Below are 46814 nucleotides of genomic sequence, written 5' to 3'. Positions count from 1 at the left end.
GCTCAGCACCGGGCGCATCGAGCGGGCCGGGTCATGCCGCTGTCACAGGAGTTGAGGTCCAGGTGCCCAGTGCCATCTCGGCGGTGATGCCGGGGCCGAAGCCGGCCAGCAGACCACGATGGCCGTCGAGGGCCGACGCTTCGTCGAACATGCGCCCCAGGGCGTCGAGCACCACGCCGCTGGCGATGTTGCCGTACTCGGTCAGCGTCGCCCGGCTGAAGCGGAACGCCTCGGGGGGCACGTCGAGGAAGCGGCACAGGTCGTCCAGGATGCGCGGACCGCCCGCGTGGACGATGTAGAAGTCCAGTTTGCCCGCGTCCCATTGGTGCTGCTCCGCGACGGCGCGCAGAGCGGGGGCCAGCGGCTCCATGGTGCCGGGTACGCGCTTGTCCAGCTGGAAGTGGAAACCGGTGGACCGTACCGCGTAGGAGATCCAGTCCTCGGTGTTCGGGATCAGGTACGAGCTGTTGCGCTCCAACTGGACGCCGGTGCCACCGTTTCCGCGGACCACGGCGGCGGCGACCGCGTCACCGAAGAGACCGTTCGACAGCAGCGATCCCACCCCCAGGTCCGTGGGCTGGTAGCACAGCGAGCAGAACTCGCACGCGACGATGAGCACGTTGGCGTCGGGGTACGCCCTACAGAAGTCATGTGCCCGGTTGATCGCGGCGCCCCCCGCGGCGCAGCCGAGTTGGGCTATCGGCATCTGCCGTGTCTCCGACCGGAAGCCCAGGGTGTTGATGAGCCAGGCGGTCAGGGCCGGCATCATGAAGCCGGTGCAGGAGACGTAGACGATGAGGTCGATCTGCTGCGGCTCCACCTCGGCCTGGTCGAGAGCCTTGCGGACCACGGCGGGGACGCGGGCCTTGGACTCCTCTTCGTAGACCGCGCTGCGGGCGTCGAGTCCTGGATGCTTGAGCACCTTGTCGATCGGCTGGATCAGATGCCGCTTGAGCACACCGGTGTTCTCTATCAGCCGCAGAATCAGTCTCAGCTGCGAATGATCCTTGTGCAGCCGTTGCGCGAGTTCGAGGGTGTCGTCTTGGGTGATGACGTATTCAGGGACCGCGATTGCTGGTTTGCACAGAACCGCCATGGGATGCACTCCTTGCAGACTGTGGCCCCCCTCAGGAATTCCTTTCACTGAATTCGAGTCGCTTTTCGGCCGGAGGTATCCACCGTGGTAACTCGCCCGTTCGGAGGGGGCAAGGGAACCATGGGCGGACCCGGCGGCCCGAAGTTGACGACCCTGGAAGGGAAATGAGTGGGCCAGCCGTCGAAGAATGAACTCTCCCCGTGCTGGTGGATTGATCTTTCCGAATAGTAACCGTACGCCAGGCGAGTGGGATCTGCATTTCGCTGCCGTGACCCACCATTACCAAGCGACCGGCAACTCCAGCGGATAGCGCCAGATCGAGGTGGTGTTCCAGCGGACCTCCTCGGCCGGCTTTGCCAGCCTCAGCTCCGGGAAGCGGTCCAGGAGGGCTCCGAGGGCGACTTCCAGCTCCGTGGAGGCGAGCGGGGCACCCAGACAGTGGTGTCCGCCCCAGCCGAAGGTCATGTGCGAGGTACGGCCCTCGCGTTCCAGGTCCAGCTCGTCGGCCCGGTCGAACTTCTCGCTGTCCCGGTTGGCCGTCAGATAGGAGACGTGCACGATGTCGCCGGCCCGGATCGTCACCCCGCTCAGCTCCACGTCCTCGGTGGCGACGCGGGGGATACCGACGCCCTTGCGGAACGGGATGAACCGCAGCATTTCCTCGATCGCCTGCGGGAGCATCTCGGGGCGGGAGCGCAGCATCGCGAGCTCCTTGGGCCGAGTGAGCAGCGTGTAGGCGAGGTTGCCGATCTCGTAGGTGGTGGTGTCCTGGCCGGTGATGAGCAGGACCATGGCCATGACGGTGAGTTCCTGGTCGTTGAGGATCTCATCCCCGTCACGAGCGGTGGCCAGGGCGCTGATCAGGTCGTCTCCCGGGTGCTGGCGCCGCTTCGCCGTCAGCGTCGTGAAGTAGGCCCGCATGTCGGCCTTGGCCCGGACGGCGCTCTCCCGGTTTTCGACGGTGACGTTCATCATCGTCCGGGCGTGCGCGCGCAGCTGCGCCTGGTCGCGCTCGGGGATGTCGAGGACCTCGCAGATCGTCGTCAGGGGCAGCGGGGACGCCAGGCTCTCCATCAGGTCGGCGGGAGACCCGTGCTCGGCCATCCGGTCCAGCAGTGCGTCCACGACATGCTGGGTGCGGGCCCGCATGCGTTCCACGTGACGCGGGGCGAACGCCTTGGAGACCAGGCTCCGCAAGCGGCTGCTGGCGGGCGGGTCCATCACGTTGATCGCCTCGTCCTGCACGATCGGCTCGGGCGTCATACGGGGGAAGTCCCGGCCGATGATGGCGCTGCGGCTGAAGCGCCGGTCGGTCGTCACCGTGCGTACGTCGTCGTACCGGGTGACGAGCCATGCCTCGCCTTCTCCGTGGGGCAGCCGGATACGGGCGACCGGTTCTTCATTCAGCAGGCGCTTGAGCGTCGGATCGAATTCCAGCCCCTCCGCATAGTCGAATGGGCAGTTCCAGACGTGAGATCCGGGTTCCATAGTGAGCTCCCGATGTGAGAAGTGACGAGCGTATTCACCGCCTGCGAAGAATGAATGGTGCACGCCTGCGGTCGTACCGGGCCGTCAGCCGGGAAAGGCGCCATGCCATCCCGGTTATCGCCGACGCGGAATTGTGGGGGCCACTTTTACTGCCTGGTCCGGCAGTGGGCCGGCGGAGGTCATTGCCCTGCCGTTCCACAGTGACTGACGGATAGTGGTGGGTGGTCGGTGTGGTGCGCCAATCGGGTGACCTCGCCACCGGTTGCCCGGTGCGGTCCTGCGTGCATCGTCGCGTGGAGCCGGTCGAGGTCAGGGCGAAGCCGGCGGACGCCCGCCCGCGGCCGGGTTGACAAAAGTTGTTGCCGGGACGGCAAATGGAGCCATGGCGGACAACGACATTCCCGGCGTGCTGAATGCGGTCGGCCCACGGCTGCGGGCGCTGCGGCGAGCGCGTGGAGCCACCCTGGCGCAGCTGAGCGAGGTCACCGGCATCTCGCTCAGCACCCTCTCGCGTCTGGAGTCCGGCCGGCGCAAACCGACCCTCGAACTTCTGCTTCCGCTGGCCAAGGCCCACGGAGTGCAGCTGGACGAGCTGGTCGGGGCACCGGCCACCGGCGACCCCCGTATCCATCCGCGCCCCTTCACCCGCGACGGGCAGACTTTTGTGCCGCTGACCCGCCATCTCGGCGGTCTGCACGCCTACAAGCAGATCCTCCCCGCCAAGAAGGTGACTGGTACACGGCCTGAGCAGCGCACACACGAGGGCTATGAGTGGCTCTACGTCCTATCCGGCCGGCTGTGGCTCGCCCTCGGTGAGCACGACCTCGTCCTCACCTCCGGGGAGGCCGCCGAATTCGACACCCACATCCCGCACGGCTTCGCCAACGCCGGGCCGCACCCCGTCGAGTTCCTCAGCCTCTTCGGTGCGCAGGGCGAGCGGATGCACGTCCGCGCCGCCCCACCGGCACCGGTCCCTGGCCATGTCTGAGGCTCCGCAGCTCTCCGTTGCCCGGCAAGGGTGTCGGCCAGGCGTACGCCCGGGTACCGGCCGGCGCGATACGGAAGTGCTCCCGGCCGGTCCGGGTGACTATCTGCGGCTGCTCCCGCTCGGGGCGTCCCCTCCCCGAGCGGGGGTGATCTGCCGCCCGGTGGCGCTGAGCGTGCCGAGCAGGGAGAGCGCCTCGGCGCTGGGGCTGCCCGGTTCCGCCTGGTAGATCACCAGTTGCAGGCCGGGGGCGCCGCGTACGTCGAAGGCCTGGTAGGTGAGGGAGAGACCGCCGACCTCCGGGTGGATGAACTCCTTGGCGTCATGGGTCTTTCCGCGCACGGTGTGGGAGTGCCAGAGCTCGGTGAAAGCCGCGCTCGCCGCGGACAGGGTCCGTATCAGCTCGGCCGGCCGCGGAGCGTGTGGGTCGGAGCCGACGGCCTGCCGCAGATTCGCCACCGTGACCTCGGCGGTCCGGTTCCAGCGGGGATAGAACTGCCGGCCCGCCGGGTCGAGGAACACCATGCGGGCCAGGTTGTCCGCGCGCTCGAAGGGCGAGAACAGCGCCTTGGCCAGGGCGTTGGCGGCCAGGATGTCCAGGGCCGGGTCGAGGAGGAACGCCGGAGTGTGCGCGTAAGTGTCGATCAGCTGCCGCAAGGCGGGGTCGACGGCCTCCCGCCCGCGGGCCGCCGGCAGAGGGTCGGGGGCGACCCCGGCCAGCCGGTGCAGATGTGTACGACCGTCGTCGTCCAGTCGCAGGGCACGGCTGAGGGCGTCGAGCACTTGGGGTGACGGATGGCGTTCGCGGCCTTGTTCCAGCCGCGCGTAGTAGTCGGCGTTCATGCCGGCCAGGACGGCGACCTCCTCGCGCCGCAGCCCGGCGACTCTGCGACGCCCGTGGCTGGGCATGCCGACATCCTCGGGAAGGACCTGTGACCGGTGTGCTCGCAGGAAGCCCCCGAGCTCGTTGCTCGTCATCCGCCCAGGGTAGGCCGGGTGCCGTCCGGGGTGCCTGGGTGTGCGACACCCAGGAAGCGCCGCTCCGGTCGTGGCGCGCTCCGCCGTCGCCCGGCCCCCGGAGGCCGATGTGCACGAGATCGCCGTACGCCCCGCCCGCACCGGACAGCCGGAACACGGACCGACGGAGATCCCCGGTGGTCAACTGCCCGGGGAGCGGACCGACCACGGGGCACTCCGAGGAATGGCGACGGCCGGTGAACCACGAGGAAACTCTTGGCATCTCTTCCGGAGAAAGCGTGTTCGGGCGCGCCGCGCTGTCTAGCATGTGCAGCGTTGCCGTCGGCCATGGCGGATGCGCCGGGCCACGTCACCTTTCCTGATCCTGCGCCACGTACCTGGTCGCGTGGTGTGAACGACCCCCGGGAGGCTCGGAGTGCCACGATCCGGCCTCCCGAAGCTGCGGTCCCCTCACGTGCGGGGCGTCGGGAGCGTTCTCCTCGTCGGCGGCCTGCTGGCGACGCTGACACTGACCGGTGGCCCGGAGGACGGTGCGCGGCGGGCGCCGGTCGCGGCGGACGGGCTGCGGCACTCCACCGTCGAGGTGTCGCCGAGCAGCTGCGGCCGGGGATGGGGCCACCCCCGCCCCGGCACCCAGGTCTTCGATCTGCACAACACCTCCGACGCCGCGGCCGAGGTGTATCTCAAGTCCCCGCGGAGCGGCGCGGTTTACGGCGAGGTGGAGGGCATCGGTCCCGGAACCACGCGGCATCTGCGGGTACGGCTGGGCCAGGGCTCGTACGCCTTCATGTGTCTGCCCGACGATGCCGACGCGGTCACGGGGCCCACGGTCCGCATCGGCGGTGGCGGTCACGCCGGCCCGTCGGCGGCCCCGGTCACCGAGCACGACCTGATCCCTCCGGCGCTGGACTACCAGAAGTGGGTCGCGCGCGGCCTGGACGGTCTCGTCGGCCGGACCGGGACCCTGCGGGCCGCCCTTGCGCGCGGGGACCTGGCCGGGGCCCGGGACGCCTGGCTGCCCGCGCACCTGGCCTACGAACGACTGGGTGCGGCCTACGGGGCCTTCGGTGACGCGGACCAGCAGATCAACGGCACGAGCGCCGGCCTGCCGGACGGCGACCGGGATCCGGCGTTCACCGGCTTCCACCGCGTCGAATACGGGCTGTGGCACGGGCAGTCCGCCGACACCCTGCGTGCCCCGGCCGCCGCGCTCGACGGCGCCGTACGCAAGCTGCGGGACGACTGGGCGCAGGCGCGGATGGAACCGGCGGACCTCGGCCTGCGGGCCCACGAGATCCTGGAGAACACGCTGCAGACCGAGCTGACCGGACGGACCGACTACGGCAGCGGCAGCAACCTCGCCACCGCCCGCGCCAACCTCGACGGAACCCGGGCCGTCCTCACCCGGCTGCGCCCCCTGCTGGTCACCCGGTACCCCGGCCTGCCGTACGTGGACAGCGAGTTGAGCCGGGCGCAGCACCTGCTCGACGGCTTCCGGAGGGACGGACGGTGGACGGCGCTGAGCCATCTGGACCGTGGCCGGCGGGAGCGGACCGACGCGCTGCTCGGAGACCTGGTGGAACGGCTGGCGTCGGTGGCGACCTTGTGCGATGCGCGGAGAACGGTATGAACATGAACGGTGTCGGCCGACGGGGATTCCTCCGGGGAGCGGCGCTCGCCGGGGCCGGACTCGCGGCCGGCGGTGCCGCGCCTGCCGACGGCCCGCCCCCGGCCGGCGAACCCGCCCTGATGACCGACCCGGGGCCGTTGGCAGGCGCCGCGCCACGGGTCCCCTTCCACGGCCCGCACCAGGCGTCGGTGCTCGCCCCGCCCCGCCGGGTCACCGCATACACCGCGTTCGACGTGACCGCAGAGAACCGCCGGGAACTGGCCGAGCTGATGCGTACCATCACCGCCCGAGCCCGGTTCCTGACCGGCGGCGGGGTACCGGCGTCGGTCGGTATCACCGGTCCGCCGACCGACTCGGGCCTCCTGGGACCGCAGGTCCCCGCGGGCGGGCTGTCGGTGACGCTCGCCGTGGGAGCGGCGCTGTTCGACGACCGGTTCGGGCTGCACGGCCGCGCGCCGCGCCGGCTGACCACCATGCCTTCGTTCCCCGACGACGATCTGCAGTCCGACTGGTGCCACGGCGATCTGAGCCTCCAACTGTGCGCGGACGACACGGACACCGTGCTGCATGCCCTGCGTGACATCGCGCGGCACACCCGGGGCGGTATGCAGGTGCGCTGGCGGCTGGACGGCTTCACCAGCCCGCCCCGGCCGTCCGGGACGCCGCGCAACCTCATGGGCTTCAAGGACGGTACGGCCAACCCCGACGCCCGGGCCGCCCGTGAGATGGACCGGCTGGTGTGGGTCGGGGCGCGGGCCGGTGAGCCGGACTGGGCGGTCGGCGGCAGCTACCAAGTGGTGCGTCTGATCCGCATGCTGGTGGAGTTCTGGGACCGGGTGTCGCTGACCGAACAGGAGCGCATGTTCGGCCGCGCCCGGGAGACCGGGGCACCCCTGGACGGCGACCACGAGAAGGACACCCCCGACTATCCCGGCGACCCCAAGGGCGAGGTGATCCCCCTGGACAGCCACATCCGGCTGGCCAATCCACGCACCCCGTCCACCACCGGTCAGCGGATCCTGCGCCGGGCCTACAACTACGACAGAGGCGTGGACAGCAACGGCAACCTCGACATGGGCCTGCTGTTCTGCTGCTACCAGCGCGACCTTGCCCGCCAGTTCGAGACCGTGCAACGAAGGCTGGCCGGCGAGCCGTTGACGGACTACATCACGCCCTTCGGGGGCGGCTACTTCTTCGCGTTGCCGGGCGTGCGCGAGGAGACGGACTGGTACGGCCGGGCTCTGCTGGCCTGATCGGCGGACGCGCCGTGGACTCGAAGGGTCAATACCCGGTCAAGCTTTGGCCTGGCATACCTGACTCACTGTTCACTCCCGCGCCATCATGGCTCTGCCGCGCAGCCGTCCGCCCGGCAGAGCATCCCGCCCGTACAGCACGATCGCGTCCCTGCCCGGAGGGTGAACCAGTATGGCCAGTAGGGGAAGACGAGCAGCAGCACGGAGCCTGGGGGCCCTCACGGGTGCCGCGGCCCTCGCGGTCCTGGGAGTGGGCGCGCCCTCCTGGGCCGCCGGGCCACACCACCCCGATTCCTCCCGTACGGCCACCCCCGTCAAGCACGTGGTCGTTCTCTTCGACGAGAACATCTCGTTCGACCACTATTTCGCGACCTACCCGAAGGCCGCCAACACCGACGGCACCAAGTTCACCGCCTCCCCGCGGACGCCCCGGGACATCGACAACCTGCGCACCGCAGGGCTGCTGAAGCACAACCCCAACCAGTACGCGCCCAAGCGGCTCACCTCACAGCAGGCCATGACCTGCGACCAGAACCACGACTACGGGCCCGAGCAGTACGCGTACAACGGCGGCAAGGCGGACCGGTTCGTCCAGAACACCGACTCCGGAAAGTGCTCCGGCGGCCTCTTCGGCGAGCCCGGCCTGGTGATGGACTACTACGACGGCAACACCGTCACCGGCATGTGGAATTACGCCCAGCACTACTCCCTGAACGACCGCTCCTTCAGCTCGACCTACGGCCCCTCCACGCCGGGCGCCCTCAACCTGGTCTCCGGCCAGACCCACGGCGTCGTCTCCATGGACCCCGCCTCCGGCACCGAGAACCCCCGGCAGACCGACACCCCCGACCCGCACGCCGTGCAGTCACCCGACGCACAGGGCGTCGGCACGATCGTCAACGACCCGGACCCGGCGTACGACGACTGCTCCAACAAGGACCACACCAGCAAGAACGCGCTCGCCGTCATGAAGGGGCGCAATATCGGCGACGTCCTCAACTCCGGGCACGTCAGCTGGGGTTGGTTCCAGGGCGGCTTCCGGCCCAGCACCGGGTGGGACGGCCGGCCGGACCACTACGCCAAGTGCAGCGGGACCACGCACACCAACGTCGGGGGAGCGGCGGCCGTCGACTACAGCCCGCACCACTCGCCGTTCCAGTACTACAAGTCGACCTCCAACCCGCACCACCTGCCGCCGAAGAGCGTCAACGAGGTCGGCCACGCCGGACGGGCCAACCACAACTACGACCTGAGCGACTTCGACGCCGTGCTCAAGGCGGGCAAGCTGCCGGCCGTCAGCTTCCTCAAGGCCCCCGAGTACCAGGACGCCCACGCCGGCTACTCCGACCCGATCGACGAACAGCACTTCCTCGTCGACCGGATCAACCGCATCCAGCAGTCGCCGCAGTGGAAGGACACCGCCATCGTCGTCGCCTATGACGACTCCGACGGCTGGTACGACCACACCTTCGTCAAGCCGCGCAACGGCTCCAAGGACACCTCGACCGGCTCCAACGACAAGGCCACCGACAGCCCGGCCTGCCAGGCGGGCCCCGCCGCGGCCGGCGGCTATGCGGACCGCTGTGGTCCCGGCACCCGGCAGCCGCTGCTGGTCATCTCCCCGTACAGCAAGGTCAACAAGATCGACCACACCCGGACCGAGCAGACCTCGGTCATCAAGTTCATCGAGCACAACTGGCACACCGGCCGGATCGGCGATGCGTCCTTCGACACCCGGGCCGGCTCGCTGGACGGGATGTTCGACTTCCGGCACCCCAACAACAAGCAGGTACTGCTCAACGCGGACGGCTCGGTCAAGTCGGTCGGCCCGGTCCGGCATGTCGCACCGGTCGCCACGACCATCGACCCGGGCGCCTCACTGCAGAACCTGGCCTCGGTCGGTGAACCGTCCGGCTTCCCCGTACTCCCGGTGGGTATCGGCGCGGCCGTGGTGGCGGCAGGCGTCACCGGCACCTTCCTGGTGCTGCGCCGCCGCAAGGAGCACCGGACCGTCTGACCCGTAAGGACGAGAACCCTCGGCAACGAGGCCGTCCGCGGCAACGAGGGCCGTCAGCACGAGGGCCCGTCGACACGAGGCACCGACCGGCTGCCCGGCGGATCACCGACAGCGGTGATCCGCCGGGCAGTGCCGTTCCGCGGGCTGCCGGGGCACGTCAGAGACCCTCCTCCGTACGGAGAGAGGCGGCGCAACCGCGTTCCGTGACCGGAGTGAGCGCACCGGCAGAACCGGGCGGTCCCGGCCGGGCCCCTGCCTCGCCCGGGCTGAGATGCGGATGATCCGGTCGGCCCGCAGGCTGGACGTGGGGGGTCTTCGGCACCTGGGCCACAGCGGCATGGGCACGGCACATGAGCCGGAGACCCACAGGACGCGAGGGCTTGCCGCCCACCGCGCAGGCTTGTCACCGCGCAGGGCGCAGGCCGGCGCCGCCCGTCGGTGAGCCAGCACAGGGAGCAGACATGACAAAGCACGGGAAGTCGCACCCGAAGATGGGTGAGGGCCCCAGCACGCACAAGGGAAGCGAGCAACACGGGTGGTCGCCCGATGTCGACCAGACCGAGCAGCAGAAGAACGAGAGCGCACACAAGTCGTTCCACCCCGAGCGCCATGCGCCGGAGAGGGACAGCAGCAAGGAGACGTCGGGGAAGGAGCAGGTGCCGCCGGCGAGCGAAGTGAAGAGCGAGACGCGCAGCGGCGAGAAGATCGCTGCCGATTCCGACGAGAAGGGCATGCGGGACATGGGGTCGAAGGGGCCCTCGCGCCGGCCCAGCGGGGGCCGGGACGCCGAAGCGCATACGGGCGTCGACCCGCAGAACCCTTGAGGGTTAGCGCGCCGGCCTCGACGCGTGTTCCGTGAACCGTCCGTGCCTACCCGCGCGGGCCGGGACCCCGGGCAGGGGCCCGGCCCGCGGCGCGTGGACGGGGCGCTTCAGTTCGCCTGCCCCAGAGCGTGCCCCTCGCTCGCGGCGAGAACGAAGGGGTGGCCCGCGGGGTCCGCATACCGGCGGGCGTCGTACGGCCCGCCGTTCCCCCGGGTCTGCAACGGCCGGGCTCCCAGGCCGATCGCTTCGCGCTCCGCCTCGTCCATGTTGTCCTGCGGGACGAGGAAGTGCAGATGTGCCTGCTGTGAGTCGTCGGGCCGGGGCCAACTGGGCGGCGCCGCACCGCGGTCCCGCCGTATGGCGAGGTGGACGGTGCCGCTCTCGACGACTTCGATGTAGTCCGGGCTGGTCCCGATCCGCGCTTCGCCGCCGAGGAATTGGGCGTAGAAGTCCGCCAGCGCCGCGGGCTCCGCGCAGTCCAGTACCAGGACGCTGGTCTTGGCTATGGCCATCCGCTTCCCTTCCTGTCGACGGGCGCCCGCCCGCCTCTTCGGACCGTTACCCCGTGAGGGCTCCGGCACGCCGCGGAACGCGAATGCCCCCGCGGCCGGAGGCGGCCCCGCTGCCGCAGTCCTATCCGGGGCACGGCACGGGTGGGACAGGAGAGCCGTACGGCAGCCCCACGAGAGCCGTACGAGTGTCAGGAGGGCCTCATGGGGCGACTGACCGCCGCCGGGTGTGCTGCCAACGGCCGGTCGCGGCAGTAAAGTCTGCTCCCATGTCGAAGCCCGACGAGCTGCTTGTCGACATCGCCACCATGGTGGAGTCGGAGCAGAGCAATCAGATGTCTCTCACTGCTGTTGTCCAAGGCGCTGTCATCACAGGACGGTTGGCGCCCGAGGTCGTGTGGCGGCAACGCGTGGCCGAGGTCCTGGAGCAATCGGAACGGCTGGGTCCGTTTTCCGCGCTCTTCTCCTCAGCCGCGATGAACTCCCGCTCGCCCGACCGGAGCGGTCCGCCCACGCATCTGCACTTCCATGTGGCGAGGATCCTGCAGGGAAGCATCGGCCTTCCCGAGACCGGCGGGATGTACCGTGTCGCGATCGAGGATGTGGGCGCCTGGACGGTGGGCGACTTCCGCTACTCCGACCGCTGAGCCCTCCCACGGTGCGGCTCCCGGCTCCCCGCCGTTGTTGCGGGGCATACCGGCGACCCGTCAGATGCCCCGACGGGACCGGCATGACGGCAGAACAGGGATATGGGCTCCGGCCGGCGCGGCCCGATCCCATATCCCTGACGGGTTTCAGCTTTCCGGATCCCATTCAGGGGCTGCCGGCGCCTGGAGCAGGGCCGATGCCTCCTCGAGCGGGGTGCGGGCGACGGGGGGCGCGGAGCGGCAGGTGAAGCCGAGGCGGGTGAGCGCCCGGGACACCTCGCCGGCGGAGAAGTCACGACGGTCCTGCCGGGTGATGACTTCCCCGACCTGCTTGACGGGGTAGTGACGGTTGCCGATGATCACGGACTCACCCGTAATGGGTTCGGGCTTGATGCCCTTCATCGCATCCTGTACCTCGGTCTTGATCAGGTCGAAGGGGAAGCGGGCGATGACGACTCGCATAGTGCCTCTACAGGGTCGAGAGAAGCCGGAAACGGATTGGCGGCGGGGACGGTTCAGCAGGCGAGAGCGATGACTCCCAGGGTGCGCCGGTCCTCGTCGCGGACGAGGAGCTGGTCGGCGCGTGCGTCGTTGAGGGCGGAGAGGGCCAGGTCGGCGCGCATGTCGTCGCCGACCTTTGGTCCCGGCGCGGTCATGACACTGCCTGCCGCCCTGCCGGAGCAGTGCGGATGCCGGGGGTGGGGCTGAAGCAGCGCCAACGGAAGCCTACGTGGTGTGGCGAGCCAGCGAGCCGGGCATGACCGGCCGGACCGGATTATGACGCCTTGCCGGCGGACCGCTGCCGCTGCGACGTCCCCGTCGCCGTACGGGGCGATCCGGTGGACCGACGGGCCTGGGCGGAGCGGCTGCGGCGGCCCCGCGTGGAGGAGCCGCTGCGCTTGGCACGCTCGACGACCGGTGCGGTGATGGTGACGGGAACACCGGACGGCGCCTGGGCGCCGGTGATGCGGCTCAGCTCGGCCTCTCCGGAGCGGACCTGGGTGGACTGCGGGCTGATGCCCGCGTCGGCCATCAGGCGGTCCATCTCGCGGCGCTGGCTGGGCAGGACGAGGGTGACGACGCTGCCGGACTCACCGGCGCGGGCGGTGCGACCGCCGCGGTGCAGGTAGTCCTTGTGGTCCGTGGGCGGGTCGACGTTGACGACCATGTCGAGGTTGTCGACGTGGATGCCGCGGGCCGCGACGTTGGTGGCCACCAGGACGGTGACATCGCCGGTCTTGAACTGGGCCAGGGTGCGGGTGCGCTGGGGCTGGGACTTGCCGCCGTGCAGTGCGGCGGCGCGCACGCCGCTGTTCAGCAGGTGCTTGGTGAGCTTGTCCACGGCGCGCTTGGTGTCCAGGAACATGATCGACCGGCCCTCGCGGGCGGCGATCTCCGTGGTGGTGGCGTGCTTGTCGGTGTCGCGGACGTGCAGCAGGTGGTGCTCCATCGTGGTGACGGCGCCCGCCGAGGGGTCGACGGAGTGGACCACGGGGTCGGTCAGGTAGCGCCGGACCAGAAGGTCGACGTTGCGGTCCAGGGTGGCCGAGAAGAGCATCCGCTGCCCCTCGGGACGGACCTGGTCGAGCAGGGCGGTGACCTGGGGCATGAAGCCCATGTCGGCCATCTGGTCGGCCTCGTCCAGCACGGTGATGGCGACCTGGTTCAGTCGGCAGTCACCACGGCCGATGAGGTCCTTGAGCCGTCCGGGGGTCGCGACGACCACCTCGGCCCCACCGCGCAGCGCGCCGGCCTGGCGGCCGATCGACATACCGCCGACGACGGTGGCCAGCCGCAGCGACAGCGACCGGGCGTAGGGGGTGAGCGCGTCGGTGACCTGCTGGGCCAGCTCGCGTGTGGGGACCAGCACCAGGGCCAGCGGCCGGCCGGGCTCGGCGCGCTGGCCGGCGGTGCGGGCCAGCAGGGCCAGGCCGAAGGCGAGCGTCTTGCCCGAGCCGGTGCGCCCACGGCCCAGCACATCGCGCCCGGCCAGCGAATTCGGCAGCGTGGCGGCCTGGATCGGGAACGGGGCCGTCACCCCTTCCGCGGTCAGCGAGGCCAGCAGCGCGGGCGGCATGTCCAGTGCGGCGAACGTCTCGGCCGCCGGCAGCGCGGGGGTGTGCGTGACGGGCAGCGCGAACTCGGCGGGCCGGGCGGCGGGCCGACGACGCTTGCTTCCGGAGTGGTTCGACGCCTGCGAGCGGTAGCCGCCGCGGCCGGATCCGGCGGCGCCGGCGGAACGGGTGCGGGAGGAGCGGTCGTTCGGGCGAGCGGTGCGGTTCATGGAGAACCTTCCTCGATGCGGTACGTCGAAGAATTCCCGGCAGCTATCAGCCACACACAAAAGAATCGCAGAACGGACCGAAGAAAACAGATGGAACGAGGCGGGGCGGAATCGACCGCCGGCGCGTGAAAAGGTGTCGCCGCAAAGGGAGGCGAGCACGGTGCCGGAGCACAGAGCTGGACGGGCGGCCGTTCTGCCGCAGCAGAGTGCGGTTCGGCGCCGAACAGGCTGCCCCTTGTCGCTCGTACGGCCGTGACGGCACGCTCAGCGCATTCCGCAAAGGGCAACGAGCTGGGGCCCGCACCCAAGGTGCGGGCCCCAGCTGCTGTGATACGCGTCAGGGTCAGGCGGGAACGATGTTCTCGGCCTGGGGGCCCTTCTGGCCCTGCGTGACGTCGAAGGTCACCTTCTGGCCTTCCTGCAGCTCGCGGAAGCCCTGGGTGGCGATGTTCGAGTAGTGGGCGAAGACGTCGGCGCCGCCACCCTCCTGCTCGATGAAGCCGAAGCCCTTTTCCGCGTTGAACCACTTCACGGTGCCAGTAGCCATGTCATATCTCCTTCGGGGCAGTGCCCGGGGCCGCACTGTGCGGACCCCGCGTCGCCGCGATGATTGCCCCTCCGGAAAGTCCGGAAATACAAAAGCACTCCAACCGGCCTGGAAAGCCGACGAGGTAGCGTGAAGTCTTTGGGAACCACAACTGCAACTGAGATCGACAGTAGCACGGCGCCCGGAGCGCTGCGCGGCTGTTGCTCCCGTCATTTCCGGCCCACAAAAACCCCTACCGGCGTGGCAGATATTTCTGTCGTTGCGGCACGAGATATCTGCCATCGGCACACCGGCTGCCCGCCGGGGGAGACGCGGCTCGCCGCCCGCTCCCGCCCAGGCGGGCTCCCGCGCCCACCCGGTCCCTCCGCTGCTCGCCGCACGACCGGCCGCCCGCCGAGCGGGGAGCCGCTTGACTCTCGCGGGGGGGTTGCGCGGGGATGAGCCGGTCCGGGTTCCCTCCTCGTCCCCTCCGACTCGTCGGCCCCACTACCCGGGCAGATCGCCGACACGCAGAAAATCTAGTCTGCCCATGATAGATATTTGCACGCCGCGTGGCTAATATTTCTCTCGTGGTCACCGAAATCGCCCGCCGTCTCGGGATGCCCCGCCGGGGTATCCGAGGCTTGGGTGCCGGAAGTGGGTCCCCGATCGGGCGGTCGGGCCGTGCGCGGTGCCGGTAGTGGGGTGTCGACGACCTCGCCCGCATACGCCACCATGTGCCGCGGAGATGATCGGCACGACTCCCGTCTTCCCACGGGCGGTGGGCGACGCCCGGCCCACCGTTCCGCTCCGCTCCGAAGGCGGTCACCGCCGTTACTCCCGCCGCCGGTTGTGCACCCGCGGCGCGCGCCTGTGAACTCGTGGCCCAGGGCACGGATCCGTGCCGTCGGCCGCATCGGCACCCTCGAAGAGCAACCGTAAGGAGCCCAGCGGCTCAACGCTGAGGTCAGTAAGGAGCGGCCGGCCCGAGCGCGCCCAGTGGCTCCTGACGGCATTCGGCGCCCGCGGCCGGCGGAATGTCGGGAGCGGCAACGAGGGTCGCCGGTGTCACCGGGGCGCAGCTGCCGGACCCGTACGGCATGGCAGGCTCCTGCGATCGGAGCCACGATGGGGACAGTGGAGCGGAGACGTCGTACCCAGTCGGAGGGGCGTCATGAGTGACGCAGCAGGCTTCCCATCACAGCGGCGGGTCCGGGTGTTGCTGCTCGACGCGATCATGGCCGGTGCGGCACTCTCCTGGCTGTCTCCGGGGGAAAGGGGAGTCCTCCTCGCTCGGGTCGGTACGGGAGTGATGATCCGTCAGGTCGGCGGACGGCGTCACCTTTCCGAGAAGACCGTGAGGAACCGCTTCTCCCGCCTGTCGGCCGCGCTCGGGGTCCAGCGGCGTATCCAGGCGGCTGCCCTTGCCACGCAAGCCGGTTCGGCTCCCGGTACGGACACGGGCCCGCAACGGCAGTGACGCCCGGGAGCCGGGGCGGCCGGTCCGGTCCACTTGTCCGAGCCCGAAAGGAGGGCAGCGATGGAGCCGGAAGTCATCACCGTCGGACTCGACGGCTCGCCGGAGAGCCTGGCGGCCGCGCACTGGGCCGCTGACGAAGCGGACCGTCGGCAGTGGGCGCTGCGACTGCTCCATGCGTGGATACTGCTGGCCGCCGAGGCGCCGGGCACACCCCCGGACCGGGACCAGAACGCCGGCGCCCGGCAGATCGTGCGGCGGGCCTCGGACGAGGTACGCGCACGCCATCCACGTCTGCGCATCATCGAGGACCTGGAGGCGGCAGAGGCGGAACCGGCGCTGCTGGGGGCGGTCGGCGAGTCGCAGATGGTCGTGCTCGGATCGCGGGCGCTCGGGCCGTGGGAGAGCTATGTACTCGGCGATGTGAGCCTGAATGTCGTGGGCCGGGCCAAGGGGCCGGTCGTTCTCGTCCGGGAGGGCGGGCGGGCGAAATCGCCCCGCCACGAACGGTCGGACAGCCCGCCACCCGCTCCCGAGGCGCGGGTCGTGATCGGTCTCAGCCTCAATGGCCCCTGCGAACGGGTGCTGGCCTTTGCCTTCGATGCCGCGGCGAGCCGGGGGCTTCCGCTGCAGGCCGTCCATGGGCGTCCGCTCCCCGTGCACGCTTACACCCCATGGGGCCTGGACCCCGATGCCGCGACGGAACTCACCAAGGAAGCGGCCGTCGAGCTACAGGACGCCCTGCGTCCGTGGTGTGAGCGATTCCCCGAGGTACGGGTACAGCAGACCGTTCTGCCGGAGAGTCCGACCCGGGCACTGGTCCAATCGGTCTTCGAGGCCGAACTGCTGGTGGTCGGCCGCAGGCTGCACCGTCCCCCGCTCGCGCCACGCCTCGGACCGGTGGCGCATGCCGCCATCCACCATGTGACCTGCCCGATAGCTGTGGTTCCGCACGAGTGACGAGCTCCCGCGCAGACCTGGAGGGACCGGCCGAAGATGAGGCACCGCAGCATTGCCGACCTGATGACGCCCCACGCCGTCGTCGTCCAACGGGGCACTCCGTTCAAGGAGATCGCGCGCCTGCTCGACGACTACGACATCACCGCGGTCCCCGTTCTCGACGAGGACGAGCGCCCCATTGCGGTGAGGCTGTGCGAAAGCGTCGATGGGGTGGTCGAGGTGGTCGACCGGCTCACCTCTCCGGGGGACGACACCTCCCCGCATGACCAGGAGGCGCCGGAGTAGGCGCACGCGGCAAAGCGGTGCCCGGCGACCCGGCAGAAGGGCATGGTTCCGTGCTGTATGCGCACATTGCCGCATATGTTGTCCCTGCGTGTGGGCCGAGCCGCCCCGGATACGACGAAGGGATGTCATGGAGCAGAGCGACCACGATGACGGGCCGCGCCGGCCCTCGTCCGGCCGACTGCGCCTGCCCGGCGGTCCGCCGCCCGGCCCGGCGCGCCCCGCGTTCTGGCGCAGCCCCCTGCGGGGGCCGTGGCTGACGTCGGTGTTCGGGCTGGTCCTGCTCGTCGGCATCACCGTGCTGTTCGTGACCGGCCTGCTGTCATACGCCGCCTACAACCCCGATCTGGCTCCGGGCAACGACCAGACGCCGGACAGAGGCTGGCTGGGCTTCTACCTTTTCTCCTGGCCGACCAGTCCGTATTGGCTCTACCGCCTGACCCAGGGCATTCATGTCACGCTCGGAGTGGTGCTGATCCCCGTGCTGCTGGCGAAGCTGTGGTCGGTCATCCCGAAGCTGTTCTCCTGGCCGCCGCTGCGCTCACCGAGCCATGCGCTGGAACGGCTTTCGCTGCTGCTTCTGGTGGGCGGGGCGCTGTTCGAGTTCGTCACCGGCGTGCTGAACATCCAGCTGCACTACATCTTCCCGGGCTCCTTCTACACCCTGCACTTCTACGGTGCATGGGTGTTCATCGGTGCCTTCGTTGTCCATATCGCGTTCCGTATCCCCGTGATGGCGAAGGCCCTGCGCAGCCGCCGTCTGCGCACCGAGCTGCGCACCCCGGCCGCCCGGACGGAGAGCGAACCGGCCGACGACACCGGGCTGGTGACCCCGAACCCCGCGCCTGCCACCATGTCGCGGCGTGGTGCACTCGGCCTGGTGGGTGCGGGTTCGCTGGGCCTGCTCCTCGTCACGGCGGGGCAGAGCATCGGCGGCGCGCTGCGCGGCACCGCGCTGCTGGCTCCGCGGGGCCAGGAGCCGGGCCAGGGTCCCAACGGCTTCCAGATCAACAAGACCGCGGCGAGCGTAGGGATCCGGGCCCGCGATATCGGCCCCGACTGGCGGCTGGTCGTACGCGGCGACGGCCGGGAGAAGAGCTTCACCCGCGCACAGGTCCTCGCGCTTCCCCAGCACACGGCTGCCTTGCCCATTGCCTGCGTCGAGGGCTGGTCCACCGACGACCAGCAGTGGAGCGGCGTCCGGCTGACGGACCTCGCCGCCCTGGTCGGACTGCGGCACAGCCCACCGGGCGTCTTCGTCGAGTCCGTGCAGCGCACCGGCTCCTTCCGCTCGACGCATCTGCCCGACAACCAAGTACGCGATGCCAGATCGCTGCTGGCCCTCCGGGTCAACGGCGCCGATCTCTCCCCGGACCACGGATACCCGGCGCGCATCATCGTCCCCGCCAACCCCGGTGTGCACAACACCAAATGGGTCACCCGCCTCACCTTCGGGGACACACCGTGAAGGGCTTCCGCGAACGCTACGGGGCGTCTTCGCTGCACCTCCTCCTGGTCCTGTGCTCCTTCTTTCTGGCCGCTTACGCGGGCGTTCGACTGCTCAAGGGAGACACCCTGGGCGTCGTCATCTGGTTCGTCGGCGCGGCCCTCCTGCACGACCTGGTGTTCCTGCCCCTGTACACCGTCACCGACCGTGTGGTGCAACGCCTCTTCCCGCGCCGACGGCGCGACGCGAAAACCCCGGGCCCGGTGGTGGCAGGCGGGATCAACTACCTGCGGGTGCCCGCCTTCGTCGCGCTCCTGCTGCTGTTGGTGTGGTACCCGCTCATCCTGCGTCGCGTCCCGGGCTTCTCGCTGTACACCGCGCTGCCGTCCGGTGTGTTCTGGGGCCGCTGGCTACTGATCACCGCAGCGCTCTTCGCGGCGTCCGCGGTGTGTCTGCTGATCGCCCTGTGGCGCACGCATGCGGCCGGCGCACGCTCCGAGGATTCCCCGCCGCCTGCGCCTCCGCCCCCGACTCCGCCGCCCACTCCGCCCACTCCGCCTCCACCCCCGCCGCCGGCGTCCCGAGGGCCGAAGAAGTAGGCCGGGGGCACGTCGGCAGGGTCGACGACGGAGCCGTGGCCACGGTCACCAGCCGGTCAGCAACAGATGGTTGACCAGCAGCGCGAGGAGGCCCTGCGCGGCCAGCCACCAGGAATGAACGCGGCGTGGCAGCAGCGCACACGCGGGCAGCATCCACACCGCGAAGGCCAGCCAGATCCGTTCGGTCTCCGCCTTGCTCATCCCGGACACATCCGCGAGCAGCACCATGCTCAGCCCCGCCGCGACCAGAACGGCGAGGGCGCCACGTCCGGTCGGCGGCTCGCGCCGGATTCCGCGCACCGCCGTCCACAGCGGACCGGCGGCGCGGCGCAGCCCGGCGACGGTGGCCAGGCCCACGGTCAGCACCTGGGCCGCCAGGTTCGCCCAGACGAAGTAGCTGTACGGGCGTACCTTCGCGGCGCCTTGGTAGTAGCGCTCGACGAGGGCCGTATAGCCGTCCAGCCACCAGAACCCGGCCGAGGTGAACGCCGCCACCCACACCAGCACGCCCACAAGTACGTAGGGCAACGGGCGGACCGAGCGCGCGATCAGCAGCACCGCGGCCCCGAGGATGACGAGAAGGGTCAGGCCGTAGGAGAGGTACCAGGCCCAGCCGAGCAGCAGCCCCGCACCCAGCGCGGCAAGGCGCGGCACCCGCGTGCTCCGCGTGGCCGCCATGGCCAGCAGCGCGATGGCCCAGGCGGCCACGCCCGCGAAGTAGCCGTCGGCGCTGACCCCGATCCATACCGCCGCCGGGGCCAGCACGAGGAACGAGGCGGCCCGGCGCGCCAGTTCCTCGCCACCGCACGCGCGGACGGTCACCATGACGGCCGCGGTGAGGGAGGTCCCGATGGTGAGACACCAGACGGCGGCCCAGGCGCCGCCGCCCAGCCCGATCCGGTCCAGGCCGACGAAGGTCAGCAGAGCGCCGGGCGGATGACCGGCCACATGCGCCGGCCAGATACCGGGCGAGCCGACCAGAATGTGGTGGGTGAAGTCGCGCAGAAAAGCGCCCACGTCGTGCACGTCGTCGACGGACTGCAAGTACTCCAGGCTGGTGGTCAGCCGCTCGGCGACGCCACGGCCCCACCCGTCCACGAGCGCGAGCGACCACGTCCAGGCCATCGCCGCGGCCCACACGGCCGGGACCAGCACCCGCCACGGCAGCCGCCGTGCGGTCGACGGACCGTAGATCACCACCAGCGCCGCGACCGCCACCGCCGCCGGAGTGCCGGGGCCGGCATGCGGCAGCCACCATGCGTACAACGGTGGCCAGCCCAGCCGCAGGATCCCCTCGGAACCGTAAATGGTCCGGTTGAGGACCCGCCCCACGACCGCCGCCGTGACGAACAACGCCACCGCACCCGCAACCGCCCACAGGTCACGGCGGCATGCGCGCTTCCCTGCACTCGTTGTCACCCGGCCACCGTAGGGGAGCTCGGGCCGGACGCCCCCGGGCGACACCGGACGGGCGGGAACCGGGTCGCCTCCGGCCCCCGCCCGGAGCACCCTGGAGAAGTAACCGTGTAGCTGTGAACCGAGCTGTGAGGTGCCCGATGAGCACTCTTGAAGAACACATAGATATCGGCGTTCCCATGGATACGGCCTGGGCCTGCCTGCACAGCGCGGAGGCTTATCCGCGCTTCCTCGACGGCGTACGCGAGGCCCGTTCGGAGGGCGAGCACCGCAGGCACCTGGACCTCGAAGCGGGCGGCGGTCAGACGCAGGGGGTCGACGTCGAGATCACCGACCGCAGCGAGGAAAACGTCATGATGTGGCAGATTACCGGCGGTCCCGACCTGGCGGGCACGTTCTCCCTGCTGCCCATCGACGGGGAGCACACCCGGGTCCAGGCCCGGTTCGAGTACGACCCGGGCACCATCAAAGAGGCGTTCGGCGGACCGCAGGGGTTTGCCCAGGCGGCGGCGATCGAACGTGGCCTGCGGAGCGACCTTCAGCAATTGAAGCGGTTGGTGGAACAGGAGCGCTGAGCCACGCGGGGCGGTGCACCGACCGCTGACCGGCCCGGAGCCGTCAGGAGCTGTCCTGCCCGGTCTCCTCGCGCGTGATGAGACGGCGGACGGCTTCGACGACCGCGGCGCGGCGCTGCCGGGTCTGCTGTGCGGCGGGCTCGGTGGTGGCCATGGGACTGGTCGGCATCCAGGCGCCGACGAGGGCCAGGGTGAAGACCAAGAGGTCCTCCGGCGGGAAGGCCGTCGGTAGCTGCCCGTCGTCCTGTGCCTGCGCGAGGGCGTCGGTCTTCCGCCGCATCGAGGCGTGCAGCTCCTCGGGTTCACGGTCGGTACCGGCGCGTTCCAGGCGGTTCCAGGTGGCCAGCCGGAGCTGGTGAGGATGGTCGACGAGGAAGTCGAAGAGCCGGCCGGCGTAGCCCGGCAGGTCCTCGGGCGTGAAGGGGACGCGATCGAGGACGCGGGTGACATGTGCGTCCATCACGGCGTCGAACAGCTGCTCCTTGTTGCCGAAGTAGGTGTAGATGAGGGCCTTGTTCACCTTCGCCGCGGTACCGATGCGGTCCACCCGGGCGCCGGCGATGCCACGGGCCGCGAATTCCTCCGTGGCGGCGTTCAGCAGACGGGCCTTGGTGGCTTCGGCGTCTCGGGTCTGGACAGGGCGCTGGGGCTGAGACATGACGCCAGGGTAGGGCAACTAACTGTTTAGTTGACACTCGGGCAGGCCCGCCACAGTATGTAAATGACTGTTTAGTTATTTCTCCGCGCAGGGAGGCGTCTCATGGCCACCAAGACCTGGCTCATCACCGGCAGTTCCCGTGGCTTCGGCCGGGCGCTCGCCGACGCCGTACTCGACAGCGGTGACCAGGTGGTCGCCACCGCCCGCCGCCCCGAGCAGCTCGGCGATCTCGTACGGCGCCACGGCGACCGCGTCCGCACCGTCGCCCTCGATGTCACCGATCCCGTGGCAGCCGACGCCGCCGTCCAGCAGGCTCTCGACGCCTTCGGTGGGCTCGACGTCGTCGTGAACAACGCGGGCTATGCCACCAGCGCCCCCATCGAGGAGATGGCGGACAGCGACTTCCGGGCGCAGATAGAGACGAATCTGTTCGGCGTCGTCCATGTCACCAAGGCCGCCCTGCCCGTCTTGCGCAAACAGCGCTCGGGCCACTTCATCCAGTTCTCCTCCATCGGCGGACGGGTAGGAGGCTCACCGGGGATGGGGGCCTACCAGACCGCGAAATTCGCCGTGGAAGGCTTCTCCGAAGTGCTCAACGCCGAGGTGAAGCCGCTGGGCATCAAGGTCACCCTCGTCGAACCGGGCGCCTTTCGCACCGACTGGGGTGGTGCGTCCATGGCCGCCGCGCCGGTGACCGAGGACTACGACGGGACGGTCGGCGAGATGAACCGCTACCGCGAATCGACCGTCGACAGCTGGCCGGGAGACCCCGCCCGCGCCGCGAAGATCATCACCGAGATCGCCGCGCTGGACGAACCGCCCCTGCGTCTCCTGCTCGGTGCCGGAGCGGTCGAACGCGCCGACAAGGCTTCCAGGGACCGCGCGGCCGAGGCCGAACGGTGGGCCGACGTGAGCCGTTCCGCCGACTTTCCGACGGAGTCGAGTGCGGCTTGACTCGCCGCACCCCGTGGTCACTTGGGGTGGATGTCGGCGGCGACGATCACACCGTCCTCCACGGTGTAAGTGCCGGCGTAGTGACGATGGGTTTTATCGATCTGCGTGGCGTCAAGCTCGACCGCAACCTTGTTGCCCTCCACCGAGTCGATCCTGACCTCGTACTTCGACACTTCGTTGAAGGACCGCACGAAAGCGTCGTACGTCTGCCCCGCGATGTGCTGTCTCCCGCCCAGTGCCCAAGCGGACAAGAAATCACGGTCGTTGAGGACCCTGAAATACGCTTGGACCACATCTGCGGGATCCGGTGCGGGCTGGGCAACGGCGTGCGTGGAGGCCGTCGTTGCGATAGCCGTTGTTGTCGCGGTCGTTGCGGAACCGGTGCTGTTCGCCTGGGCAGTGCCGGCGAACGCGCCGACACCGGCGAGGACCATGACAAGGGCCAGGATCGCGACAAGGGGCACCCGCGCGGAGGTCACCGCGGAGCTGCGGGGCGGGTCGCCGGGCGGGGCGCTTCCCGTAGGCGCCCGCGCTGAGCAGTCCTGCGGCACACGACGGTCGTTCGTACGCTGAAGTCCTTGATGCTCTGTCATCGGTCATCCCGAGCAGTTCGAGGATCTGGATCTTCTTAACTCCCATCGTGCGTGACGCATCTCGTAGCTGCATCTGCGGGCCGGGACCGCGGCTCGCGGAGCGCTGTCGGCCCGCTGGGAGCGAAGAGGCGTGGCCGCGGCACCTCTCCTGCTCTGAAGGGCACAGGGGGCGAGGGCAAGGGCACAAGGCGGCGACAGGCGTACGCATGCAGCCACCGGCCATGACACGGAGTACACGTCGAAATTTCTCTCCCTGGACTCGCCTTTGCCCCAGCCTCAGCCCCGGCCCACGGTCCTGGGGCACCTACGCGATTACAGGCGGACGATGACGAGAGCGATGTCGTCGCGGGCGCCGGCGCTGACACCGAGGCGCGCCAGCACTGCGTCGGCGAGGCGTTCCGGACTGAGCCGGGTGTAGTGGGAGAGGGCGTCGGTGAGCCGGGCGAGACTGGCGTCGATGTCCTCGTCGCGGCGTTCGATGAGCCCGTCGGTGTAGAGGACGAGGGTGTCGCCGGGCGTGTACGGAACGTGGACCTGTGGTCGGGGTTCATGTTCGGGGTGGGCGCCCAGGGGCGGGTCGGTGGCCTGGTCCAGGAGGGCGTGGGTGCCGTCGGCGTGCAGCAGGACGGGCGGGGGGTGGCCCGCGCTGCTGTAGGTGACCTCGTGGCGGCCGGTGTCGATCAGCGCCTGGACGGCGGTGGTGGCCAGGGCTTTGTCGACGGAGCGGGCGTAGAGGCCCAGCACCTTCAGCGCCTGGGCGGGTCCCTCGACGGAGCGGGCGGCGGCGCTGAGGGCGCTGCGCAGCATCCCCATGACGGCGGCGGCTTCCAGTCCGTGGCCGACGACATCGCCGACCGCGACGGCGAACACCTCCCCGGGGAGGTCGACGATGTCGTACCAGTCGCCGCAGATATTCAGTGAGCCGATGGCGGGGAGGTAGCGCACCGCGATGTCGCGGTGCCGGGCGAGGTCCGGGGAGTGGAGCATGGCCTCCTGGAGGGTGAGCGCGACCTGGCGTTCGCGGGCGTGGGCCCGGCGCAGTTCCTCGTTGAGGTGTTGCAGCGCACGCGCACGGACGTACAGCTCGGCTTCCATCGCCTCCTCGCGCTCGCTCAGCGTCCCGCCGGGCATCTGACGGGCCCGCCGGGAGTGCACGAACGCCGTCACGTCCTCCACCCGGTGGATGATCCATGCCACCGTGTCGTCCGGCCCGGCGACGGGGGTGTTGATGGTGGACCACCAGCGCTCCTCGAACACACCCGGCTGGTCGGCAACCGGGATGTCGTACCGCTGGACCGCCATCGTGTCCGGCTCCCCGGTGGCCAGCACCCGGTTCAGCGAGGGGTGCAGGTTCTGTACGCCTTCGGCGTCGGGGTCGGCGGGGTTGTCGGGGAAGGCGTCGAAGACGTACTGCCCGAGCAGATCGTCCCGGGTCCGTCCGGTTGCCTGGAGATACGCCTGGTTGACGTCGACGATCACCAGGTCCGGGTCCAGGACCAGGCAAGCGCTCGGTGTCGCGGCGAACAGTGCCGCATGATCGAGCTCCGGTCTCCTCACGGGTTCCCTGCCATCCTCCTGCAGCTCACGGCCCCACCTGTGCCAATCTATGAGCCGCCCGGCGCCTGCGCCCGCCGGGAGACCGCCAGACCGCACAACCGCCGGGGCTGTGGCCTCCGCTCCACCGGGCCCAGGGTGCGCGCCGGCGCGGTAGTGGCCGGGGTTCTGCCCGTTCTCGCGGTTCACCCGAATGGCCCGAGCCGGCGCTGGGCGGCTCATGGCCCCGGACGAGCAGCCGGTCGGCCGAGTGCCGCTTGGAACGTGGCTTGCACCGCCGAGACGGAAGCGTCGGGGACGTGGGCGGTCTGCGCCGGTCACAGCCTCCTCCCGTGCCGTTGCCACTGCCCCGTTGGGCGCTCGGATGCGGTCCGAAGAGCGACCGACTGCGACCATCCCCACCCAGGTCGATTCACCGGCACGTAGCGTCGGGACCATGCGTGCCTTCATCGTCGATGCCTTTACCGACCGGCCGTTCGCCGGGAATCCCGCCGCCGTGTGTCTGCTGGACGAACCGGCCGACGCCGTCCGGATGCAGCGGGTCGCCGCCGAATTCAATCTGCCGGAAACCGCCTTTGTGCACCGGGTGGCGGAAAACTCCTACGGGCTACGGTGGTTCACCCCGACCGTCGAGGTCGATCTGTGCGGTCATGCCACCCTGGCCACCGCGCATGTGCTCCACGCGACGCAGGGCGCCGCGTCCGACACCGCCCTGCGCTTCGACACCCTGAGCGGTGTGCTGACCGCCCGTCGGCACCCTCAGGGCGGCTTCACCCTGGACTTCCCGGCGGATCCGCCGACCGCCACCCCCGTGCCGACGGGACTCGCCAAGGCCCTCGGGACCGAACCACGCTGGACGGGCCGTGCCCGGCACGATCTGCTCGTGGAGCTGCCGGACGCAGCAGCGGTGCGTGAAATGGCCCCCGACATCGCCGTACTGGCCGAGTTCAGTGGTCGGGCGGTCATCGTGACCGCGAGCGCTCCTGACGGCGCGGACCACCATTTCGTCTCCCGCGTCTTCGCCCCCGCCGCCGGCATTCCCGAGGACCCGGTCACCGGCGCCGCCCACTGTGTCCTCGCATGCCACTGGGCGGACCGGCTGGGGCGCACGGAGCTGACCGGCGTCCAACGGTCCGCCCGTGGCGGGCGGGTGGGCGTCGAGCTGCACGGCGACCGCGTCACCCTGGTGGGACAGGCGGTGACCGTGTTCGAGGGCGAACTGACGCCTTGAGGCGCCCGCCGCGGCCGGAGCGCGCTGGGGCCCCGCTTCCCGGTACGACCGGGAAGCGGGGCCCAAGGAGCAAGCAGCGGTGCTCAGGGGCGGATGTTGCACCTTGAGGGCCGCGCGCTCCACTGCGGGCCGGGCGTCAGAGCCGCGCGCCAACCCGGGAGCCACCGCGCCCCGAGGCGCCATCTCCATGGCCGGTTTCCTCCAGCTCGGTCCCCAACCCCCCGAAGCCGACTGGGCATTGATGATCCGCGAGAACGGGCCCGGCATCCTCCTCAACCCCTGGGCCGTCGTCGCCCCCGGCCTCGCCATCGGCCTGCTCGCCATCAGCGTCAACCTCGCCGCCAACGCGCTGGCGCCCGCCACCGCACGGAGGGCCGCCCTGCGATGACCACCGCCGGCCGCCCCGCGCCCACAGACCAGGACACCTCCTTGGCCATGACCGACACCTCGCCGCCCGTTACGGTCACCGACCTCGCCATAGGGTTCCCCGACGGCCCGCTGCTGCTGCAGCACACCAGCCTCAGCCTGCCAACCGGCGGGATCACCGCACTCACCGGCCCCTCGGGTTCCGGCAAGACGACCTTGCTCCGCGCCCTCATCGGCGCGCTTCCCCCAGGCGCTCAGGTCACCTCCGGCTCCCTCGACGTCCTCGGCCAGGACGTGTGCACGCTCGCGCCCGACGCGCTGCGTGCCCTGCGCCGCCACCGCATCGCCTACGTCGGACAGGACCCCGGCTCCGCCCTCAACCCCCGGATGACCGCCGGACGTCTGATCGCCGAAGTCGCCACCGACCCCACGCCCCGGGCCGTCGCGGCACTGATGACCGAGTGCCGGCTGCCCGAGGATCTCGCCCACCACCGCCCCGGCGCGCTGTCCGGCGGCCAGCAACGCCGACTCGCCCTGGCCCGCGCCCTGGCCCGGCACCCCGATGTGCTCCTGCTGGACGAACCCACCGCCGGCCTCGACACGGCCCTGCGCGACGAGATCGTCGGTCTGTTGCGCCGGCTCGCCACCGACCGCGGCATTGCCGTCCTCCTGGCCTGCCACGACCCGCACGTCGTCGAAGCCTGCGCGGACACCGTCATCACCCTCCGCGCCCCGGCCACGCCCCACTCGGGAATCGGTGCCCCGCTACGGAAGACCGACCGCCGCCCTGTCCCCGCACCTCCGGCCGCCCCCACCGACGGCCTGCGCGCCGCCCGGCTGGAGGTCGCCTTCACCCACCGGGGCCACACCCACCAGGCCCTGAAAGAGGCGGACTTCCATGCGCCGCCCGGCTCGGCCACCGGCATCATCGGCCCGTCCGGATCCGGCAAAACCACACTGCTGCGGACGCTGGCCGGCCTCCAGAAGCCCGACGCCGGCACCCTCACCTGGAACGGACGGCCGCTGCCCGCGCAAGCCCGCAGGCGCAACCGCGACCAGCAGCGGCGCATCCAGCTCATCCCGCAGAACCCGTTGGGCGCCCTCAACCCCGCGCGCACCATCGGCGCGTCCCTCACCCGCCCCCTGCAACTCCACCGCACCGTCAGCAGATCCGAGATGCCGGCCCGCGTCGACGCACTCCTCGACGACGTCGGCCTCCCCGCCGACTTCGCCGCCCGCTACCCCCATGAACTCTCCGGCGGTCAGCGCCAGCGCGCCTCCGTCGCCCGCGCCCTGGCCACCGACCCCGACCTGCTGCTCTGCGACGAAGTCACCTCGGCGCTCGACCCGACGACGGCCACCGCGGTCATGGAACTCCTCACCCGCCTGCGCGCCGAACGCCGGCTGACCCTGGTCCTCGTCAGCCACGAACTGGACCTCATCACCGCCTATACCGACAGCGTCCATCTGCTCCGCGAGGGACGCGTACAGCCGGCAGGTGCCCACGAGAGCGTGGCCGCGCAGCTGGCGTGACGGTGCGTCGCAGACCTGCTGCATGCGGCGGTGCTCGTGATGGCCTCGTGGGAGGCCGTCGGTGCCTCCACCCACCAGAACAAGACGGGTCACCGGACAGCTGCCGGTCGGACCGGCCCGGGGGCAGGGCCGGTCAGGCCGGCGCGGGGACGTCACGGAGCAGGTCGGCCGCCTTCTCCGCGATCATGATCGTGGGGGCATTGGTGTTGCCCCGCACCACGGTGGGCATCACCGAGGCGTCCACCACCCGCAGGCCGTTCACCCCGTGCACCCTGAGCCGGGAGTCGACCACGGGGCCGATCGAGCAGGTACCCGCCGGGTGGTACAGGGACTGCAGTTCACGACGGGCGAAGTCCAGCAGTCCGGCGTCGTCCGTGGAGCGGGGAACGCGGAAGTCGGCGCGGCGGTGCTTGCGCAGACTGGGCCGGTCGGCGATGTCCAGCAGCATCCTCAGCGCCCGCACCACCGTGGCGCGGTCGTCCTCGGTGGCCAGATAGTTGTGCAGGATGTGCGGATGGGCGCTGGGGATCGCCGACCGCAGCGAGACCTTGCCGCGGCTGGTGGGGGCGAGCAGGACGGCGCCGAACATGAAGGCGTGGTCGGTGACGGGGCTGATGCCCTCCTCGTGGAACATCACCGGGGTGGCGTGCACCTGGATGTCTGGGGCGGCCAGCCCCTCGTGGGTGCGGTGGAAGCCGCCGACCTCACCGACGTTGGAGGTGAGCGGGCCACGCCCCTCGGTCTCCAGTAGGCGCACATTGTCCGGCGTCTCGGCGGTCAACAGGGTTGCGGTATCGGTCAGATAGGAGAGGCCGACGTGCGGGTGGTCCTGCAGGTTCTCCCCCACCGGGAGGTCCACCCGGGGCGTGATACCGAGGGCCGCCAGTTCCCCGGCCACGCCGATACCGGAAAGCATCAGCAGCTGCGGGGAGTTGTACGCACCGGCCGACAGCACCACCTCCCGCTCGGCCCGCCGTTGCAGCAGTTCGCCGCCCCGCTCCACCTCGACGCCGCTCGCGCGATCGCCGTCGAACAGGATGCGGGTGCACTGGGCGCCGGTGAGCACCTCAAGGTTCGGCCGGGCCAGAGCCGGCCGCAGATACGCGACCGCCGTGCTGCAGCGCATGCCGTCGCGCTGAGTGAGGTGGTAGTAGCCGACACCGTCCTGTTCCGGACCGTTGAAGTCGGCGGTGAAGGGATGCCCGGCCTCCTGGGCGGCCGCCAGATATGCAGCCATCAGCGGGTGACGGGAGCGGCCCTCGCTGACGGTCAGCGGACCGCCGGTGCCGTGCCACGGTGACCGCTCGCCTTGGAAGTCCTCGGCGCGCAGGAAGTAGGGGAGGACGTCGTCCCAGCCCCACTGCTCGGCGCCCGCGGCGGCCCAGGCGTCGTAGTCACGCCGGTTGCCGCGAATGTAGATCATCGCGTTCATCGACGAGGAACCACCGAGCATCCGCCCCCGGGGCAGGAACCGGCGGCGGCCGTCCAGGCCCGGTTCACATGCGCTGAGGTAGCTCCAGTCGTACTTCGTCTGGAACAACTTGCTGAAGGCGGCCGGGACATGGATCTCCTGGGCATCGTCCGCCGGCCCGGCCTCGATGAGCAGCACTCGGGTGTTCTCGTCCTCGCTGAGCCGATCTGCCAGAACGCACCCCGCCGACCCGGCACCCACGATGATGTAGTCGTACACCCGTGTCCCCCTCCATCCGCCCTGTCCCGACCCTCTTCACCCAACCTGTGCAGGCGGGTCGCACCACACCGGGAAATCAGCCATTGTCGACGGGCGCCGGCCGGACCCGGGCCGTCGCGCGGTTCCCCGGTGGCGGGACGGGCGGAGCTCTTGCACAGGACGCCGACGGGCTGACGACGGAGCTGCGTTCGCCGTGATTCTTCGCAAACAACCACTGTCCGTTTTTGTCTGTGGTTTCGTGATACCTTCCTCCCGCTTCTTACGCCGTCATTACATCCATGGGGGGATCGCGGATGCGCCGTCGCCCTTCCCGGAAGGACCCCAGTGACATCCCGCGCCCGCAGTCGGTTACTTGCCCGTGTCACTGGAACCGGACCGCGGTTTCCAGGCCGACGCCACAAAGGGCTGCGTGACGCGGGAAGTCCCCGGCGTCCGGGCCCTGGAGACCGCGAGCGCCCCATCAGCGCCGGCCTCGCCACCGCTGACGGCACGACCGATACGGCACCTCTCCGCAACCGCGTCCCCGGAACGGCTACCGGAGCGCCGGCGAAGGCGCTGACGACGCCTCGAACGGCCCGGTGAAGCACGCCGTGTGACGGGCTGCCACCCCCTCACCGGCTCATCGGCCCCTTGCTCCTGGGGCCCGCAGACGCACGCGCCATGAACCGCGATGCCTGCCAACTCCCGTATCGGCACAGCACCTTCGTCCCGTAACCCACAGCTGACACCCGCATCGGTGTCACGTCTCCCATAGACAGGCTCATGAAACGAATATCCTGGGGGCACGCCGCCGTCATCGGCGCCTGCGCCTCGATCGTTCTCGCCGTCCCGGCCGCCGCCGCTCACCACTCGGCACCAGCAGCGGGCAACGCGAGCACCTCCCACGGTTCCTACCGGTCGCTGCGGGGCGACCAGCCGGCACCGGATCCCACCGCCGCCACGGCGACTCCCGCACCGGGCGATACGGCGAAGCCTTCCCGGGGCGTGACGCCCGAGGAGATACGCAAGGCTCAGGAGGCGGAGCGCTACTGGACACCCGAGCGCATCCGTTCCGCCGTCCCCGTGGACGCCGTACGGGACGGCGAGAAGCTCCCGGGCGTGCGGCCCGGCGCCGCTGCGGCGGGCAGCCGTTCGCTGTCGCAGCCGACCCATCAGGCGCACGCCGGGGTCGCCACGGTCGGGGTGTTCCTGTTCCGCAATGACGACGGAACGCCGACCCCCAACCAGTTCTGCAGTGCCAGTGCCGTGACCTCCCCGGCCAGGAGCCTGGTCCTCACGGCGGAGCACTGCCTCAAGAACGACAAGCCGTACCGCAACGTTGCGTTCGTGCCCGGGTACCGCGCAGGGGCTTCGCCGGCCGGGCAGGCCGGGGAGACCCCGTACGGCATGTTCCCGATGCAGCAGGGCAAGGTCTGGATCGACAGCCGGTACCTGTCCTCGTCACCCAGCGACGATGTGGACTTCGCCTTCCTGCGTGTGGGGCCCAACTCCCAGGGCCGGCTGCTGGAAGACGCCGTCGGCCGCGGCAACACCCTCACGGCCGTCCCCGCCGCGAAGCTGGCCCGCCGTGATGTCACGGTCATCGGCTACCCCGGTGGCCAGAAGACGCCGCTGCAGTGCACGAACGACACCAAGGCCTTCCAGGGCCGGTTCATGGAGATCAAGTGTGACGGCTATCGCTCCGGCGTCAGCGGCGGTCCGTTCCTGGAGGGCTTCGACGGCAGCCGCGGCAACCTCGTCGGCGCCATAGGCGGGTACAAGACCGGCGGGCTCCGCGACGACACCTCCTATACCTCGCAGTTCGACAACGACGTCTTCCGTCTCTACGACCAGGCGGTCAACGACGCGGTGCCGGACACCGTCAACCCCCTCGGCAGCGCCGCCACTTGGCAGAACGCCACGGCCTTGGCCACCGGCCGGTTCCATACCGGCTCGGTACGCAACAACACCGGTGACCTGATCGTGCGCTGGTCCGACGGGGAGGTCTCCCTCTACCCCGGCACCCGCACGTACGGCTTCGGCAGGGACATCCAGCTCGCCAAGAAGAACGAGCCCTGGAAGCAGGCGAAGGTCACCGCGGGCGAATTCACCGGCAACAACACCGATGACATCCTCGTCCGCTGGGCCAACGGCAGGCTGAGCCTCTTCAAGGACGTCAACGAAACCACCAGGCTCACCAACGAGGTCCAGCTCAAGGGCCCCAATGACACCTGGACGCACGCCTACGGCATCACCGCCGGCCGCTTCGGCGGCGGCAACACACGACGCGACGACCTCGTGGTGCGCTGGTCCGACGGCGAGGTGACCCTCTACACCAACGTCGACGGCAAGGGCCTGCACGCGGAGAAGCAGCTCGCCAAACGCAACAAGACCTGGCCGCACGCCCGCGACATCGCCACCGGCGACTTCAGCGCCACGGCCGGCGACCAGGATCTGCTCGTCGCGTGGTCCGACGGCGAGGTCACCGTCTACGAGCACCCCGCCGCCAAGGGCCTCGATGCCGAACGCCGGCTCCGGCCCGCGAAGTCCGTATGGCGTAACAGCAGCCTCGTCACCGTCGGTGCCTTCGGTGGCGGCACCCGCCAGGACGACCTGATCGCCCGCTGGCCAGGAGGAAAGCTCGTCCTGTACGGCGAGACCACCGCCACGTCCCTGGCCCGCGAACGCGTGCTCGTTCCCCCGCAGATCAGCTGAACCACCACGCCACGCGTCATGAATGCCTTCCGGTTCTCCCCGCAGAACCGGAAGGCATTTTCGCTGCGCACCGCGCCGTCGTCGTCCGCCGGACACATCATTTGGTCCCGCTGAAGATGCGCAGGTCAGGATAGCGAAGAGACTTGTGTGTATGGCAGAACAATCCCGAACGCGGGTTCGGTCGTCCACGACTGCCCGAAAGCACCAGAAGAAGACTCCGGAGAAGGACCCCGGGTCGGTGGCCCGCCGGGCCGCCGAATTGCTGCAGGGCCTGATCAGCCAGCGGGTCGAAGGTGTTTCCGCGGTACGGCGGACGGACGACGGCTGGTGTGTCGAGGTGGATGTGCTGGAGCTGGCGCGGATCCCGGATACCACGAGCCTTCTCGCCACCTACGAGGTGAAGCTCGACGACGACGGCGAGCTGCTCGAGTACTACCGGACCCACCGCTATCGACGCGGTGCGGCCGACCAGTGAACGCGCCGCGCCGACCACTGAAAGGGCACCCCAGATGACCACGGCGACTTATTCAGGATTGTCCGGCGAGGTAATCCCCTGCCCGCCGAGGGCAGGAACCCTGTACGACGTGATGGAACTCATCCTGGACCGGGGGATGGTCATCGATGTGTTCATACGGGTGTCCCTGGTCGGGATCGAGATCCTCAAGATAGATGCCCGCATCGTGGTGGCCAGCGTCGATACGTACCTGCGTTTCGCGGAGGCGTGCAATCGACTGGATCTGGAGCACGATTCGGGAAGCGTGACCGTCCCGGAGCTCTTCGGCGGCCAGGCCGCCAAGAGCGTCGGAAAGAGCAAAGCCAAAAAAGCAGCCAAATCAATTGGCAAGAGCGTCCGCTCCGTGGTGGGCGGGGACGACGACTCGGATGACGAATCCGAGGAGGAAGCACAGCCCGTGCGGCGGCGGCGCAGCAGTTCCGCCCGGTCCGGAGCAGCTTCCCGCCGGCGGCGCTCAGAGGAGGAGTAACCCGTGACGGAGGACGGCATCTACGTCTACGGCATCGTCCGGGCCGGCCACCCGTTGCCCCCGGACCTGGGCGGAGTGGGGGAGCCCCCAGGGGTGGTGGAGCACATCGCCGAGGGGCGGCTTGCCGCGGTCGTGAGCCAGGCGCCGCCGCAGCTGCGCGCCCGTCGCCGCGACCTCATGGCACACCAGGAGCTGCTGCTCGCCCTGGCCCAGGACGGGCCCGTCCTGCCCATGCGGTTCGGGATGGTCGCAGCGGACCACACAGTGGTCCGCCGACAGCTTTCGGACGCCGAGGAGCGTCATCTGGCCTCCCTGGACGACCTCGCGGGACGGGTCGAGATCAACGTCAAGGCGATGCCGGCCGACGACTCGCTCGCCGCGCTCGTCCAAGGGGACGCGACCATCCGCGGCCTGCGCGAGGCGGTGCGCCGGCACCCGAGCTACGAGGCGAACATGCGCCTCGGAGAGGCGGTGGCCACCGCGCTGTCGCGCCGGGCCGCTGAAGCGGGTCATGACATCGTGCGAGAGCTGACGCCCCGGGCCCGTGCGGTCGCCGCCGGGCCGGAGGTATCCGGGTGCCAGGTCAATATGTCGTTCCTGGTGGACCGGAGCGACAGCGCCGACTTCACCGCGGAGGCGGAGCGGCTCGCCCGGCACCACCGCGCTCGCGTCGCACTCCGGGTGGCGGGCCCGCTGCCCTGCTACAGCTTCCTCGAACCGCGCGCGCTCGCGGGCAGGACCGGAGGATGACATGGGGCTGATCAGCGGTGTGCTCACGCTGCCGCTCGCGCCCGTGCGCGGTGTGGTCTGGGTCGCCGATCAACTTGCCCAGGCGGCGGACCGTGAGCTCCACGACCCTTCCGTGATCCGCGCCCGGCTCGCCGCGCTGAACCATGAATTCGAATCCGGTCACCTCAGTAAAGAGGCGTTCGAACGTGAAGAGGAGCAACTGCTCGACCTGCTGTACGAGAGCTGACGGGCCGCTGGCGAGAGGCATCGCGCCCGGACCGACGGACGCACCGGAGGCCTGCCCTCACGAAGAGGAAGGAGTGACCACGTGACCGACGTCGATGAGAGATGGGCCGCTCCTCCCTCCAACGGCCCGAGCACCTCGAACCTCGCCGACATCCTCGAACGCGTCCTCGACAAGGGGATCGTCATCGCCGGCGACATCAAGATCGACCTCCTCGACATCGAGCTCCTCACCATCAGGCTGCGGCTGTTCGTCGCGTCGGTGGAGACGGCCAGGAAAGCCGGCATCGACTGGTGGGAGACCGACCCCGCACTCAGTTCCAAGGCAGCGCGCAACGAGCTGCGGGAGGAGAACCACCGGTTGCGCGAGCGCGTGGAAGCACTGGAGTCCGCCGAGGACGGTGGCTCGCCCTCTTCCGGGACGAAGGACACGGCCGGGGCGCGGACATGACGACGGAGCAGCCGGGCACCCCGGAGAGCGCCACCTCGACCTACGTCTTCGCCGTGTGCCGACAGCTCGACCCGGCCGCCCTCAGCGGGCTCGCCGGCCTCGCCGAAGGCTTCCCCGTACGCGGTCTGCGCTTCGGGCCCCTCACGGCGGTCGTCCAGCATGTCCCCGCCGCCGAGTTCACCGAGGACGCATGGCAGCAGCGGCTGTCGGACCGTGAAGCGCTGGAACACTGCGCACGAGCCCACCACGAAGTGGTGACCGCGGCCGCCGCCTGCGGCCCGACGGCACCGCTGGCGCTGGCCACGCTCTACCGGGGCGACGAGCGAGCGCGAGAGGCCCTGGGAGCGGACACGGACCGCTTCACCGCGGTGTTGGAGCGTATCGCGGACCATGCCGAGTGGGGGGTCAAGGTCTACCTCCCCGCGGCGGCCCCCACACCTTCCGCGACCGCACCCGCAGCACCCCTCCCGGGCGGCGACGGAGCGCCAGGAGGAGCGGGCCGCGCCTACCTGCAGCGGAAGCGGGGGCTGCGCCAGGCACGCGAGCATCACCATGACCGCGCGCTGCAGACCGCCGAAGACATCGATGCCGCCCTGACCCGCCTGGCCACCGCGACCCGCCGGCTGCGCCCGCACGGTCCGGAGTTGACGGGGGAGAAGCACCGCCTGCAGGTCCTGAACGCCACCTACCTGCTGCCGGCCGTGCGCGCGAAGAGACTGCTGGACTCCGTGGAGCGCCTGCGGCACCGCACCGGAGCTGAGGTCGAGGTATCAGGTCCCTGGGTCCCGTACTCCTTCGTCGGGGAGGTGTGAGCGATGTCCGTCGGGCAGCCCGTCCCCTGGGAAACACCGGGTCCGCTCTCCGGTCCCGTCGGCGTCCCGCTGGTCGACCTTCTGGACCGTGTCCTGTCCACCGGAGTCGTCATCAGCGGGGACCTGGTCATCGCCATCGCGGACGTGCCGCTGGTGCGGCTCTCCCTGCACGCGCTGCTCTCCTCGGTCAGCGAACGCGTGCCCGCGCCGTGGTCGGACTCGGGCCCGCTGTGAGGGAACGAACCGGTCCGTGCGAGAGCAGACTCGACATCGACCGTGAGCAAATGGGCCGCGACCTGGTCTCGCTGGTACTCACCGTGGTGGAACTCCTGCGCCAGTTGATGGAACGGCAGGCGATCCGCCGGGTGGAACAGGGAGACCTGAACGACGAGCAGGTGGAACAGATCGGGGAGACGCTCATGCACCTCGAAGAGCGGATGACCGAGCTGTGCGATCAGCACGGCCTGCGCCTCGAAGACCTCAACCTCGATCTCGGTCCGCTGGGGTCGCTCCTGCCACGCAATTGAGGACCCTCAGCGGGCCGCCCGGCCACCGGAGTCCGGTACGCCGTCGGACGGCCCGTTGCCCGGGACGTGCTTGCCCTTGGACCAGGCGACCAGCACGAAGGTCACGCTGATCAGGAGTGCCCAGGCGCCGATCTTCTCCACGGCCACCGGCTGCCAGCCGTGCAGCTGGTCGGGGTAGCGCCAGGCGCCGAGGTAGGTGGCGATGTTCTCCGCCAGCCACAGGAAGAAACCGATCAGGGCGAAGCCGAGCGCCAGAGGCATGCGATGGCGGGCGTGCCCCACGGTGAACTTCACCTGCGTCCCGGCCGTGGCCGCGATCAGCGCGACGGCGAGGGGCCAGCGCAGGTCCGGAAGCCAGTGATGGCTGAAGAAGTTCCCGTAGACCGCGACGGCCACCACCGAGGTGGCTCCGGCGCGGTAGCGGCTCAGCTCCAGATCCATCACATGCCAGGCGCGGCATACGTAGCTGCCCACCGCGGCGTAGAGGAAGCCGCCGTAGAGGGGCACGCCGGCGAACTTCAGCACAGCCGGCTCCGGATAGCTCCAGGACCCCAGCGCGACCTTCACCACTTCGAAGGCCAGCCCGATCACATGACACACCGCGATGACCGCGAGGTCCCGCCCGCTCTCCCAGCGGCAGGCCAGGAACACCACGGTCAGCAGTACCCCATAGACGACCAGCAGGTCATATCTGGCGATGGGCAACTGCGGCAGCGCCTGGGACACGGCCACGCCCGACAGCAGGGCGATGGCGAAGGCACAGCAGCGCGTCTCCAGCCAGGCGAAGAGAAGGGTCTGTCGCAGAAGGGTGCTCACGGTGGACATGTCTAGAGCGACGCAGGGGACCCGCGCACCGGTTGCCGCGGCCGTGTGGCCTGGGCCGTCGCCGATTTGGTTAACCGTGCAACCATCGCGGGCCTTTGCGAGTCCTTCACATGCCACACATTTCCATCACCATGGAGGGGGATCTCCCTTGCGTATGCGCCCCGTGACAGCGACGGCCCTCATTGCCGGCGCGCTGACCTGCTTCGTCGCCACCCCGGCTCAGGCCGCCGAGTACCACTCGGCACTGAAGGTCCGCGGAGTCCAGTACGACGCGCCCGGCCGGGACTCCAACAGCTGCTCCTCCGGCAACACCGACGAGGAGTACCTGACGATCAAGAACTACTCGTCCTCGGCGACCATCAACCTCAAGGGCTACGTGGTCAAGGACGCCACCGGCAACCGCTTCACCTTCACCGCCAGTCACTACCTTCAGCCCGGTGACTATGTGAAGCTCCGCGGCGGCCACGGCACGGATTCCGACAAGTACAACGTGGTCTACCGCGACAACTGCAACTTCATGTGGAACAACGACCGCGACACGGTCTACCTGTACAAGCCCTCCGGCAGCCGCTCGGACGTCCACTCCTACACCAAGAGAGGATCCGATTCCGACGGCAACGGCTACATCGGCTACCACGCCTGAGCCGGATGCCCGCGGACCCCATCTCCTCCGCGGAGGTGGGGCATCCGCACGGCACGGACGCGAGAGGGCCTGCCGCTGCGGTCCGACATCCTGAAGGCCACCGGCGTGGGGAGTGCCGGTCACGACCCGGCCGTCCGCATACGCTTGTCCGCCGCTCCGGCGCCGCACTACCTTGCCGAGGTGGACCTCTTCTCACGCTCCTGGACGGCGCTGCGCACGGCGGTCGCCGAACTCCCGGACAAGGACTTCGAGCAGCCGTCCGGCTGCACCGGCTGGCTCGTGCGGGACCTCGTGTGCCACCTGGTCATCGACGCGCAGGACGTCCTGATCACCCTTGCCACCCCCACCGGGACGGAACCGACCGTCAACGCGGTGACCTACTGGAACGTCGAGGACCAGCCGCCGACCGGCGCGGACCCGCTCGACGCGCTGATCGTCCGGCTGGCCGCCGCGTACGAGGAGCCGCGCCTGCTCAAGTTCCACCTCGACGACGTCGGCTCCGCCGCCGGGCGCGCCGCCGAGCTCGCCGACCCCGGCGTCCGGGTGAGCACCCGCGACGAGGTTCTCACCGTGGGCGACTACCTCACCGCGTACGTTCTGGAATGGACGCTGCACCACCTCGACCTGATCGCCTGCCTCCCCGACGCGGCGGAGCCGCCCACGGAGAGCCTGGCCCGGTCCCGCGCGATGCTGGAAGAGATCGCCGACGCCGCGTTCCCCGCATCGTTCACCGACAAGGACGCACTTCTGGTCGGCACCGGCCGCCGGGCACCGACCGACCGGGAGAAGGCCGCACTCGGCGAGCCGGCCGCGAAACTGCCGCTTTTCCTCGGCTGATACGTCCGCGGTGGACGGAGACACGAACGGACAGACGGACAGACCGGGTGGGTGCGGCAGGGCGCCCTGCCGCACCCGATCCGCCTCCTTTTCCTGCCCGGACGGTCAGCCGAGACGGGCGACGGCGCGCACCGGAGCGCCGTCGGCGGCCAGCCGGATCGGGAAGAGCGAGACCTCGACGGGCCGTTGGGCGGCCTGGGCGTCGAGGACGGGCCCCAGATTGGTGAGGTTCTCGGCGATGACGGCGCCGGCTCCGCACAGAAGGCGATGGGCGGGGAGCGAGCCGTCGCCCTGCGGATCGCCGGGGACGGGAGTGGGGTCGATGCTCAGGGCGTCGACGGCGACCGTGCGGACGTGCGCGTCCAAGATCACACGGGCGGCTTCACGGGTGAGCCAGGGGTGGGCGAGGTAGTGGTCCGTCCCCCAGTGCGCGGACCAGCCGGTGGCGAGCACCAGCACCGCCCCGGGGCGCAGCCGCTCCAGGGCGGGGGCGAGGTGGTGGGGCGTGAGGGCCGCGCGCGGCGCCAGGCCGCGCAGGTCCGCAACGACGGCCGGGCCGGTGAAGCGGTGCAACGGCACCTCGTCCAGCGTGGGCCAGCTGTCGTCCACGTGGAAGGGCGCGTCGACATGGGTGCCCGACTGCGAACCGAGGTGCAGACGCTGCACGTTGACGCCGTCGTCGGTGACACGGAGTGCGGCGTCGACCTCGACCTCGGGATCGCCGGGATAGACGGGCATACCGGTCACGAGGGGGACGGACAGGTCCACCCAGGCCGGCGGGCCGGTTGGTGGCATGGCGGTCGTTGTCATGGGGAGAGCTCCGGGGAGTCGGCTCAGGCTTCGGTGGGCGAGAGCTCCGGGAGGAGTCGGGTCAGACTTCGGTGGGCGCGAGTCCGACCGCGGCGGCATCCGTGCCCGGACCGGTGATCGGCGGGGCCGGGATGTCGAGGGTGCGGACGAGCCGGGCACCTTCCGGGCCGTAGGCCGCGCGGGGCTCGGGGAACAGCGCCAGCAGGGAGAGGAAGAGCAGCGCGGCGGTGGCCAGGGACAGCGGCAGGCTGATGTCGATGCCGTGCGCGAGCCCGCCGAGCGGCCCGACGAATTGGCCGGGGATGTTGGTGAAGACCACGCCGACCACCGCGGAGACCCACCAGGCCGTCATCCCGCGCCAGTTCCAGCCATGGGCGAACCAGTAACGGCCGCCGCGCTGCCGCCGGTTGAAGACCTGCAGGGCATCGGGGTCGTACCAGCCGCGCCGGGTGTAGAAGCCGAGCATCATCACGACCATCCAGGGAGTGGTGCAGGTGATGATCAGCGTCGCGAAGGTGGAGATGCTCTGTACGAGGTCGAGCCAGAAGCGGCCGATGAAGATGAAGGCGGTGGACACCGCACCGACCAGCACGGTCGCCTGCACGCGGGAGAGCCGGGGGAAGACGCTGGAGAAGTCCAGCCCGGTGCCGTAGAGCGTGGTGGTTCCGGTGGACATGCCGCCGATCAGGGCCAGCAGGCACACGGGCAGGAAGTACCAGCCGGGGGAGATGGCGAGCAGTCCGCCGACGTAGTCGGGGGCGCCGGGGTCGACGTACTGCGGTGCCTTGGTGGCGATGATGCTCGCGGTCGCGAGCCCGAAGACGAACGGCAGCAATGTCGCGATCTGGGCGAGGAACGCCGCGCCGACGACGCGGCGGCGCGGGGCGTCGGCCGGGATGTAGCGGGACCAGTCCCCGAGGAAAGCACCGAACGACACGGGGTTGGACAGCACGATCAGCGCGGCGCCGATGAACGACGGCCAGAACAGGGACTGGGCGCCCGCCTGCCCGCCGGCTGCGTGGGCCCCGGCGTACGAGGGGTCGAAGTCACCGGCGAAGGCGACCGCGCCGAGGAGGAAGAGCGCCGTGGCCGCGGTAACCGCGATCTTGTTGATGAAGAGCATGAACCGGAACCCGTACACGCACACCACCATCACCAGCCCGGCGAACAGCGCGTAGGCCACCACGTACGAGATCCCCGAACGCGGCAGGCCGAGCAGTCGGTGGGCGCCGCCGACCAGCGCGTCACCGGAGCTCCAGACCGAGATGGAGAAGAAGGCGACAGCGGTGAGCAGCGACAGGAACGACCCGACGATGCGGCCGTGCACGCCGAGATGTGCCGACGAGGCGACGGCGTTGTTGGTGCCGTTGACCGGGCCGAAGACGGCCATGGGACAGAGGATCAGCGCTCCGGCGACCAGCCCGAGAAGGGTGGCGGCGAGCCCCTGCCAGAAGGAGAGACCGAAGAGGACCGGGAAGGCGCCGAGAACGCAGGTGGAGAAGGTGTTGGCGCCACCGAAGGCGACCCGGAACAGGTCCAGGGGCGTCGCGGTGCGGTCGGCGTCGGGGATCCTCTCGACACCGTAGGGCTCGACTTCGGTGAGGGAGGGCGGGGCTTGCTGGGTCACGCGGACTCCTGCGGGCTGCCGGGCGGAAAGGGGCTTGCTCGGGTTGCTGATGGCCCGATGACCTGCAGTGTCCGGGGGAGCGGGGCAGTCATCAACGTGTCGGAAAACGAGAATGAGGGGTTGCCTCTTGAGTGATCGAACAAGAGGATTGGGCGATTGCCACAAGCCGGTGAGGAGGACGTATGCGAGTGACCGTCGGCGACCTGGGGCGGATCCCGCACCTGCGGCTGGCTCTGTTCGCCGGCGGGGGCGGGCTCGACCGTCCCGTCTCTTGGGCGCACGCCTCCGACCTCGACAGCGTCCATGACTGGCTGGCCGGCAGCGAACTGCTCATCCGGAACGGCCGCACACTGCCCCCACTGGGCGCGGACCAGGCAAGACTGCTGCGCAGCCTGGCGGACGTCGGCGCCAGTGGCCTGGTCATCGGGGAGGACCCGCAGACGCCGTCCCTGCGCGATGAGCTGGCCGCCGCGGCCGAGGACTGCGGCATCCCCATCCTGGTGGCCCCGTACTCGGTGGGCTTCGCCGCCATCTCCCGGGCGGTCGCGGACGCCAATTCCCGGGACGATGCCGCCCGGGTGGGTCAGGTCGAGCGTGTCTACGCCGCCGTCCGCGACGCTCTGGGCGGCGTACCCACGGAGTCCCCCGTGGCCCGCCTGAGCCGCGAACTGGGCTGCCGCCTGCTGCTGTTGGACACGGCCTCGGCCCACCCCGTGGATCCCTCGGCACCGGAACCCGAACCCGCAATGCGCGCGGCAGTGCTGGCGGCGGTCCAAGCCTGTGAGGGAAAGATCCCCGGCGTCCTCCGTCTGCCGTCAGCCGACGGCACCTCCCTCGCGGTGGAAGTGCCCGCCGAGGAACCGGCCCTCCTGGTGGCCGAAGGTCTCCCCAGCGCCTCGTCCGACACCTCGCTCCTGCACCACCTGGCCACCGTCGCCGCCGTGGAGGTCGCCCGGCATGCGATGGCGCTGGAACACCAGCGCCGGGTCCGTGGAGAACTCCTCGCCCACCTGCTGGACGCACGGACCGACGCACCGACGGCCCGGCAGGAACTGGAGGCGGCCGGACTCGATCCGTCGGTCTGCGCTCTCGTGGCCGCGCAGCACGGCGACGAGTCGGGCCAGCGCGATCTGCATCTGACCCTGGGCCGACGCCGCATACCCCACCTCCTGCTCAGACGGGACCCGCTGCTGCTGGCCTTGCTCCCCGATGACCCGGACGTGCTCCTGACCGTACGGAACAAACTGGGGCCCGCCGTCCTGCTCGGGGCGAGCGAGGTGCTCGGCGTCCCCGACCGGCTCCCGACGGCGCACAAGGAGGCCATGTGGGCGCTGACGCTCGCCGCGACGTCGGCGGAGCGGATCGCGCGGTACGGCGACGACTCCGCCCATACGGTCCTGCGCAGCATCGACGAGGCCCGCGTCGTGGTCGACCGGGTGCTGGGACCCCTGTTGGCGTACGACGCGGCACACCGAACGGATCTGGTCGGCTCCCTGGACGCCTTCCTGAACTGCCGCCGCTCCTGGCAGCGTACGGCCGCCGCCCTGAACGTTCACAAACAGACCGTGATGTACCGGATGCATCGGGTCGAACAGCTCACCGGCCGCACCCTCGCCACCACCGGCGACCTCGCGGAACTCTGGATCGCCCTGCAGGCCAGGGATCTCCTCGCCGGTCCCGCACGCACGGAGGGTCCGCACAACCACGGCCGCGCAGCGGGCGACTAGGCCGGCCTAGGCGCGGCGGATCCGGGCGGCCAGTACGTGGCCGACGCACAGATAGACCACGGCGGGCAGCCCGTAGTTGAGCACGGTCCGCACCCATTCGGTGTCCATGGTGAACAGATCGTGCGACCAGCCGGCCGACTGGTCCGCAGCGATCCGGATGACGATCGATCAGTGCTGCTCTACGGCTGCGCTGCGTCGGAGAGGCGATGCCGGCACGGATCAGGAGAGGCAGTGCGTATGGGCCTCGGGGCGGTGTGATGGTGTCGCACCGGTCGGCCTGCGCGGGCGCCAAAAGGCGGGATCACCCTCGCCGGGACGTACAGCCTGCTGCCCTTGTGCAGGCCGAGCGCGGAGGAGGGGCATACCGTCGCGCCTCCGGGGGAGTCCGGCGGGCGTCCATGATCAACTTCACCGTCGCACGCCGCGACGGCGGTATCCAGCCACTCGACCGCCACTAGTCGGCGCTGGAAATTCCTGCGATGTGGGCGCGGTAGGCCGCAATCTCGTCGTCGGTGAGTGCCAAGCGGCCGGGGCCGGCCTGGTCGGCCGGAAGCTTGGTTGCCTGGACCGCGGCCTGGTACAGCGGGCCGGGCAGATTCAGCAGCAGCTGTCCCTGCTCGGCGGTCTCGATCACCATCCAGGAGTCCGCGTTGGCGTCGTGGACGTCGGTGACCCCGATGGTGCTGATGGCGGTAACGGTCAGAACCGGAGGTATATCACTCATGCCACCTCCCTATCAGGCATGGCCTGCAACGGCGAATCGCCGTGGGCGACGCCTGAGCCGGCATTCGGTTTCGGTTCCGACGAACACCGCTACCGGCTCACCCGGCCCCTGCTCGAAGCCGAGATCCGCGCCTTCGAGGAGCGGTACGCCGTCAGGCTGCCCTATTCCTGTCGCGGCTTCCTCACCCGGGTCGGGGGCTCCGGGGCATTCGTCCGTCTCGTCTCACCGGGCCGTTCGCGGGTCAGGTCTGGTTCGACGACATGACCTGGGGGCTGCATCCTGCCCGGCCCCGACTTCCGGGACCGGTATCCGGCCTGGCGCGCGGCGTAACGATGCACGGCATGGGTGGGCGGGACCGCATGAGTATGTGGTCCCGCCCACCCGCGGCAGATCCCTGGCGTCAGTCCTTGAGAGCGTCCTTGCCCTTTTCCTTTGCGTCGCGCAGATTTCCCTTGGACTCTCGCACCACGCCGTCCGCTTCGAGACGCTCATTGCCGACCGTGCGGCCGACTTCCTTCTCCGCCTTCCCGGTCGTCTGCTCGGTCTTGGCCTTGGCCTTCTCCACGGCGCTCATGATGAGATCCCTTCGTCGGCGTCATCATTCCGCTGCCCGCGCGACTCCGGGAGAAACGGAGAAGTTTTCTGAGCGGCAGTCACCAGCTGTAGGGGACACCCGGCACAGGCCCACCGGCGAGACGTGCCCGGAACGGACTGAGTGGGTGCGGCAACAAGGCTGTTGCCGCACCCACTCGGTGCTGTCGACACGGGGGTCGTCGGAGCCGATGGCGCCGGTGCCGGCGCTTTGCCGTCAGGCGGAGCGGATCAGCGCCGGTGCCGGACCACCCTTCTAGCGGCCGAGGTCCATGCGGGCGCCGCCGCCGGTGTGCATACCGCCGACCGGCCTGTGGTGGTGCCTGTGGTGGTGGTGCCTGCACTTGTGGTGGTGGCGTCCATGCCAGCGGTGGCCGGACCAGTCGTGGTCGTGGTCACGGTTCCCTCTCCCGTGGCGGCCGTGGTCGTCGCCGTGTGCTGAGGTGGCGCTGACCGTGGCGCTGTCCTCGGCCGTGGACGAGGCCATCGCGCCGGGAGCGGTCACTGCGAAAACCGCGGTGATGACGGCTGAGGCGAACAGGGTGCGGGCGGTGCGCATGGGGCATGTTCCTTTCGGCCTACTGCGGAGGACGACACAGTGTCGGCCTTTGATCGCAGTAGCGACATATGACCCACAGTCAGCTGTCTTGTCACGGCGCACCACTTGAGCGCGTCCCAAAAATGCGCTTTATGGGTGGCGTGAGCGAGAAGTTGACTCTTCAAGCCGAACGGCGCGCCGAAGCGGAGTTTTAACCTCGCTCATCCCTTCACCCCGCCGACGGCCGGCCCTTCGCCGGTTGGCCGGAGACGGACCCGGTGGTGATCGACAGGGGCAGCCTCCGTGCCTCTGGGCGGCTCTTGGGCCGCCATCCGGGCATGGAGGGGGCGTGACTGTGCGAGCGAGCGACCGCGCTGACGGAATTCACCGACAGTAAGGGCGCGGCTCGCCCTGGTGAATGGCTCTACCGGACGCGAAGCTTAAATCCTTTCCTCATAGCTTCAATTTTTCCTCAAATTTGCGAGGCGCACGGAGAGCCGGATGAGTAATTGCCCGGTCGCGTCCTGCTACCGCTCCCACCTGCGGAGTCGCCCGTTCGTGCATCCCGCGGAATGTCCACAGTGGTGAGCTGCGAGTTCGGTATGCATTCCTTCAAGGAATATAACTATTCAGCCAACGACTCTTTGCAGGGCCGCGAATGCTCCCTACTCTGAGGCAAATTTTCAGCCGCCCTGTCTTGAAAGGCCTCCTATGGCAAGCGTTGACGAGATCGCACCCGAGAGGACACGCGCATCCGGCTCCCTCCGGAGGGATGTGGGGCTCATCGGTCTGATGTGGGCCTCGGTCGGCTCCATCATCGGATCCGGATGGCTCTACGGTGCCCAGAAGGCCGTAGTGGTGGCGGGGCCGGCCGCGCTGATCTCCTGGATCATCGGTGCGGTCGCGGTGGTGCTTCTGGCGCTGGTGCACGCCGAACTCGGTGGCCTGTTCCCGGTGGCCGGTGGCACGGCGCGGTATCCGCACTACGCCTTCGGCGGCCTGGCCGGTATGTCCTTCGGCTGGTTCTCCTGGCTCCAGGCGGCGACGGTGGCCCCGATCGAGGTCGAGGCCATGATCGGTTACGCCGGTCACTGGTCGTGGGCCCAGGGATTCCAGCATGCGAACGGGACCCTCACGACGAGCGGCTTCATCGTCGCGCTCGTCCTGATGGCGATCTTTGTCGCGGTGAACTTCCTCGGTGTGAAGGTGCTGGCGCACACGAACAGCGCGGCGACCTGGTGGAAGATCGCCGTACCCCTCGGGGCGATCTTCATCATCGCGGCGACCAACTTCCAGCCGCACAACTTCACCTCGCACGGCTTCGCCCCGTTCGGCGCCAAGGGCGTGCTCAGCGCCATCAGCACCAGCGGCATCATCTTCGCCCTGCTCGGCTTCGAACAGGCCATCCAGCTCGCCGGGGAGAGCCGCAACCCCAAGCGCGACCTGCCGCGTGCCACGATCGGGTCGGTCGTGATCGGTGCGGTGATCTACGTCCTTCTCCAGGTGGTCTACATCGGCGCGCTGCCGCTGGCCTCCTTCGCGCACGGGTGGGCCAAGCTGGACTACGCGGGCATCAGCGGTCCGTGGGCCGGTCTGGCCACCGTGGTGGGCCTGGGCTGGCTGGGCTGGGTCCTGTACGCGGACGCGATCATCTCCCCCGGTGGCACCGGCCTGATCTACACCACCTCGACCTCGCGCATCTCCTACGGTCTGAGCAAGAACGGCTATGCGCCCAGGCTGTTCGAGAAGACCGACGGGCGCGGCGTGCCGTGGTTCGGGCTGATCATCTCGTTCGTGACCGGCGTGATCTGCTTCCTGCCCTTCCCGAGCTGGCAGGAGCTGGTCTCCTTCATCACCTCGGCGAGCGTGCTGATGTACGCGGGCGCGCCGCTGGCCTTCGGGGTCTTCCGCCACCGGCTGCCGCACCACGAGCGCCCCTACCGCCTGCCCGGCGGCGGCGTCATCTCGCCGGTGTCCTTCGTCGTCGCGAGCCTGATCATCTACTGGGCCGGCTGGGACACCCTGGAGCGGCTCGGCTGGGCGATCATCATCGGGTATGTGCTGCTCGGCAGCTACGCCTGGTACGCGACGAAGAAGCGGCTGCCGAACGCTCCGCAACTGGACTGGAAGGCCGCGCAGTGGCTTCCGGTGTATCTGATCGGCATGGGCCTCATCGCCTGGCAGGGCGGCTTCGGCGGCCAGGGCCACATCCCGCTGTGGTGGGACATGGTGATCATTACGGTGTTCTCGCTGGGGATCTACTACTGGGCCCGCGCCACCGCCGTCTCGACCCAGGAGATCGAGCAGAACATCGAGGAGGTCGCGGTCGTGGACGAGGGTGGTCACTGACCGCACCATGACCTGACGACCGGCAAGCCGGTGCGTGCGGCGTGGTTTACCACCCCGCCGGCCCCGCAATTGGCCTGCGGGAGGTACTGCCCGGCCCAGAGGGCGGGGGGGGGGGGCTCCCCCCCCATAGCC

The 46814-nt window shown here is 69.9% G+C and carries 48 protein-coding genes and 3 pseudogenes; 31 read left to right on the top strand and 20 right to left on the bottom strand.

Annotated features, from left to right (window positions below; genetic code table 11):
- Positions 1-31 precede the first annotated feature (31 nt).
- Positions 32-1096 (bottom strand): type III polyketide synthase, encoded by a 1065-nt coding sequence (locus tag ACWGI6_RS05775; protein WP_453266305.1) that lies wholly within the window; start codon positions 1094-1096, stop codon positions 32-34.
- 279 nt (positions 1097-1375) lie between these two features.
- Positions 1376-2584: a cytochrome P450 gene (locus tag ACWGI6_RS05770; RefSeq protein WP_453266304.1), complete on the bottom strand. Its 1209-nt coding sequence runs from the start codon at positions 2582-2584 to the stop codon at positions 1376-1378.
- 382 nt (positions 2585-2966) lie between these two features.
- On the opposite strand from ACWGI6_RS05770, the gene ACWGI6_RS05765 reads away from it, so the two are divergent.
- Complete coding sequence (locus ACWGI6_RS05765; RefSeq protein ID WP_453266303.1) at positions 2967-3572, top strand: helix-turn-helix domain-containing protein; 606 nt, start codon at positions 2967-2969, stop codon at positions 3570-3572.
- A 99-nt stretch (positions 3573-3671) separates the two neighbouring features.
- Here ACWGI6_RS05765 and ACWGI6_RS05760 read toward each other — a convergent pair whose 3' ends face one another.
- Complete coding sequence (locus ACWGI6_RS05760) at positions 3672-4547, bottom strand: helix-turn-helix transcriptional regulator (protein ID WP_453266302.1); 876 nt, start codon at positions 4545-4547, stop codon at positions 3672-3674.
- A gap of 454 nt (positions 4548-5001) precedes the next feature.
- On the opposite strand from ACWGI6_RS05760, the gene ACWGI6_RS05755 reads away from it, so the two are divergent.
- The 4 genes from ACWGI6_RS05755 (at position 5002) to ACWGI6_RS05740 (ending at position 10271) form a co-directional block, all read left to right on the top strand.
- A complete protein-coding gene (locus tag ACWGI6_RS05755; RefSeq protein WP_453266301.1) occupies positions 5002-6177 on the top strand; it encodes an EfeM/EfeO family lipoprotein in 1176 nt (391 codons plus the stop codon).
- A gap of 2 nt (positions 6178-6179) precedes the next feature.
- The gene (gene efeB, locus ACWGI6_RS05750; RefSeq protein WP_453266317.1) at positions 6180-7430 is read left to right on the top strand and encodes an iron uptake transporter deferrochelatase/peroxidase subunit; all 1251 of its coding nucleotides are present in this window, start codon (positions 6180-6182) and stop codon (positions 7428-7430) included.
- A 172-nt stretch (positions 7431-7602) separates the two neighbouring features.
- Positions 7603-9447 carry a phospholipase C gene (locus tag ACWGI6_RS05745; protein ID WP_453266300.1) on the top strand — a complete coding sequence of 615 codons (1845 nt, stop codon included), beginning with the start codon at positions 7603-7605 and terminating at the stop codon, positions 9445-9447.
- A 461-nt stretch (positions 9448-9908) separates the two neighbouring features.
- Positions 9909-10271 carry a hypothetical protein gene (locus ACWGI6_RS05740; protein ID WP_453266299.1) on the top strand — a complete coding sequence of 121 codons (363 nt, stop codon included), beginning with the start codon at positions 9909-9911 and terminating at the stop codon, positions 10269-10271.
- Between the two features lie 107 nt (positions 10272-10378).
- Here the strand turns inward: ACWGI6_RS05740 and ACWGI6_RS05735 are convergent, their stop codons facing one another.
- Entirely contained in the window at positions 10379-10783 is a 405-nt protein-coding gene (locus ACWGI6_RS05735; protein ID WP_393904495.1) for a VOC family protein, read from the bottom strand.
- Between the two features lie 266 nt (positions 10784-11049).
- Here ACWGI6_RS05735 and ACWGI6_RS05730 point away from each other — a divergent pair, with 266 nt between their 5' ends.
- Positions 11050-11427 (top strand): hypothetical protein, encoded by a 378-nt coding sequence (locus tag ACWGI6_RS05730; RefSeq protein ID WP_453266298.1) that lies wholly within the window; start codon positions 11050-11052, stop codon positions 11425-11427.
- Between the two features lie 147 nt (positions 11428-11574).
- Here the strand turns inward: ACWGI6_RS05730 and ACWGI6_RS05725 are convergent, their stop codons facing one another.
- The 4 genes from ACWGI6_RS05725 to ACWGI6_RS05710 form a co-directional block, all read right to left on the bottom strand.
- Positions 11575-11889: an SCO5918 family protein gene (locus tag ACWGI6_RS05725; RefSeq protein ID WP_393904497.1), complete on the bottom strand. Its 315-nt coding sequence runs from the start codon at positions 11887-11889 to the stop codon at positions 11575-11577.
- Between the two features lie 53 nt (positions 11890-11942).
- Positions 11943-12083, bottom strand: a complete 141-nt coding sequence (locus ACWGI6_RS05720; protein ID WP_453266297.1) for a hypothetical protein — start codon at positions 12081-12083, stop codon at positions 11943-11945.
- A gap of 119 nt (positions 12084-12202) precedes the next feature.
- On the bottom strand, positions 12203-13711 hold the full coding sequence (locus tag ACWGI6_RS05715; protein ID WP_453266296.1) for a DEAD/DEAH box helicase: 1509 nt from the start codon (positions 13709-13711) through the stop codon (positions 12203-12205).
- Between the two features lie 343 nt (positions 13712-14054).
- The gene (locus ACWGI6_RS05710) at positions 14055-14258 is read right to left on the bottom strand and encodes a cold-shock protein (RefSeq protein ID WP_030788646.1); all 204 of its coding nucleotides are present in this window, start codon (positions 14256-14258) and stop codon (positions 14055-14057) included.
- A 727-nt stretch (positions 14259-14985) separates the two neighbouring features.
- On the opposite strand from ACWGI6_RS05710, the pseudogene ACWGI6_RS05705 reads away from it, so the two are divergent.
- Positions 14986-15176: pseudogene (locus ACWGI6_RS05705) on the top strand (MerR family transcriptional regulator); the annotation flags it as partial.
- A 28-nt stretch (positions 15177-15204) separates the two neighbouring features.
- Here ACWGI6_RS05705 and ACWGI6_RS05700 read toward each other — a convergent pair.
- Positions 15205-15339, bottom strand: coding sequence for a hypothetical protein (locus ACWGI6_RS05700; protein ID WP_453266295.1), 135 nt, complete (start codon positions 15337-15339; stop codon positions 15205-15207).
- 72 nt (positions 15340-15411) lie between these two features.
- On the opposite strand from ACWGI6_RS05700, the gene ACWGI6_RS05695 reads away from it, so the two are divergent.
- The 5 genes and pseudogenes from ACWGI6_RS05695 to ACWGI6_RS05675 all read left to right on the top strand — a co-directional run bounded on the left by ACWGI6_RS05695 (position 15412) and on the right by ACWGI6_RS05675 (position 19002).
- On the top strand, positions 15412-15717 hold the full coding sequence (locus ACWGI6_RS05695; protein WP_453266294.1) for a hypothetical protein: 306 nt from the start codon (positions 15412-15414) through the stop codon (positions 15715-15717).
- Between the two features lie 60 nt (positions 15718-15777).
- Positions 15778-16674 carry a universal stress protein gene (locus tag ACWGI6_RS05690; RefSeq protein WP_453266293.1) on the top strand — a complete coding sequence of 299 codons (897 nt, stop codon included), beginning with the start codon at positions 15778-15780 and terminating at the stop codon, positions 16672-16674.
- Between the two features lie 36 nt (positions 16675-16710).
- Positions 16711-16860: pseudogene (locus ACWGI6_RS05685) on the top strand (CBS domain-containing protein); the annotation flags it as partial.
- 226 nt (positions 16861-17086) lie between these two features.
- The gene (locus ACWGI6_RS05680; protein WP_453266292.1) at positions 17087-18424 is read left to right on the top strand and encodes a molybdopterin-dependent oxidoreductase; all 1338 of its coding nucleotides are present in this window, start codon (positions 17087-17089) and stop codon (positions 18422-18424) included.
- On the top strand, positions 18421-19002 hold the full coding sequence (locus tag ACWGI6_RS05675) for a hypothetical protein (RefSeq protein WP_453266291.1): 582 nt from the start codon (positions 18421-18423) through the stop codon (positions 19000-19002). The genes ACWGI6_RS05680 and ACWGI6_RS05675 overlap by 4 nt, the downstream gene beginning before the upstream one ends.
- A gap of 45 nt (positions 19003-19047) precedes the next feature.
- Here the strand turns inward: ACWGI6_RS05675 and ACWGI6_RS05670 are convergent, their stop codons facing one another.
- Complete coding sequence (locus tag ACWGI6_RS05670) at positions 19048-20421, bottom strand: hypothetical protein (RefSeq protein WP_453266290.1); 1374 nt, start codon at positions 20419-20421, stop codon at positions 19048-19050.
- Positions 20422-20558: 137 nt separating this feature from the next.
- Here ACWGI6_RS05670 and ACWGI6_RS05665 point away from each other — a divergent pair, with 137 nt between their 5' ends.
- The gene (locus ACWGI6_RS05665) at positions 20559-20993 is read left to right on the top strand and encodes an SRPBCC family protein (RefSeq protein WP_453266289.1); all 435 of its coding nucleotides are present in this window, start codon (positions 20559-20561) and stop codon (positions 20991-20993) included.
- A gap of 43 nt (positions 20994-21036) precedes the next feature.
- Here the strand turns inward: ACWGI6_RS05665 and ACWGI6_RS05660 are convergent, their stop codons facing one another.
- Entirely contained in the window at positions 21037-21651 is a 615-nt protein-coding gene (locus tag ACWGI6_RS05660; protein ID WP_453266288.1) for a TetR family transcriptional regulator, read from the bottom strand.
- A gap of 102 nt (positions 21652-21753) precedes the next feature.
- On the opposite strand from ACWGI6_RS05660, the gene ACWGI6_RS05655 reads away from it, so the two are divergent.
- A complete protein-coding gene (locus ACWGI6_RS05655; protein WP_453266287.1) occupies positions 21754-22605 on the top strand; it encodes an oxidoreductase in 852 nt (283 codons plus the stop codon).
- A gap of 17 nt (positions 22606-22622) precedes the next feature.
- Here the strand turns inward: ACWGI6_RS05655 and ACWGI6_RS05650 are convergent, their stop codons facing one another.
- Positions 22623-23069, bottom strand: a complete 447-nt coding sequence (locus ACWGI6_RS05650; protein ID WP_453266286.1) for a hypothetical protein — start codon at positions 23067-23069, stop codon at positions 22623-22625.
- 441 nt (positions 23070-23510) lie between these two features.
- Positions 23511-24755: a PP2C family protein-serine/threonine phosphatase gene (locus tag ACWGI6_RS05645; RefSeq protein WP_453266285.1), complete on the bottom strand. Its 1245-nt coding sequence runs from the start codon at positions 24753-24755 to the stop codon at positions 23511-23513.
- Between the two features lie 433 nt (positions 24756-25188).
- Here ACWGI6_RS05645 and ACWGI6_RS05640 point away from each other — a divergent pair, with 433 nt between their 5' ends.
- From ACWGI6_RS05640 to ACWGI6_RS05630, 3 genes and pseudogenes are all read left to right on the top strand, one after another.
- Positions 25189-25983, top strand: a complete 795-nt coding sequence (locus tag ACWGI6_RS05640) for a PhzF family phenazine biosynthesis protein (RefSeq protein ID WP_453266284.1) — start codon at positions 25189-25191, stop codon at positions 25981-25983.
- A 181-nt stretch (positions 25984-26164) separates the two neighbouring features.
- Positions 26165-26371 (top strand): annotated as a pseudogene (locus tag ACWGI6_RS05635) (ABC transporter permease); the annotation flags it as partial.
- On the top strand, positions 26368-27882 hold the full coding sequence (locus ACWGI6_RS05630; protein WP_453266283.1) for an ABC transporter ATP-binding protein: 1515 nt from the start codon (positions 26368-26370) through the stop codon (positions 27880-27882). The pseudogene ACWGI6_RS05635 and the gene ACWGI6_RS05630, both read left to right, overlap by 4 nt.
- A gap of 133 nt (positions 27883-28015) precedes the next feature.
- Here the strand turns inward: ACWGI6_RS05630 and ACWGI6_RS05625 are convergent, their stop codons facing one another.
- A complete protein-coding gene (locus ACWGI6_RS05625) occupies positions 28016-29572 on the bottom strand; it encodes a GMC family oxidoreductase (RefSeq protein ID WP_453266282.1) in 1557 nt (518 codons plus the stop codon).
- A gap of 762 nt (positions 29573-30334) precedes the next feature.
- Here ACWGI6_RS05625 and ACWGI6_RS05620 point away from each other — a divergent pair.
- The 9 genes from ACWGI6_RS05620 to ACWGI6_RS05580 all read left to right on the top strand — a co-directional run bounded on the left by ACWGI6_RS05620 (position 30335) and on the right by ACWGI6_RS05580 (position 36011).
- Entirely contained in the window at positions 30335-32266 is a 1932-nt protein-coding gene (locus ACWGI6_RS05620) for a trypsin-like serine peptidase (RefSeq protein ID WP_453266281.1), read from the top strand.
- A gap of 151 nt (positions 32267-32417) precedes the next feature.
- Positions 32418-32741, top strand: coding sequence for a gas vesicle protein GvpO (locus tag ACWGI6_RS05615; RefSeq protein WP_453266280.1), 324 nt, complete (start codon positions 32418-32420; stop codon positions 32739-32741).
- 34 nt (positions 32742-32775) lie between these two features.
- Complete coding sequence (gene gvpJ, locus ACWGI6_RS05610) at positions 32776-33249, top strand: gas vesicle protein GvpJ (protein WP_453266279.1); 474 nt, start codon at positions 32776-32778, stop codon at positions 33247-33249.
- A 3-nt stretch (positions 33250-33252) separates the two neighbouring features.
- Entirely contained in the window at positions 33253-33999 is a 747-nt protein-coding gene (locus ACWGI6_RS05605; protein WP_453266278.1) for a GvpL/GvpF family gas vesicle protein, read from the top strand.
- 1 nt (position 34000) lies between these two features.
- Positions 34001-34225: a gas vesicle protein GvpG gene (locus ACWGI6_RS05600; protein ID WP_244416569.1), complete on the top strand. Its 225-nt coding sequence runs from the start codon at positions 34001-34003 to the stop codon at positions 34223-34225.
- Between the two features lie 81 nt (positions 34226-34306).
- The gene (locus ACWGI6_RS05595; RefSeq protein WP_453266277.1) at positions 34307-34672 is read left to right on the top strand and encodes a gas vesicle protein; all 366 of its coding nucleotides are present in this window, start codon (positions 34307-34309) and stop codon (positions 34670-34672) included.
- Positions 34669-35484 (top strand): GvpL/GvpF family gas vesicle protein, encoded by an 816-nt coding sequence (locus ACWGI6_RS05590; protein ID WP_453266276.1) that lies wholly within the window; start codon positions 34669-34671, stop codon positions 35482-35484. Before ACWGI6_RS05595 ends, ACWGI6_RS05590 begins: the two co-directional genes overlap by 4 nt.
- Positions 35485-35487: 3 nt before the next feature.
- Positions 35488-35718, top strand: a complete 231-nt coding sequence (locus ACWGI6_RS05585; protein WP_453266275.1) for a gas vesicle protein — start codon at positions 35488-35490, stop codon at positions 35716-35718.
- Entirely contained in the window at positions 35715-36011 is a 297-nt protein-coding gene (locus ACWGI6_RS05580; protein WP_453266274.1) for a gas vesicle protein K, read from the top strand. Before ACWGI6_RS05585 ends, ACWGI6_RS05580 begins: the two co-directional genes overlap by 4 nt.
- 6 nt (positions 36012-36017) lie before the next feature.
- Here ACWGI6_RS05580 and ACWGI6_RS05575 read toward each other — a convergent pair whose 3' ends face one another.
- On the bottom strand, positions 36018-36836 hold the full coding sequence (locus ACWGI6_RS05575) for a DUF817 domain-containing protein (protein ID WP_453266273.1): 819 nt from the start codon (positions 36834-36836) through the stop codon (positions 36018-36020).
- Positions 36837-36990: 154 nt separating this feature from the next.
- Between ACWGI6_RS05575 and ACWGI6_RS05570 the strand changes: the two genes are divergently transcribed.
- A complete protein-coding gene (locus ACWGI6_RS05570; protein WP_453266272.1) occupies positions 36991-37479 on the top strand; it encodes a lamin tail domain-containing protein in 489 nt (162 codons plus the stop codon).
- A gap of 180 nt (positions 37480-37659) precedes the next feature.
- The gene (locus tag ACWGI6_RS05565) at positions 37660-38316 is read left to right on the top strand and encodes a maleylpyruvate isomerase N-terminal domain-containing protein (RefSeq protein WP_453266271.1); all 657 of its coding nucleotides are present in this window, start codon (positions 37660-37662) and stop codon (positions 38314-38316) included.
- Positions 38317-38421: 105 nt separating this feature from the next.
- Here ACWGI6_RS05565 and ACWGI6_RS05560 read toward each other — a convergent pair whose 3' ends face one another.
- Together ACWGI6_RS05560 and ACWGI6_RS05555 are read right to left on the bottom strand one after the other, a co-directional pair.
- Positions 38422-39126 (bottom strand): cyclase family protein, encoded by a 705-nt coding sequence (locus ACWGI6_RS05560; protein WP_453266270.1) that lies wholly within the window; start codon positions 39124-39126, stop codon positions 38422-38424.
- A gap of 61 nt (positions 39127-39187) precedes the next feature.
- Positions 39188-40753, bottom strand: a complete 1566-nt coding sequence (locus tag ACWGI6_RS05555; protein WP_453266269.1) for a purine-cytosine permease family protein — start codon at positions 40751-40753, stop codon at positions 39188-39190.
- A gap of 182 nt (positions 40754-40935) precedes the next feature.
- Here ACWGI6_RS05555 and ACWGI6_RS05550 point away from each other — a divergent pair, with 182 nt between their 5' ends.
- Positions 40936-42480 carry a PucR family transcriptional regulator gene (locus ACWGI6_RS05550; protein WP_453266268.1) on the top strand — a complete coding sequence of 515 codons (1545 nt, stop codon included), beginning with the start codon at positions 40936-40938 and terminating at the stop codon, positions 42478-42480.
- Positions 42481-42934: 454 nt separating this feature from the next.
- Here ACWGI6_RS05550 and ACWGI6_RS05545 read toward each other — a convergent pair whose 3' ends face one another.
- Positions 42935-43204: a hypothetical protein gene (locus ACWGI6_RS05545; RefSeq protein ID WP_393904536.1), complete on the bottom strand. Its 270-nt coding sequence runs from the start codon at positions 43202-43204 to the stop codon at positions 42935-42937.
- Positions 43205-43222: 18 nt separating this feature from the next.
- Here ACWGI6_RS05545 and ACWGI6_RS05540 point away from each other — a divergent pair, with 18 nt between their 5' ends.
- Entirely contained in the window at positions 43223-43468 is a 246-nt protein-coding gene (locus ACWGI6_RS05540; RefSeq protein WP_453266267.1) for a hypothetical protein, read from the top strand.
- 136 nt (positions 43469-43604) lie between these two features.
- On the opposite strand, the gene ACWGI6_RS05535 is transcribed toward ACWGI6_RS05540, so the two are convergent.
- Together ACWGI6_RS05535 and ACWGI6_RS05530 are read right to left on the bottom strand one after the other, a co-directional pair.
- Complete coding sequence (locus ACWGI6_RS05535; protein WP_453266266.1) at positions 43605-43778, bottom strand: CsbD family protein; 174 nt, start codon at positions 43776-43778, stop codon at positions 43605-43607.
- Between the two features lie 273 nt (positions 43779-44051).
- Positions 44052-44354 carry a hypothetical protein gene (locus tag ACWGI6_RS05530; RefSeq protein WP_453266265.1) on the bottom strand — a complete coding sequence of 101 codons (303 nt, stop codon included), beginning with the start codon at positions 44352-44354 and terminating at the stop codon, positions 44052-44054.
- A 690-nt stretch (positions 44355-45044) separates the two neighbouring features.
- Between ACWGI6_RS05530 and ACWGI6_RS05525 the strand changes: the two genes are divergently transcribed.
- A complete protein-coding gene (locus tag ACWGI6_RS05525) occupies positions 45045-46682 on the top strand; it encodes an APC family permease (protein WP_453266264.1) in 1638 nt (545 codons plus the stop codon).
- Positions 46683-46814: the final 132 nt, after the last annotated feature.

It is taken from the genome of Streptomyces sp. NPDC054786 (assembly GCF_053611685.1).
Note: the sequence above shows the minus strand (reverse complement) of the source record. Positions and strands in the feature narration are given on the sequence as shown.

Bases quoted from the DNA above. Each gene is read 5' to 3' on its own strand.
- ACWGI6_RS05775 (WP_453266305.1), bottom strand. From the start codon at position 1,096: ATGGCGGTTCTGTGCAAACCAGCAATCGCGGTCCCTGAATACGTCATC.
- ACWGI6_RS05770 (WP_453266304.1), bottom strand. From the start codon at position 2,584: ATGGAACCCGGATCTCACGTCTGGAACTGCCCATTCGACTATGCGGAG.
- ACWGI6_RS05765 (WP_453266303.1), top strand. From the start codon at position 2,967: ATGGCGGACAACGACATTCCCGGCGTGCTGAATGCGGTCGGCCCACGG.
- ACWGI6_RS05760 (WP_453266302.1), bottom strand. From the start codon at position 4,547: ATGACGAGCAACGAGCTCGGGGGCTTCCTGCGAGCACACCGGTCACAG.
- efeB (WP_453266317.1), top strand. From the start codon at position 6,180: ATGAACGGTGTCGGCCGACGGGGATTCCTCCGGGGAGCGGCGCTCGCC.
- ACWGI6_RS05745 (WP_453266300.1), top strand. From the start codon at position 7,603: ATGGCCAGTAGGGGAAGACGAGCAGCAGCACGGAGCCTGGGGGCCCTC.
- ACWGI6_RS05740 (WP_453266299.1), top strand. From the start codon at position 9,909: ATGACAAAGCACGGGAAGTCGCACCCGAAGATGGGTGAGGGCCCCAGC.
- ACWGI6_RS05735 (WP_393904495.1), bottom strand. From the start codon at position 10,783: ATGGCCATAGCCAAGACCAGCGTCCTGGTACTGGACTGCGCGGAGCCC.
- ACWGI6_RS05730 (WP_453266298.1), top strand. From the start codon at position 11,050: ATGTCGAAGCCCGACGAGCTGCTTGTCGACATCGCCACCATGGTGGAG.
- ACWGI6_RS05725 (WP_393904497.1), bottom strand. From the start codon at position 11,889: ATGCGAGTCGTCATCGCCCGCTTCCCCTTCGACCTGATCAAGACCGAG.
- ACWGI6_RS05720 (WP_453266297.1), bottom strand. From the start codon at position 12,083: ATGACCGCGCCGGGACCAAAGGTCGGCGACGACATGCGCGCCGACCTG.
- ACWGI6_RS05715 (WP_453266296.1), bottom strand. From the start codon at position 13,711: ATGAACCGCACCGCTCGCCCGAACGACCGCTCCTCCCGCACCCGTTCC.
- ACWGI6_RS05710 (WP_030788646.1), bottom strand. From the start codon at position 14,258: ATGGCTACTGGCACCGTGAAGTGGTTCAACGCGGAAAAGGGCTTCGGC.
- ACWGI6_RS05700 (WP_453266295.1), bottom strand. From the start codon at position 15,339: ATGCCGTACGGGTCCGGCAGCTGCGCCCCGGTGACACCGGCGACCCTC.
- ACWGI6_RS05695 (WP_453266294.1), top strand. From the start codon at position 15,412: ATGAGTGACGCAGCAGGCTTCCCATCACAGCGGCGGGTCCGGGTGTTG.
- ACWGI6_RS05690 (WP_453266293.1), top strand. From the start codon at position 15,778: ATGGAGCCGGAAGTCATCACCGTCGGACTCGACGGCTCGCCGGAGAGC.
- ACWGI6_RS05680 (WP_453266292.1), top strand. From the start codon at position 17,087: ATGGAGCAGAGCGACCACGATGACGGGCCGCGCCGGCCCTCGTCCGGC.
- ACWGI6_RS05665 (WP_453266289.1), top strand. From the start codon at position 20,559: ATGAGCACTCTTGAAGAACACATAGATATCGGCGTTCCCATGGATACG.
- ACWGI6_RS05660 (WP_453266288.1), bottom strand. From the start codon at position 21,651: ATGTCTCAGCCCCAGCGCCCTGTCCAGACCCGAGACGCCGAAGCCACC.
- ACWGI6_RS05655 (WP_453266287.1), top strand. From the start codon at position 21,754: ATGGCCACCAAGACCTGGCTCATCACCGGCAGTTCCCGTGGCTTCGGC.
- ACWGI6_RS05640 (WP_453266284.1), top strand. From the start codon at position 25,189: ATGCGTGCCTTCATCGTCGATGCCTTTACCGACCGGCCGTTCGCCGGG.
- ACWGI6_RS05630 (WP_453266283.1), top strand. From the start codon at position 26,368: ATGACCACCGCCGGCCGCCCCGCGCCCACAGACCAGGACACCTCCTTG.
- ACWGI6_RS05620 (WP_453266281.1), top strand. From the start codon at position 30,335: ATGAAACGAATATCCTGGGGGCACGCCGCCGTCATCGGCGCCTGCGCC.
- ACWGI6_RS05615 (WP_453266280.1), top strand. From the start codon at position 32,418: ATGGCAGAACAATCCCGAACGCGGGTTCGGTCGTCCACGACTGCCCGA.
- gvpJ (WP_453266279.1), top strand. From the start codon at position 32,776: ATGACCACGGCGACTTATTCAGGATTGTCCGGCGAGGTAATCCCCTGC.
- ACWGI6_RS05600 (WP_244416569.1), top strand. From the start codon at position 34,001: ATGGGGCTGATCAGCGGTGTGCTCACGCTGCCGCTCGCGCCCGTGCGC.
- ACWGI6_RS05590 (WP_453266276.1), top strand. From the start codon at position 34,669: ATGACGACGGAGCAGCCGGGCACCCCGGAGAGCGCCACCTCGACCTAC.
- ACWGI6_RS05585 (WP_453266275.1), top strand. From the start codon at position 35,488: ATGTCCGTCGGGCAGCCCGTCCCCTGGGAAACACCGGGTCCGCTCTCC.
- ACWGI6_RS05575 (WP_453266273.1), bottom strand. From the start codon at position 36,836: ATGTCCACCGTGAGCACCCTTCTGCGACAGACCCTTCTCTTCGCCTGG.
- ACWGI6_RS05570 (WP_453266272.1), top strand. From the start codon at position 36,991: ATGCGCCCCGTGACAGCGACGGCCCTCATTGCCGGCGCGCTGACCTGC.
- ACWGI6_RS05560 (WP_453266270.1), bottom strand. From the start codon at position 39,126: ATGACAACGACCGCCATGCCACCAACCGGCCCGCCGGCCTGGGTGGAC.
- ACWGI6_RS05550 (WP_453266268.1), top strand. From the start codon at position 40,936: ATGCGAGTGACCGTCGGCGACCTGGGGCGGATCCCGCACCTGCGGCTG.
- ACWGI6_RS05545 (WP_393904536.1), bottom strand. From the start codon at position 43,204: ATGAGTGATATACCTCCGGTTCTGACCGTTACCGCCATCAGCACCATC.
- ACWGI6_RS05540 (WP_453266267.1), top strand. From the start codon at position 43,223: ATGGCCTGCAACGGCGAATCGCCGTGGGCGACGCCTGAGCCGGCATTC.
- ACWGI6_RS05535 (WP_453266266.1), bottom strand. From the start codon at position 43,778: ATGAGCGCCGTGGAGAAGGCCAAGGCCAAGACCGAGCAGACGACCGGG.
- ACWGI6_RS05530 (WP_453266265.1), bottom strand. From the start codon at position 44,354: ATGCGCACCGCCCGCACCCTGTTCGCCTCAGCCGTCATCACCGCGGTT.
- ACWGI6_RS05525 (WP_453266264.1), top strand. From the start codon at position 45,045: ATGGCAAGCGTTGACGAGATCGCACCCGAGAGGACACGCGCATCCGGC.